Below are 57,671 nucleotides of genomic sequence, written 5' to 3'. Positions count from 1 at the left end.
AGGTTACTATCTAAACAGCTATATCGTTGTTTACAAATGCGTATGTTGACACAAGAAAGTGATAAACCTATGCAGCTTTATCTGATACAACAAGAACAGTATTGGAATCATTTGCTTAAGAAATGTAGTTATCTCTTACAAGGAATTGCCTATGGATTTGTCGCTGTGCTTGTCATCTTAGTCTTTCAAATTTTAATGTTGCCTTTGCAAATGCTGGAAACGATATAAGGAGGATTTACATTATGAAAAACGAAAAAGGCTTTACGATCTTAGAGATGATGATCGTTCTTTCCATCATTGCTCTTGTCTTTTTATTGACATTGCCGAATATTCAACAAAAGGAAAAAATCATTCGCAAAAAAGGATGTGAAGCCTTAATAGAAGTTGTAAATGCACAGATCTTATTGTACGAAGTAGATAATTTGACAACGCCGACAAGTGTGGATTCATTGATTCAAAAGGGATATTTAAAAAGCACACAAAAGCGTTGCCCTAATGGAGATACGATCTATCTTTCCAATGGACAAGCTTATGCAAAATGAGAAAGGCTTTACCTTAGTAGAAATGTTAGTAACAATAAGTATTTTACTGCTTATCATGGCTATTTTTCCATTTTTAAAGCCATCGCGGCAATTGGTATTCACTTGTGAAACGGAAAAGCTTCATTCCTTTTTATTACAAGCACAGATGAAGGCCATGTTTACTAAAAAAAGCATGTACATCCAATTTCAAACAGATGGTGTACAAGCGGGAGAGGAGTTTTTTGTATATGACAATATGTACTGTGAGGGAAAAGCGTTTCATTACACTAAACAAGGAACCATTTCACAAGCCCAAACAATCACTTGCTCGCTACAAAATAAGAAAAAAACCATCGTGTTGCAACTCGGCAGCGGCGCTATTGACGTACGATAAAAAAGGATTTTTGTTGATGGACGCCTTGATCTTACTATTGCTTTGCTCGCTTTGTTGTTTGCTATTGATCAATTGCTGTATGACGGTTACTTCTTGGTATGCCAGTGATCAAGAGCTAAATAATGAAAAGGTAAGGGAAATCTATGCAAAATAATCATGGTTTTACTTTAATTGAAATGCTCTTAGCCCTTTTGATCATTTCCTTTGCTATTGCATTGTTACCACCTTGTCTATCAATCGTTAAACAATTGTTAAGAGATGAGCGCTTCACTGATGATTGTATAGCAATCCATCAATTGCGTCAAATCACTGCTATGTCTAGTGAGTATCTTATGCAAAATCAAAAAGTGATTTTGCAACGAGGGGATGAGGAAATTCAGTTGTTTTATGATCGTATGCGAATTGTGAAGACACCCGGTTACGAAATATATTTAGAACATGTTGACAATGCTGTTTTCTATGAAGATAATAGCTGTCTGCATCTGCTCTTAAAACGAGGCCATTATGAAAAAGATGTCATACTTGGCTGCAAATGATCATGGATTTGCCAGTTTATATGGCTTATGGGTGCTTTCTTCCATCTTATTGTGTATTTCTTTATTTACGATGCGTTTGGTTACGTATACCCAACTTCGAAAATCAGAAGATCTTATGGATGTGTTTATTCTACATACCGTACAAAAACAGTTAAAGAATGAGTATGTCAATAATGAACATGATAAGGAGGTGATAGAAAGGAAGGAAGAGAAACAGGATACATCGCATTCGACAAAGGAAGACGATAAGGAAGTGGAAAACAAGCCTTACTATTTTTACAAAACATATGCAAATTGTACATTACAATTTCGTTGGGAAGATACAGATGTATATGTAAATGGAGATTGTCTCAATGAAACTATGCACATTTATTTAGATGAACAATGTCATAGCATTGTATCTTTTGCATATGAAACCTAGAAAAGGGTAAACTGATGCTAGGTGATAATGATGAATGTGCTATGTAGTATGATTTGTTTTGTTTTATTTCTGTTATTAGGTGATGTTTTAATGTTTATCAATACACGGTTTTTTGTTTTACTTCCTTGGTTTCTTATTTACCTCTTTCTTTTAAAAGGTGTTTACAAAACAGCAAATTGTAAAGCGTTAGAAGCTAAGGATTTTTTATGCACTTTGCTTTTTACGATTGTTTCGGCTGCTCTTCTAAGTTTTCTTAATATCTCGATGAGTTTGCACACGTATGCTTATCTATATCTGATGAGCTTCATATCCTTACTTGTCTATATTGATGATATTCGCTTTAAAAGTCTTATGTAATCGGTGTTTTTGTATAAAAAAAATTGACAAATACGATAAATACATTAAAATAGAATAGGATAAGTAAGGAAAGGTGAAAAGATTATGATCAGTTCTAATGATTTAAAACCTGGTATGACAATACAGCAGGACGGTGAAATTTTTGTTGTGCTGGAACAGAGTCAGAATAAAACTGCACGTAGTGCTATGGTTGTAAAAGCGAAAGTAAGAAACCTGAGAACAGGTGCAAATGTTGAATTGTCTTGGGGTGGAGGAGATAAGATTACGCCTGCACACATCGAAAAGAAAGAAATGCAGTATTTGTATGATGCAGAGGATGCTTTGGTTTTCATGGACAATGAAACTTATGAACAAATTGAGATTCCTAAGGAACATTTGAAATGGGAATTAAATTTTATGAAACCAAATGATAACGTGAATATTTCTATGTTTGAAGGAGAAATTCTCGGTGTTATTTTACCAGATAAAGTAGCTCTGCAGGTTGTTGAATGTGAACCAGCAGTAAAAGGTGATACTGCTACATCGGCAAGCAAAAATGCCGTATTGGAATCAGGATTGGAAATTAAAGTTCCATTATTCATTTCACAAGATGAAATGATCCTTGTTTCAACAGCAGACGGTAAATACTCAGGACGTGCAAAATAAGGAAAAAGCTGCGTGATGCGGCTTTTCTTTTTGTGAATCTTCACAAAAACTTCCCAATAAAAGTATTCAAGACCCTATATTTTTGATATAATAAAAGTTAGATTGGGAGGTAACTCGTATGGAAAAATTATCACGGGTCAAAAAATATGAAGATCTAAGAAAATCTATCGAAATGGATAATAATATAGATGCTACCGTTCAGGATGAATCACTTGCAGCTTCTGAAAACTTATTGAAGTCTTTTGATTCCTCTGTTTTCAAAAAAGTGGAGATCAAAGAAGAAGAGGAAACGCCGAAACGAGCAAAAGCATTTGACGATCAGGCAGAAACAAACAAGGAAAATCTGAATGATACTTTTACTAATGAGTATCTTGATGATTTCATCAAAGAGGTTCGTGATTATAATATTCGCAAAGGCAATCGTGAAAGTGAAGATACCGAAGTTGATATTTTATATCAATTAAATGCCGCCAATCGGGCCAAACGTACACGCTACATACAAGAAATAAAAGATGAAGTGCCAGAAATGGTCCAGGAAAGTCCGAAAACTGTATTAAGCAAAGAAGAAATTGCACAAGAAGTGAAAAATTTATTACGCGAAGATTCAATAGCAGAAGATGTGCAAGAAACAGTTGCTCCGCCTGAAACTACGGAGACGATGGAAACACTAATCTCTGATATTCAGGAGGAAGAAGCCCTTGAAATTGAGGAAACGAATGATGAAGCAATACCTGATGTTTCGCAAACGCAGCAGATAATTACAGAACCAGTTAAAAAAATTATAACTCCTGTTTATGAAGATGTTGAAGAAGAGGATGTACAGGAGATTGACGATGTACAGCCAGATAACACCTATCATAAGAAACTCATCGAAGAAACACAGCAGTTACGTGTTCAGATGGATGAATATGAAGAAGAATTAACAGATTTAAGTGATGGAGTCGAGAAAACGAATAAGTTATTAAACTTTGTTTTATGTTTTCTTATTCTTGTTTTATTAGTTGTTATAGGATTTATTGGATATTCCATTTGGAAAGCTGGAGGTTTTAATTTATGAAAATAAATATTGCAATTGATGGACCTAGTGCTGCCGGCAAAAGTACAATTGCGAAAATCCTAGCCAAAGAATTAGGCTATGCTCATCTAGATACAGGAGCGATGTATCGCTGTGTCGGCTATTATGCATTACAGCAAAAAATTAATATCGATGATGAAGAAGCGTTAGTGCATATGATGGAATATATGCAGATTAGTTTTGATGCGGATGGCAATGTTTATATCAATGATCAAGATGTATCTAAAGAAATACGTCAAAATGAAATTTCAATGGTAGCAAGTAAAGTTTCAGCATTTCCTAAAGTACGAAAACACCTTGTAAGATTGCAACAGGAAATGGCAAAGGATAAGGGATATATCATGGATGGGCGTGATATAGGAACCATCGTATTGCCGGATGCCGAATTAAAAATCTATATGGTAGCAAGTGTGAATGCACGCGCAAAACGTCGTTACAAAGAATATTTAGAAAAGCATATTGAGGCAGATTACGATGTGATATTCAAAGATATTGAACAACGTGATTATCAAGATATGAATCGCAAAACATCACCGCTTTGCAAAGCGAAAGATGCTATTGAACTTGATACTTCCGATATGACGATTGAAGAAGTTGTTTCAGCAATACATAAGCTGATGAAAGAAAAACTGTGAATGGAGGTGGCGTTTGACTGTGATGGTCAAACATGCATATGATTAGTGGTATCGTAGCGATCGTGGGACGACCGAACGTCGGAAAATCCACGATTTTTAATCGAATAATTGGTGAAAGAAAAAGTATAGTAGAGGACACACCAGGTGTTACACGTGATAGAATATATGGTAAAGCAGAATGGTTGACAAAAGAATTTCGGGTAATTGATACTGGCGGTATACAACTAGCCGATCAACCGTTTCGTGAAGAGATTAATATGCAAGTAGAAATTGCCATAGATGAAGCAGATACGATTTTATTTGTTGTCAATGGAAAAGAAGGTATTACCAACGATGATGAATATATTGCACGTCTATTACAGCGTTCACAAAAAAAAGTTATCCTTGCAGTAAATAAAGTAGATGATTTTGCCCAAAGTGACAGCATCTATGAGTTTTACAATTTAGGGCTCAGTGATCCAATCGCAGTTTCTGGTGCACATGGCATTGGAATTGGTGATATCTTAGATGCAATTGTAAACAGCTTCCCAGATAAGATACAGAAGGATTATGATGGAATGACGCGTTTCTGCGTCATTGGACGACCAAATGTTGGAAAGAGTTCGTTGGTAAATGCTCTTTTAAATCAAGAACGTGTTATCGTATCCAATATTGAAGGGACAACAAGAGATGCAATCGATACACCTTTTAAACGTGAAGGTAAGGAATATGTAGTAATCGATACTGCAGGTATTCGTAAACGCGGCAAGGTGTATGAGAATATTGAAAAATATTCCGTATTGCGTGCCATGAGCGCTATAGAACGAAGCGATGTGGTGTTAGTTGTCATTGATGGAGAAAGTGGAATTCGTGATCAAGACAAACATGTTGCTGGCTTTGCACATGAAGCGGGAAAAGGGGTTATCATCGTATATAATAAATGGGATGCTGTAGAAAAAGATGAAAAAACGATGAATCGTATTGAGAAAGAAATACGGACACAGTTTCAATACTTATCCTATGCACCAATTCTGTTTGTCTCTGCATTAAAAAAACAACGCATCCAGACAATTCTGCCGATGATTGACGATGTACATGATGCTTCCGTTTTACGCATACAAACAAATGTGTTAAATGAAGTTTTAATGGATGCACAATTAATGACTCCACCACCGACCCATAAAGGGAAACGCTTGAAAATTTATTATGCGTCGCAGGTGGCTGTAGCACCGCCAACGATTGTTTTATTCGTAAATGATCCAGAATTACTGCATTTTAGCTATAAACGTTTCCTAGAAAATAGCTTACGTGAAGCCTTTGGCTTTCAAGGAACAACATTACGTATCTTAGCAAGAGAAAGAAACAGGTGATCATATGAAGTGTGTAGTTATCGGCAGCGGTAGCTGGGGAACTGCATTAGCACAAGTATTATGTGATAATAAAGTTCATGTGACTTTATGGGGCAAAAATAAAAATGAAGTGGAGGATGTTGAACTGCATCATCAAAACAGTCGTTTTTTTCCTGGTGTCGTTTTGCATCCCAATTTGCATGCAACAACGGATTTGACGATTGTTAAGGACGCAGATGTAATCGTTCTCAGTGTACCTACGATTGCGGTTGAGGAAATGTGTCGTAAGATTGATACTTTATTAGAGAAATCTGTTATCATCGTAAATACAGCAAAAGGATTTCATCCAGAAACAAATGAGCGTATGTCAGAGGTGATTCGTCATGCTATGACACATTTATCAAGCGTTGTATCCTTAATTGGGCCTAGTCATGCCGAAGAAGTTGTCTTGCGAATGTTGACAACTATTTGTGCAGTATCACAAAATAAAGAAGATGCTATTTGCATCCAAAAACTATTTTCAAATGACTATTTGCGTGTTTACCGTGGCCACGATGAAATCGGCAGTGAAATTGGCGTTGCTTTAAAGAACGCCATCGCAGTAGCAAGTGGTGTGTTAAGTGGTGTCGGTTATGGCGATAATACAAAAGCCGCTTTGATTACCAGAGGACTGACAGAGATGATCCGCTATGGTGTGGCCATGGGCGGTAAACAAGAAACTTTCATGGGACTTACGGGAATAGGAGATTTAATAGTTACTTGTACAAGTAAACACTCTCGTAACTTTCAAGCCGGTTATGAAATAGGTATCCATAATTCAGCTGATTATTTTTGGAAAAACAATAAAAAGACAGTAGAAGGTGTGCGTACTGCAAAAGTTGTTCATGAAGTAGCCCAGAAACGCGGCATTGAGATGCCGATTATTAATGAGATATATAAGGTGCTATATGAAGGTAAAAAACCGAAAGATAGCGCACAAGAGCTTATGCTACGTGATTTAAAAGAGGAAATGTAAAGGTGGTTTATGAAAACTGCCTTTTTTTTCATCATCTGTGGATTTTCTTTTCAAAATCATGCTATAATAAGTAACGCATTGTAGTCAGGAGGAAATAATATGGCAGATTATGTCAATGAAATAAAGCGGCGAAGAACCTTCGCAATCATTTCTCATCCGGATGCTGGTAAGACCACACTGACTGAAAAATTATTATTATATGGTGGTGCTATCTTACAAGCCGGAAGTGTAAAAGGAAAAAAAGCAAATAAACATGCAGTCTCTGACTGGATGGAAATAGAAAAACAAAGAGGTATTTCTGTAACAAGTTCTGTTTTACAGTTTGAATATAATGATTTCTGTATTAATATTCTAGATACGCCAGGCCATCAGGATTTCTCTGAAGATACATATCGTACCTTAATGGCAGCTGATTCTGCTGTTATGGTTATTGATGCTTCAAAAGGTGTTGAGGCACAGACAAAAAAATTATTCAAGGTTTGCTTGTTACGTAAAATCCCTATTTTTACCTTTATTAACAAGATGGATAGGGCGGCAATGGATCCATTTAAGCTATTAGAGCATATCGAAGCCGAATTAGGCATTTCTACTTATGCAATGAATTGGCCAATTGGTTCTGGCAAAGAATTCAAAGGTGTATATGAACGTGATCATAAAAGAATTATCGCGTTTCATGGCGGCGATCATGGAATGAAAGCTGCTGAAGTAACAGAAGGGTCTCTTGAAGATGATACCTTCCGCAGCATTCTTGGTGATCATTTTTTTGAACAGTTACGTGAAGATAGTGAATTGCTAGATATCGCCAGTACTGAATTTGATGAAGCAGCGATTGCAAAAGGTGAATTGACTCCCGTATTTTTTGGAAGCGCCTTGACTAACTTTGGTGTTGAACCTTTCTTATCACACTTTTTAAATATGACCACCAGTCCTTTACCAAGAGAAGCCAGTGTAGGCGAAATTGATCCTTTTGATGAACATTTTTCAGCATTTGTATTTAAGATCCAAGCAAATATGAATAAAGCACATCGTGATCGTATTGCATTTATGCGTATTTGTAGTGGTAAATTTGAAAAGGGAATGGAAGTCTTGCATGTCCAACAAGGTAAAAAAATCCGTCTTGCACAACCACAGCAATTCATGGCACAAGACCGCGAAATTGTAGAAGAGGCATATGCTGGTGATGTGATTGGTGTCTTTGATCCAGGTATCTTCGCTATCGGTGATACTCTTTGTGATGCATCTTATAAATTTGAGTTTAAAAAAATCCCAACTTTCGCTCCAGAACACTTTGCTCGTGTTACGCAAAAAGATACAATGAAACGTAAGCAATTCACAAAAGGCATTACGCAAATTGCACAAGAAGGCGCAATTCAAGTGTTCCAACAAATCGATACCGGGATGGAAGAAATCATCGTAGGCGGTGTTGGTGTTCTACAATTTGATGTATTAGAACAACGTTTACAAAGTGAATATAATGTTGAGATTAAATTAGAGATTCTTCCTTATCAGTGTGTTCGCTGGATTGATGATCAAACATTAGATCCACATACGTTAAATCTTACGAGTGATACAAAACGACTAAAAGATCTGAAAGGTAAAAATCTTTTACTATTCATGAATAATTGGGGAATAAAATGGGCAACGGAACAAAATAAATCGCTATCGCTAAGTGAATTTGGCAATATGGAATAAAAATACCTGAAAAGGTATTTTTTCTATTGTTCGCACAATAATAACTACAGGAGGTAATTATCATGAAGGATGAAGATATTATTTGTACCTGTATGAGCGTATCTGTAAAAGATATACGCCAGGCCATTGATGAAGGTGCTAGAACAGTTCAAGAAGTACAAGATAAGACGGGTGCAGGAACCGTTTGCGGTGTATGTAATGAAGATTTAGAACAATGTGTTATGGAGTTATTGGCTCAACTACATTAAGAACCTTTCAATAGGTTCTTTTTCAATGTTCTTTCTTTGATTAGGCATAAACCCAGTGTCTTTATCATAAGTTTAGAATGACTAAGGGAGGACAAACTATGGATACCACAGAGATTTTAAAAAATATAGCTCAGCGATGCGGTGGTGATATATACTTAGGAATCGTCGGTCCTGTACGCGTTGGTAAATCAACGTTTATCAAAGAATTTATGGAAAAAGCCGTCATTCCATACGTACATGATGAATATGAAAAAGCCCGAATGATCGATGAACTGCCACAAGCTGGTGTTGGAAAGACGATCATGACCACAGAGCCAAAATTCGTTCCAAACAATGCCGCTACAATTGAATTTGATGATGGTTTTACGGTTAATGTACGTCTTGTCGACTGTGTTGGCTATGTTATACCAGAAGCAAAAGGATATAAGGATGAAGATGGCATTCGTATGGTAAGAACACCATGGAATGATGAACCAGTACCGTTTAACGAAGCTGCTAAGACAGGAACGCAAAAAGTAATTCAAGATCATTCTACCATTGGCATTGTAATTACAACAGATGGAACGATATCCGATTTATCCAGAGAGGCTTATATAGAAGCAGAGGCTGAAGTCATTGAGGAACTGCAAGCTATTGGAAAGCCATTTATTGTTATTGTAAATAGTGTAGACACAGCTTCTCCAACATGTAAAGCTGTTGTTGAAAAACTACAAGAGAAATATCAAGTTCCAGTATTAGCCGTTGCTGTGAATCATATGAGTGAAGCGGACATTCAGTATATTTTAAGAGAAGCTCTTTATGAATTTCCTGTATCGGAAATTAATATAAATATGCCGCAATGGATTGCTGTATTGAATGATGAACATTGGTTGAAAAAAAGTTTTCAGGATACCATAGAAGAAAGCATGTCCAGTGTCGAAAAGCTACGTGAAGTAGAGAGTATCACGGACATATTAGATACGAATGATAATATTGAATCAAGCAATATTGCGACCATTGATACTGGGCAGGGAATAGTGAATGTTGATATCACTATAAAATCTGGTTTGTACAATGAAATACTAAAAGAGATTATTGGTAAGGATATTAAAGATAAAGCGGAGCTTATATCCCTAATGCAAGACTATAGTAAAGCAAAAAGGGAATATGATGCTGTAAGCAGTGCCCTGAAAATGGTTAAACAAACAGGATATGGTTTTGCTAGTGCATCCTTACAGGATATCGCTTTAAGTAAACCAGAAATTGTTAAGCAGGGGAGCCGCTATGGTGTGAAGCTAAAAGCTGTCGCTCCAAGCATCCATATGATCAAAGTGGATGTTGAAAGCACTTTTGAGCCAATCATTGGTTCAAAGGAACAAAGTGAGGAGCTAATTCGCTATTTACTTCGTGATGAAGGTAAGAATGATGAAACTATCTGGGATAGTGATATTTTTGGTAGAAAGCTTTCCGATCTAATTCGCGATGGATTGAATGCAAAACTTTCAATGATACCGGAAGCAGCAAGAGCTAGACTTCAAGATATCTTGACAAAACTCGTTAATAAAGGAAAAGGAAATGTGATTGCTATCGTGTTATAACGATATAATTAGTCATAACTTTATTTGAATAATTAACGAAATATATTGAAAAAAAAGCCTTCAAATGGTATCATATATCTATGTTGGAGGTAATTAGACATGAGTGAAATCTTAAATAAAAAAGCATTGGTTGAAGTCGTAGCTGAAAAGCTGGAAATGACAAAAAAAGATGCAACAGTTGCTGTTGATACAGTATTTGAAGAAATTACAAAAACACTGGCAGACGGCGGAAAAGTTGATTTATCTGGATTCGGTAAATTCGAAGTAGCTGAGCGTCCAGCTCGTATGGGTATCAATCCTGCTACAAAAGAACCATTACCAATCGCTGCATCAAAAGCTCCTAAATTTAAAGCTGCTAAAGCTCTGAAGGATGCTGTAAAATAACAATGTTTAATAAAAGGGATGTTCTTTATCAATAGAATACCCCTTTTTATTTCACAATAGAGTAGGTTAGTTGATTCATGTTATAGTTACTTATATTACTTTTAACTTATAAAATTGTTTTGTGTACTACCTGTGCTCTTATAATAAGCATAAGCGATTATAAGTATTACGAATTCGTTTTTTGTTTATTCCTTGAATATTATTCTAATTATACTTATCCTAATAGAGATGTGTAGTAGTAATTAAAAAGAATGCAGGTATCTTGAGCTATACATATTACTTCGCATAATGTGTATTATGTTGTTAAATAATATAAAAATATAAGGTTTATAAAGTAAATGGTAATACTTAGCTCTTAATTATTACTATATACACACTTCATATGATATTATTTCTTCCAACATTTCGTTTGTTGATTCTTTACACATTACTTTCTTATATTATATTTTTACTAAGTAAATAGCTATTAACTACGATAGTAATAAGTAGCATTTCTTATTATATATTACATTATCTATTTCATGTATCTTGCTTCAAATGACTTTCTTCTTATATTCTTTATTTTAAGCACGCTCTAATTTGCTACGAAAGCATGCTAAACGTATCTATGCTTTGCTTGATGCATATAATCGGATAGTATACTACCTCTGATTGCTATGTGTGCTTTATGTGTGTTTATTAAGACGATTCATAGCATTATTCCTACATGTGACTAGGTGTTTTAAACTACATCATAGTATATACATGATAAATTCATTATCTGCAATTTATTTGTCAAACAATATATTAATACATAAATTCAATGCCAAGTTTATAATTTATTTATTGCATCCCGCTATAATTCTTTCAAAGAACACATCATATTTCAATAGTCCATTTTATAATACATATAATTTATCTTATTATCATTCTCACCTCTTGTACCCTGTATAATATGTGAAATATTTAACAAATAAATATTGTAATAAAAAAAGGATGATATTCATCACCCTGATCAAATGCTCTTAAATAGCGTGTAGTCGCTTTAGCATTTGGTTTTTCGCTTTATTTTCTAAAGAATCATCCAATGGCAATAGGTCTGAAAACTTCAAATCCGGATATTCTTTTGTTAAGCTTTTATAAATCACAAAATCAGCAATTTTTGGGTTTTTAGGAAATAAAGGGCCATGCATATATGTACCGAGCACCTTTCCATTATAGAAACCTTCTATTTTATCTTCAAAATTGTTTCCATAGCCAGCTATGACTTTGCCAAATGGGCTTGCTACATTTCTCGTTTGCCCACCATGGTTTTCAAAGCCGACTGCCATGAATTCTTCACCATCTAAATTACACTGAATAGCTATATTGCCAATACAACGTTTTCCATTATCGCCACTTTCGGTATAATAATCGAAGAATTTCAAACCTTCAATTTTTTCATTATTGGCATCGATATAATACTGACCAAATAACTGATATCCACCACATACAAGGAAAATGAAAGTATTGTTATCCATAGCTTTTTGAATGTTACTTTTACGGGCAAGTAAATCATCAATCAGCATATGCTGTTCTTTATCTGCTCCCCCACCTAGAAACATCAGATGAAATTTGCTTAAATCTTTCTTTTCACCAATGGCACAGGTGTCAATCTCAATATCGATACCGCGATCTTTACAACGTTTCGTAAGTACCATCATATTACCTTTATCTCCATAAAGATCCATGATATCGTGATACATCCAGCATACCTTTAATTTCATTTTTCATTCCTCCTTAGCAGCTTGCGAACCGGCTGCAAGGCCGTATACGTAGCAATGGCATACATAGTGGTATCTGCATTCTTTAGACTTGCGACTGCCTTTTCCAGGTTTTCTTCCACTTCAATGCGTTCTTTATAACCTGCATATTTTAATCTTAATGCCATATCGTAACAACGTGTACCGCTGCAGATGATATGAACGGTTTTTTCGTTTACTAATTTTTCAAAGAATGTATCATAAATCCAGGATACATCAGTGCCATCCTGCGCATGATCATTTAATACCAGTAAAACTGTTTTATCATCCTGATCTTCTTCTATGACTTTCATGACTTCATTGGCACCTGTAGGATTTTTCACAAGATTCAATACACATTTTTGACCATTAAAGTTAAATTCTTCATTACGGCCATCAGGAACATCCATGGTTTCAAACGTTTTAGCTGCATACTGCATATCAATGTGGAAGAAATCTGCCACGCATAAAACAGCCATACAATTGTACATAGTATATAAACCACCTTGTGGTGCATGAAATTCCATATCTTTCCAGATGAATTGGCGATCACGAATGCTTTTCACGCTACCTTTGACATCTGTAGCAGGTGTTTCGTAGTCCTTATTCTCACAATGGTATTCACCGATATGAGAATACTGGTAAAAGTCATAAATCAGCTTACCACCGCAACGTGGACAGAATTTACCTTCACTTGCTTCTTTGTTAACGGCTTTGCTTTCCTCACATCGCTCCATGGCAAAGTATCGTGCATCTGCTTGCACAGCAGCATCTTTTAAACGAACAACATTGGGATCATTGGCATTCAAGATCAAGGTACCATCAAAATCATGGATCGCTTCTTCTACCTTTTGGATTAATTGCTCCATCTCCCTTGCCCTATCCAATTGATCACGGAAGAAATTAGTTACCACTAATGCGGTGACAGGCAGACTTTTAATAATATAAGGGATATTTAATTCGTCAACCTCTAATACGATATAATCGGCAGGTACTACACCAGTTAGACTTGCCGCTTTCAATAAACAAGTCGTAATACCGGCACGCATATTATCACCTTTACGATTGGTAACCACTTGTTTATGAGCCGTTTCAAACATGGAAGCGATTAGATTGCTTGTAGATGTCTTACCATTGGTTCCTGTTACTAAAATGATGGGACATGAGATTTTCAGCTCTTTTAAGATGTTAGCATCAACCTTCAATGCCAATTGTCCTGGCAGAGAACCTCCGCGATGAACCAAACTTAGCAGAAAGGATGCAAGCTTATTCAGCAGTATTGCGAGATACTTCATATAATTCCTCCTTGATTGCTAGAAGTGTATTGTAAAATTCACTTCCTTATTATACCTTGAAATGCTTAAAAACGCTACGTTCTTCATAGAATTTATGGGATTTCTTCTTTTATTATATAACTGCCCTTAGAAATTATGTGAAAGCCTTTTAAAAATAAGAATATTTTCGATAAAAGAGCAAAAAAAAATTAAAAAATTGAAGAAATTGTAAAATTTAAGTGGTAATTATGCTGAGAAATGCTATAATAATTTCGTCATTAAGGAATATGGAGGACACTATGGAAAAAATCTACGTAGGTAAAACAAAAGATGTTTACAAATTAGACAACGGTAACGTATTGTTGAAGTTTAAAGATGACTGTACTGGAAAAGATGGCGTTTTTGATCCAGGCGAAAATGCAGTTGGCTTAACAATCGAAGGTATTGGTAAAGCAAATCTGGAAACTTCAATCCACTTCTTTGAAATCTTAAAAGATGCTGGCATCAAAACACATTACGTAAGTGCTAATGTAGAAGATGCAACGATGGAAGTTCTGCCTGCTACCGTATTTGGTAAAGGCTTGGAAGTTATCTGCCGTCTGGTAGCAACCGGTAGTTTCATTCGCCGTTATGGTGATTATATTGAAGATGGAACACCTCTTCCTGGCGGATATGTAGAAACAACATTGAAAGATGATGCCAAAGGTGATCCGCTGATTACCAGTGAAGGTCTGGCTGCTTTAGGAATCATGAGCGAAGAAATGTTCGCAAGCATGAAAGAACAGACTTTAAAAATTACGGAAATTGTAGCTGCAGACTTGAAGAAAAAAGGTCTTGATCTGTATGATATCAAGTTTGAATTTGGCTACAACAATGATGAAGTGATTCTGATTGATGAAATTGCATCCGGAAACATGCGTGTTTACAAAGATGGTAAAATCGTTGATCCAGTTGATCTGACATCAATTATTTTAGGTAAATAATGCAATGAAGCATTCTCATGTAATAAGTGTGAGAATGCTTTTTTAAACGGTTACATTACAATATCAGCACAAGAAAGATTGACATGAAAAATCCCCTGCCCTATAATTGTAAGGTAAAAAAAGCAATACATTTTTTTGCTTGGTTTACATAGGTATTCATGTTCGATATATGCTATAGAAAAGATATTTATTTATGAGATATCTGTATATGGAAAGGAAATGAACAACAATGAAAGAGTGCACATTACTTTACGAAGGAAAAGCAAAGAAAGTTTTTACCACAGAAGATGCTGATGCTGTTATCGTGGATTACAAAGATGATGCAACAGCATTTAATGGTTTAAAAAAAGGTACGATTCAAGGAAAAGGCAGCATGAATAATCGCATATCAAATTTTTTGTTTCAGAAGTTGGAACAGCAAGGAATTCCAACCCATCTGATCAAGGAATTAGATGATCGCAAGACTTTGGTGAAAAAAGTGGATATCATCCCTTTGGAAGTTATCGTGCGCAATAAGGTGGCTGGTAGTTTTGCGAAGCGTTTAGGCTTGGAAGAAGGCACAAAAATCAAGAGCCCGATCTTAGAATTCAGTTATAAAAATGATGAACTTGGTGATCCCATGATCAACAGCTATATGGCGATTGCTATTGGTATTGCAACACGTGAAGAAATCGATACCATTACCGATATGGCATTTAAAATCAACAACACATTAAAGGATATCTTTGCGAAAGCCGATATCGAATTGATTGATTTTAAAATAGAATTTGGTAAATTTCATGATACTATTGTGTTAGCGGATGAAATTTCCCCAGATACATGCAGATTATGGGATATGGATAGCCATGAACATTTAGATAAGGACCGTTTCCGCCGTGATTTAGGAAATGTGGAAGATGCCTATCAGGAAGTATGTAAACGTCTGTATATCGCTTAAAAAATTACTTAAATAGATAAATGGAAAGGAGCTTATATGTACGATCGATATGAAAGCCCGCTGGGACAGCGTTACGCCAGCAAAGAGATGCAGCAAATATTCTCACAGGATAAGAAATTTAAAACATGGCGTAAGCTATGGATTGCTTTAGCGGAAAGCGAAAAAGAATTAGGATTGGATATCACTCAGGAACAATTGGATGAATTGATTGAGAATAAAGATACTATCAACTATGAAGTGGCGAAAGAACGTGAAAGAATCGTGCGCCATGATGTGATGAGCCATGTGTATGCATATGGTGTGCAATGTCCAAAAGCCAAAGGTATCATCCATTTAGGTGCGACTAGCTGCTATGTTGGTGACAATACAGATCTCATCCTCATGTATGAAGCATTAGAACTGGTAAAAAACAAAATCGTGAACGTCTTGGCGGAATTGAAAAAATTTGCATTGACCTACAAAGATCTTCCGGTCTTAGCATTCACCCACTTTCAGCCAGCCCAACCAACCACACTTGGTAAACGTGCTGCCATTTGGGCACAGGATCTACAGTTGGATTATGAAGAAATTTGCTATTTACTAGAGCATAAAAAACTTTTAGGCTGTAAAGGTACGACCGGTACACAAGCAAGCTTTATGGAATTGTTTGACAATGACAATGAAAAGGTTAAGGAACTGGACAAACGTATCGCAAAAAAAATGGGTTATACAGATTGCTATCCAGTATCTACCCAGACCTATTCACGTAAAATTGATTCTCGTATACTTCAGGCATTAAGCAATATTGCCCAAAGTGCACATAAGTTTTCAAATGATATTCGCCTTTTACAGCATTTAAAAGAGGTGGAAGAACCATTTGAAAAGGGACAGATCGGTTCCAGTGCTATGGCTTATAAGCGCAATCCTATGCGCAGTGAACGAATGGCTTCTTTAGCTAATTATGTCATCTCGGATGCATTAAATCCGGCATTAACTGCTGCAACGCAATGGTTTGAAAGAACCTTGGATGATTCAGCTAATAAACGCATCAGTATACCGGAAGGCTTTCTAGCTGTAGATGGTATTCTTGATCTTTATTTGAATATTACGGATGGCTTAGTTGTATATCCAAAAGTCATTCATGCACATTTGATGAAAGAACTCCCTTTCATGGCTACCGAAACTATATTGATGGATGCGGTAAAAGCCGGCGGAGATCGTCAGGAACTGCATGAACGCATTCGTATTCATTCTATGGAGGCTGGAAAAGCGGTGAAAGAAGAAGGAAAGGAAAACGATTTGCTTGCACGTATTGCCGAGGATGAAATGTTCCCTATGCATATGGAACAGCTAGAAGCCATCATGGATCCACAAAATTTTGTTGGCCGTGCGCCACAGCAAACGGAAGAATATTTCCATGACTTCATTGACCCTATTCTAGCCAAAGAAAAAAACGCATTGGGAATACATGCCGATATTCAAGTATAAAAAGCAATAAGCATTGCTTTGTATAAGAAAGACTGTACGACACACAGTCTTTTTCTTTTACGTTAAAGCGAATCGGTTTTAGCTTATCTGAAAGAAGAAATAATAGGAGTAGGAAAATAGTGTTTGCCTATAACGTTCATGCAGCCTAACATATACCCTCCCTTTCCTTTCTATAAAAAATACGACACACTCATATGTAGGACTGTGTCGTTTTATAAAGAATTATCATAGACTATCATAAAAAGCATATAAAGCACTTTTTATGGTTTCTCCTATTCATAAAGATACTGCTTTGTTATTCGCAATTCCTCTTATTCAATTGTTTTGCATATTTAATAAAGTCTATAAATAAAGGATGTGCACGATGTGGGCGGCTTTTAAATTCCGGATGATATTGTACGCCTATATAAAAATCATTGGCAGAATACTCAATAGCCTCGACTAATGCATCATCAGGTGATACCCCACTGATACACATGCCATGTTCTTCGAAAGATGCGCGATAGGCATTGTTAAATTCAAAGCGATGACGATGTCGTTCTGCGATATGATTTTTTTGATAAGCTCTTTCCAATTGCGTTCCTTTTTTAATGGTACTAGGATACGCCCCTAAACGCATTGTTCCACCTTTTGAAAGCAGTTCTCTTTGTTCTTGCATATAGTGGATGATTGGATACTGACAGTCATTATCAAACTCTGCAGAATTGGCATCCTTAAGTTGTAATACACTGCGGGCAAAAGCAATAGCAGCAATCTGCATCCCTAAACAAATCCCTAAATAAGGAATGTTATGGATACGGGCATAATTGGCAGCAACGATCTTTCCTTCTATGCCTCTATTACCAAACCCTCCAGGTATTAATATACCATGACAGCCACTTAATTTTTCAGCTACGCTTTCCTCTGTTAATTCTTCTGAATCTATCCAGCGGATTTGAATGTGAACTTTGTTTTTTAAACCGGCATGATGAAGTGCTTCAACAACGGATAAATAAGCATCATGGAGCTTCACGTATTTCCCAATCAGGGCAATCGTAACTTCTTCTTGAATACTGGAAAAGACTTCACTTAATTCTTCCCATTGATGCAAATCAGCTGATGGTAACGAATAGTTAAAATGTTTCAGCACAATCTCATCTAATCCATTTTTTTGTAACATCGAAGGTACCTCATACAATGAGCGCATCGTTCGATTTTCAATGACACATTCCTTAGGTACGTTGCAAAATAATGATAACTTTTCTTTAATCGTATCTTCTAATGGTTCATTGACTCTTGCAATCAAAATATCCGGTGAGATACCATACGATTGTAGTTCTTTTACCGAATGCTGTGTTGGCTTTGATTTATGCTCTTGGCTGCTTTGTATATAAGGGATAAGCGTCACATGAATGTACAAACAGTTTTGACGTCCCTGTTCAAGCGCAACTTGACGAATCGCTTCAAGAAATGGCTGGCTCTCAATATCCCCGGTAGTTCCACCGATTTCGCATAATAAAATATCTGCTTGCGTTTTCTTCTGAGCCATATAAATATAACTTTTAATCTCATTGGTAATATGGGGAATGACTTGAACAGTTTGACCAAGATAATCTCCCCGACGCTCTTTTTGTAAGACATTCCAATAGATCTTCCCAGTTGTTACGTTGGAATAGCAGTTTAAATCTTCATCAATAAAACGCTCATAATGACCTAAATCCAAATCGGTTTCACTGCCATCCTCGGTCACAAAGACCTCACCATGTTGATAAGGGCTCATGGTTCCCGGATCTACATTGACATAGGGGTCCATTTTCATCGCTGAGATTTTCAGTCCTCTTGCTTTTAATAGTCTTCCTAAAGATGCTGCGGTGATGCCTTTTCCCAAGCCGGATACAACACCACCGGTAATAAAGATAAATTTACACATAGATATATATCCTTTCTCATTCGGTTTTATTTTCATATTTTCGTATCACCGCTTTTGCTAGCTGTAAGCGTGTGAGTCGCGCATTCATTGCTTTTTTCTCTAAATATTTGTGTGCTTGTTGCTCATTCATATGTTCATGTTCTAATAACAGACACTTTGCTTGCTGGATAACCTTGGTTTCCTGCAGACGTTGTTTCCATAGCTGTTCATCTTTTTGATGTTGTTTTTGTTTGCGTTGAGTAAGTATGGCAAATTTTAAAAGCTGAAACAGCGTATGTTGATGTATTGGTTTTCCAACGGTCATGATACCGGCTTTCTGCATGCGATCCTCAATACTTTTTAATTTCTCATGATGTACCAGCAATAAGATGCTGGCATTGTTTTTCACATTCATATCCAATACCAGACGATAATCTGCTTCATCTGGAAGCGGATAGTTTATGATAATGAAATCATAGGCAGCTGTCATAAAAAGACGGCGAGCGTGCGCTGCATGGGTGCTGATCGTGATACTGAGGTCATCTTCACATGCTAAAAATTCGCGTATGCATTCAGTTGTCTTTTTACTGCCAGATATAATCAATACACGAATCATAGATCATCACCTCTTTTAATCGTATCAAGTTATTGTTTGTGTGTTTTCATTTGGATAGTTTTTACATTTAGTTTTAATGCACAAATCCTTGTTTGCAGTAGACCGATAGCCTTATTCGTATATATATCGATTCATAGTTAGTATGGTGTAGAACAAGAGCTAGAATACTATCTAAGCGTGTATTATGCAATCACAGGTTGCATGATCCCATGCTTAAAATTCGCAGTTGTCTAATCATGAAATGTTATTAAAAGTTTTAACACTTCCCTTACAAGTCGCTATTTCTTTCTGGTTATGAAATTAAAAAGGGCGTTAAAGGAAGTGAAACATCTAGTTTCATCCTTTGAACGCCTTTGTTCAATACTTATTTTATAATATATATAAAGCTTACTTTAACATTTCATGAACGATGATATTACTATTACGCTCTGGTCCAACAGATATCATAGAGATTTTCGTATGGCACAATTCTTCAATGCGACGCAAATAAATTTTGGCATTCTCAGGAAGTTCATCATAATGGGATATGTTTGCGATATCCTCATTCCATCCATCGAATATTTCATAAATAGGTTTTGCTTTTTGCAAGTCTTCAATATTGCTTGGGATGTAATCATAGCGCTGTCCATCAATCTCATAGGCAACACACATTTTGATTTTATCAAACCCGCTTAAAATATCTAACTTGGTGATGACAAGATCGGTTAATCCATTGATCATTGCGGCATGTCGTACAACATTGACATCCAGCCAACCACAGCGGCGTGGACGTCCGGTCGTAGCACCATATTCCCCACCTTTTTCACGCAGTGTATCGCCTTCCTCATCAAATAATTCACATGGGAAAGGTCCTTCTCCAACACGCGTAGAATATGCTTTGGCGATTCCAATGATCACATCCAACTTCTGTGGTGCAACACCGGCACCTGTACATACACCGGCACTTGTTGGTGAACTGCTTGTCACATATGGATAGTTACCATAATTGATATCCAGCATTGCCGCTTGGGCACCTTCAAACAGCACCTGTTTGTTTGTGTCTAATGCTTCATTAACTAGCAACTGTGCATTGACGATACGAGGTAATAGTTTTTCTCTGATCTCGGCAAATTGCTGCACCATGTCTTCATATACGAATCCTTCATCCTGATAAACTTGATGGAAGAGGATGTTTTTCATTTCTAAAGCCCGTTTTAATTTCTTTTTAAACTGTTCAAAATCTTTTAGATCTCCCATTCGCAAGCCGATGCGAGAATACTTATCAGCATAGCATGGACCAATGCCACGTTTCGTCGTACCGATTTTTGCTTCCTGCAATTGAGCTTCCTGCAAACTATCTAAACGCATATGATATGGCATAATGATATGGGAACAATCAGAAATCTTGACATGTTCCGTAGGCAGACCTTTTTCTTCTAATGCCTTAATTTCTTCCAAAAAGACAAAAGGGTCAACAACAACACCTGGTCCAATGATACACAACGCTTTTTGTAAAACGCCACTTGGCAACAAATGGAGAACCACCTTATCATCATTGACAACAACTGTGTGTCCGGCATTGTTACCACCTTGAAAACGAACAACATAATCCATATGGGAACCTAAATAATCGACGACTTTTCCTTTTCCTTCATCGCCCCACTGTGTTCCTACAACAACATAACCTGGCATAAAAATTCCTCCTTGCGGGTTTTTAAAGCCCAGTTGTTAAGACTTATAAAAAATCCTTTACTAATATAGCACAATCTATGGTAAATGGAAATATTTTTTTCATGAAAATAAATGGGAATTGTTACATTTAGATAGATTTAGCAGTATCACATAAGTGAGTAATCTTGCAAAAGGCACTAAAAAAAGGCATTTTATGCCCTTTTTCGTTATTTCATGCACGCTTCCAATTTATCAACAGCAGGTGCAATTAATTTCTGGACTTTTTTTACTGTTTCAGGGGTGAAGTCATCATCTTTATAAATCTGTGAAATGGCATCCATCATTGGTAATTCAGCCCATAATTCAACGTCGTTGCTCTGTAAGAATTCATCTGTATTCTTATGTGCAAATATTTCAATATGGCGACCACAATCTGGACAAACGACATAGCTCATGTTTTCGATGATACCCAAAACCGGCACCTTTACTTCCTTACACATATTAATGGCTTTCGATACGATCATTGATACCATAGGTTGTGGTGTAGATACCATCACAATGCCATTCACCGGCATATTTTGTAAAACAGTCAATGCGACATCACCAGTTCCCGGTGGCATATCGATCAGCAGATAATCCAATTCTTCCCAAACGACATCTGTCCAAAACTGACGAACAGCATTTCCAACGATGGGACCTCGCCATACAACCGGTTGATTTTCATCATCCATCAAAAAGTTCAAAGACATTACTTTAATACCATCTTTATCAATGACAGGTTCAATAGCATCGTTTGTGCCATATGCCTTTTCATGTTCCAAGCCTAAAAGTCTTGGAATACTTGGCCCGGTGATATCGGCATCCATGATACCGACCTGATAGCCTCTTTGACGCAGCTCTTTTGCTAATAAAACGCTCATTGAGCTTTTACCTACGCCACCTTTTCCACTCATCACGCCAATGACGTGTTTGATTTTGTTGCGGGCATTGTTCTGGATACCACAGGTATCTTCACTCTTCCCACAGGTCCCTTTACTAGGACAGCTACTGCAATTACTCATGTTCTCTACTCCTTTACTTATTTATTTCCATAAAGCCAGCATACTTGTTCCAATCGTATTCTCTGGCATCTCAATTGCAAAATTTTCCGCAATGCTGGCACCGATATCCGCAAAGCTATCGCGCAATGCTAATAAGCCATGTCCTTGCATAGATGGACTATAGGCAAGCATTGGCACCATTTCTTTGGTATGATCACTGCCTTTATAGGTAGGATCATTTCCATGATCAGCAGTGATAATTAATAAATCATCTTCCTTTAGCTGTTTTAATACGATGCCGAGTTTTTCATCAAAGCGCTCTAGCTCTTCCCCATAGCCAACAGGGTTACGGCGATGCCCCCACAAAGCATCAAAATCAACAAGATTTACAAAACATAAGCCTTGGAAGTCCTTTTTCATGATATCGATTGTCTGCTCCATACCATGCACACTGCTTTTTGATTTATACGCTTCACTGATGCCTTCGCCTACAAAGATGTCATTGATCTTACCAACACTGATAACATCATACCCATGCTCTTGTAAGGCATTTAATACCGTTTTCCCATATGGTTTTAAGGCATAATCATGGCGATTTGCCGTACGCTTGAATTCACCTTTTTTCTTGCCGATATATGGACGGGCTATAACACGTCCTACCTTCCATTCCGGTTTCATGGTCAACTCTCTGGCGATTTCACAACAGCGATATAATTCGTCTAAACCAAATGTTTCCTCGTTACCGCAAATCTGCAAGACACTATCTGCGGAAGTATAGACAATCATATCTCCGGTGGCAATTTCGTGTTCGCCCAGCTCATCTAAAATTTCGGTACCACTTGCTGCTTTATTTCCGACAATCTTATGGCCGGTGCGTTTGCTCAGCTCATCAAGCAGCTCCTTAGGAAAGCCACTTTCTGTAAATGTTTGAAATGGTGTGTCGATATATAACCCCATCATTTCCCAATGACCGGTCATCGTATCCTTACCGACACTGCGCTCGATCATTTTGGTATAATATCCCATAGGTTCTTGTACGCTTGCTACATGCTGCATAGGATGCAGATTGGCAAGTCCTAGTTTTGCTAAATTTGGGATATGGAAATTTTCCATATGCATAGCAATATGGCCTAAGGTATCACATCCTTCATCGCCATATGCCTTGGCATTAGGGGCAGCCCCAACACCAAGGGAATCTACAACGATGGCGAATACACGTTTATATGTTTTCATGGTCGTCTTCCTCCTTTGATCTTGGATGAAAAGATGCATAAGCATCTTGTAATCGTTTGTTTTGAATATGGGTGTAAATTTGTGTCGTAGCGATATCCGCATGTCCCAGCAACTCCTGTACAACGCGAAGATCAGCACCACCATCTAAAAGATGTGTGGCAAAGCTATGACGAAAGCTATGTGCGGATAAACGTTCATCTAAGCCAAGTGCTGTAAGTTTGCTCTTAATCAGGTTATGTACATATTGTCTTGAAACATTCTGTCCTCGTGAGTTAAGAAACACAAAAGGACTTCGCTGTTTCACCCATTGTGGGCGAACAAATTCTAAATACTGTTGCAACGCATGTACGCTGCGCTGATGCATAGGCACCATCCGCTCTTTTTCTCCTTTACCAAGCACTTTGAGAAAGCCCTGCTCTAAATGTGTCATATTTAAACGCAAATGCGTCAGCTCACTTACTCGCAAGCCACAGCCATAAAGTACTTCTAATAAAGCCTTATGGAATATGTCCATATCACTGTCTTGGAAGCTATCTAATAAGCGTTCAATATCCGCCACATTAAAATAGGTCGGTAATTTCTTTGCGGTTTTGGAAGAGCGTATGTGTAAGGTTGCATCGGGAATTTTAGGGTATGTCATCGTCAAATAGCGATGAAACATGCGCAATGAAGTAATCATATGATTGACACTGCTCGTTTTTTTCTTTACTTTTTGTTCTTTGAGAAAATCTTGCAGATCCATGTAGGTTACATCTTCAATAGCCGTAAATCCATGTGCGTCTAAAAAAGCGAGGTATTCCTTTAGATCATTACGATAGGATGCCACGGTTGCTAAGGACTTATTCTCTACGACTTGTATATAATGAAGATAATCTTCAAACGCATCAGTTATCTGCATAATCTCACCATGTGATATTATAGCACAGTTTTTATCTTTTTGGTATGGATAGGCTTATATCCTTACTACATGCAGAAACACTTCAATATCCTATCTTTTAACCGTAAAAAAGAAATATATACGTGACAATCTAAAATAGTATTGAGATTGAACAATCTTACGATTGATACTTTACATCATCGCTTTAGCATGATTGGTGGTAATACATGTGTATGATGCCCCCCATCTTTAATTGCCTCAATTAAAACAGTGATGGCTTCCTCTTTATTTTGATCATAAACAAATTGTAAGGTACGCACACCGAATCGATGTTGTAACAATTCTTTCATCAATTCGCCAATCCGATCCGCACGATGTACCAAATAAAAACGGCCTTTTTCTTGTAGCGTGGAAGCTGCCTGTTTACACAATAAAGGAAAAGGCAGGTAACACTCGTGACGGGCAATACGCAAATAATCACTCTCATTGAGATTTGCATGCGTATTGACCTTAAAATAAGGTGGATTGCATATCACAACATCTACCTTAGGAAGCGTCATGTTACCTGCATCGCCTGCTAAAATTGTAAATGGCACACCACAATCTTTTAAATTATGTTCAGCCAACTTGCATGCTGCTTCTTGAATTTCTACACCATATAGGTAAGCGGGCTGCTTTGTTGCAGCCACTGCCAGTAAAGCTCCATTGTTCGTTCCAATATCTAAGATGCGCTCTCCTTGTTTTATCTGCATAAATGCGGCTAAAAGACTGGTATCAGTATTTATGCGAAACATGTCTTTTCGTTGATATACATAAGTAGTTGTACCATGTATATAATCATACGTATAATGATCGTTCATCTTCTCACTTCCTGTATGTAGTATTATACAGGAAAATCACATTAAATTAAACAGCTTAATGAATTCAATAACAATCGTTGATTTCAAATATGCCCCCACTAGCATAATCAGAAAACAAATAAAGATATCATTAAGTACGGTATTAAATAATTTACGAAAGTCTAGGCGTTCACGGTTTGTGCAACTATAAACGATGTACATTGACAATTGAATTGCACTGGCAGAAATCAAAAACGTAGCAAGTAGGTCAAACACAACCTGGGGTAAGAGTGTCAACAAAATGCCGACAATTCCTTTCATCTGATAGGTTGCCACAAAGAGCGCACAAGAGAAGCCGATTTGTAATCCCTTGGTAAACACAACGAAACTAATAATGGGGATGCCGGCAATGCTTGTCCCCAACAAAAAGACAAATAAAATAAAAAGAATTCCCAAAAAGAATTGTGATATAAAATAGTCATACTTATTGACATTGGAATCAATGGTCGTTAAATAAGCAGAAAGATTTTGAATATCATTCACATCTATGTAATTCGATAAGATAATACCCATGCATAGTCCACAACCAACCAAGATAGCAATATACAAATAGACATTTTGATATTTCTTTAAAAAGCCGTGATAATGATGTTTCTTTTTCATATGCTCACCTCACTTCAGCATATGAAAAAAAAGAAGAGTTCACCCCTTCTTTTCTTCGTCATATTTCTACATTTTTTTCTTAAGCTGCGCGGCACTGATCAGATTTGCACCAGGAAGTTGCTTATTCAACTGTTTCAACACTATAGCAACATCGTTTGTATCTTCTACGGGTTCTTGAAACATGTCAATTTGTGTAACACTGGTTTCTTCACTGTAAAGCGATCCTAATCCGATTCCAAGATGACGGATTTCTTTACCGTTGTGATTTTGATCAAACAATAGCAATGCTGTTTCCAATAAAATGGTTTCCTCATTCGTATAGCCTTGTAAAGACTGTGAGCGAACAGCATTGGTAAAATCATAATATCGAATAGAAATGGATAGTAAAGAACCTTTGATTTTTTCTTGTTTTGCTCGTTGACTCAAAGAATGAGCTAAACGGCGAAAAACAGTTTTTACTTCATCGTATTCTATGATATCACGATCCAGTGTCGTTGATTGTGAAATGGATTGCACACTGGTGTTATAGGATAAACGATTACTGCCATTTCCACGCGCATGTTGAATGGCCATATACCCCTGCTTGCCAAGCAGTGTCATTAGCATCGTTTCATTTGATGGATCAGCCAAATCGCCAATGGTATGAATTCCACGTTCTTCTAATAATGGCACACTTTTCTTACCAATGCCCCACATATCTGTGATTGGTAGTGGCCATAACTTAGATGGCACTTCTTGTTTTCGCAATACCGTGATTCCCATAGGTTTTCGCATATCACTCGCCATCTTTGCTAAAAACTTATTTGGTCCTACTCCTATACTGCATGGTAACCGCAAATCTTCATAGACACGTTTCTGAATGATCCATGCCAAATCTAGCGGTCGTTTATAATTACCTATGATATCAGTAACATCCATGTAACATTCATCGATACTAGCCGGTTCAATACAAGGGGTGAATTTACGCAGATAGGTGAAAAAACGATTACTTAATTCTTCATACCAGGAAAAATCACCTTGTACAACTACCAGCTGCGGACATTTTTCTAAAGCCATCAATAATGGCATAGCACTATGAACTCCACATTTACGAGCTTCATAATTTGCCGTACTGACAACACTTCTGCGATGCAATCCGGCTACAGCAACCGGTTGTCCCTCCAACGCAGAATTCTTCAAAACCTCCGCACTTGCATAAAACGCATTTAAATCAATATGAAATATAACTCTTCCTGCCATATCCAACATCCTTTATTTTGGTTAATAAAACATCAAATGTACATGATGATTCATCCGCTTACCTTGACCATTATAAAGGATTTCAGGAAGAAAAGCTAGCGATAAGTTTGCATCATCGCTGTTTTGTTTTTTAAACGATGCTCAAGACGTAATTTATCGGCAATCATCGCAATGAATTCCGAATTGGTTGGTTTTGCCTTACTAGCAGAAATCGTATAACCAAAAATATCATCAATGGCATCAATATTCCCTCTATTCCAAGCTACCTCTATCGCATGACGAATGGCTCTTTCCACACGTGAGGCGGTCGTTGCATATTTACGAGCAATCTCCGGATATAAGACTTTGGTGATCTGACCTAAGAAATCAACATTTAGATAAGTTTCTAAAATAGCTGTTCGTAAGTACATATAGCCTTTGATATGTGCGGGTATACCGATCTCATGGAGTAATTCCGTAATCTCACTTTCCAGTTCTAATTTGGCAAGGCGTTTCTTTTCATCTTCATCAAGATTCACCCGCAAGCCATTGCCTTTCTTTTGTTTACTGGTAAAGCCAACGATGAAGTTTAGCTTATCGACAAGCTCCTCCATCTCAAAAGGTTTCATGAGTATGTAGTCGATCCGAAAATTCTGCACTTGTGATACGATCAAATCATTCACAAATGGTGTTGTGGTAATGATGTGAGCTACCTCAATGTTGTTTTTCTTTAAATCTTGCAGAACACTGATCCCATCCTTCTTTGGCATCAGCAGATCCAGTACGAGGATGTCAATGTGTTTCCCATGAAGCTCTACAAGACATTGTTCACCATTGGTGGCACTGCCTACGATCTGATATGCATCACTCTTTGCGAATGCTGCTTTCATAGAGTGAATCATTTCCAGACTGTCATCGACAAGATAGACGCTAAGTTTGTTGTTCATATATTTCTTTCTCTCCTTCCCTATTAATTATAAGAATTCTAAATGAGAAATAACAATGAATTTGTCGAACACCGTAAAGAAATTTACAAATTTTTTCAAATTATGAAAAAATGACGACGTTTTATGCCGTCATTTCTGTGATAACACCAAAGTGTAAGTCGAATAATGTCGTAATTACGCAAGTTTCTTAGAATTAGATAACATCCATTCGATAAAGACACCATATCCATGAATAGGATCATTCGTAATAACGTGTGTAACTGCTCCTATGATTTTGTTATCTTGGACGATAGGTGAACCACTCATGCCTTGAATAATACCATTTGTCTGTGCTAATAATACAGGATCGTCAACAATAAATTCTATACCTTTTACATCACCGATGTGCTGATGATGAATCTTGGTGATATTGATGGAAAAAGCTTGTACTTCGTCACCATGTAAAACCGTATACAACTGGGCTTTCCCTTTGTGTACACTTTGCGCATCTGCCCATTCCATGAGAGGCGCATTCCTTCCCAATTGTACATAGGTTCCATAAATACCAATACGCGTATTTTCCCGAATCGTTCCCAAGACTCTAGTAAAATCAATGGTGGCGCGTTTTTCTCCGGCATGATTTTGCTGTGCTTTTTGAATAGATGATACATTCGCCGGATAAATACTTCCTGCTTGAATATCCGCTATCTCCTGCAAATCCGTATCCATAATTTCATGCCCAAGTGCTCCATAAGTATGATTGCTAGGATCATAATAGGTCAAGGTACCAACACCGACAATTTTATCTTTTACATATAAACCACACTTATATACCTTGTCTGTTTCATCATACACATTAAACAATGATGTTTCTATGAGCTGATTCTTTCTAAGAACAGTGATAGGAATACTATCTTTTGATTGTGTTCTTTGATAGGTCAACAGTTCCCTTTGCATATCAGCAATGCTTGTTACCGTGACGCCATTGATTTTTTTTATGATATCTTTTTTCTGAATATAGGTTTCCGGTGTATACGTTTTATTTTGTATCGTAAAGTGATACGTCCCACTGATGAGTACACCATCATAAGAAACTTCAATACCAACGCTATCTCCGCCTAAATAAATACCTTCATTGGCACAGATCATTGAAGGATGAATGAATAGGCAAATGAAACAGCTTAGTAAAATTAAAAATTTCTTTGACAAAGTATCACCTCCCAGGGCTAGTTTGTCCTGTGTCAAGTGAAACAAGTCAAAGAAAATCATTAATCTCTTCGCGCTTTTTCTAATAATTCTTTTGCCATGGCATGCGCAGAAACACTTTGTGATGCACTAGATATACTAGCAAGTTGAATGATACGCTCTTGTTCATCTAATACATGGATCTGTGTTTTGACATGATCATTTTCCTGTAACTTTTCTACTACATAATGATGGTCCGCACAAGCTGCTACTGGAGCCAGATGTGTTACGCAGAAAACCTGAACATCTTTTGCCAGCTCCTGCATCTTTTTACCAATAGCAAAGGCAACATTGCCACTGACACCAGTATCTATCTCATCAAAAATAACAGTCTCAATACCTTGCAAACGTGTGAATACCGTCTTCATGCCAAGCATAAAACGCGATAATTCACCACCGGAAGCCGTTGCTGAAAGACTTTTTAAGCGTTCTCCAGCATTCATCGATATTAAAAATTCCACCTTATCCATCCCGGTGGCATTGCCTGCAAATGTTTCAATTGAAACATGAAAACGTGCATTGGGCAATTCTAGATCACGCAACTGTGTAACAACAAGTTCTTCCAATTCTTTTGCTTTCGCCATGCGCAACGTATGCAGTTGTTTTGCTTGCGTCTCATATGCCGCATAAGCTTTCTGTCGGGCTTTTTCCAATTTTGTGATAGCATCTTGACGATGTAAGATACCATCAATGGTACGATCTAGCTCATCGCGTTTTTCACAAACAGCATCATAGCTTCCTCCATATTTACGAAAAATTTTATGTATGTAAGAAATACGATCCTGCAATTCATGGAAATGTTCTTCATCAAATTCTAGGCTTTGTACATATTCTTTGATTTCTTCAGTAAGATCTTGCATCACATAATAAGCATCATTTAACTTCTGTGCATATGTATCCAGTGTCTCATCATAATGCAATCCACTTAATTGATGAGCCGCTTCATAGATAATAGGCAATCCACCCTCTTCTTCATCCAATAATTGAATTGCGGCATGTAAACCGGCACTGACCTTTTCATAACCCATCATATGACGCAATTCTTCTTCTAATTCATCTAATTCATTTTCTTTCAGCATTGCTTCATCAATTTCATTTAACTGAAATGTGAGAAATTCTAAATCATCTTCACTGTAATCTGCATGCAGCAGTTGTGAAAGCTCATCATCACATTTCTTAAAAACACGATAGGTATCACGAACATCCTCGCGTAATGCATCTTGTTGCAGAAAACGATCCAGTAAAGATAGATGATATTTGGGATTCAATAAATATTGTGTATCATGTTGGGAATGTAAATCAACTAGAGCTGCCATAACTTCTTTTAAAAAGGCAATCGTTGTTGTTCTTTGGTTAATACGTGCGACACTTTTGCCTTCTTTACTAAATTCACGCGTTACGATGAGCAAATCATCTTCCAAAGTATATCCCGCTTCATCTAATAAGCTTCTTACAGCGTGGTGAGAAGGCACTTGAAAGACTCCTTCGATAATTGCTTTATCTTTACCATCTTTTACCATACTGGCACTGATGCGATCTCCTTTTAAGATTCCTATGGCATCCATCAACAGCGATTTACCTGCTCCTGTTTCACCAGTAAAAGCAGACATATGGTCTTCCAATGTTAAATTCACATGATCCAGCAAAATAAAATCTTTGACATAAATTTGTGTCAGCATAGAATCACCTCGTTTTCTTATGGTTCATGACGATTGTATGATAATCAAATAGCTGCTGCTTGTAGGTATCACAAATGTGCATGACAAATTCATGGTTGCCATCTCTTCCTAAGATGCTGCTTTCTTGTAAATGATGAACATAAAGTCCTTGTTCTTTTACAAAGTCAACCATCTCTTGCAACACGCGCATGTGCACCTTGGCATCTTTAACAATGCCATGTTTTCCAACGTAAGCTTTCCCTGCCTCAAATTGCGGTTTAATCAAAACAACAAGTTCTTTCTTACTCATCACCGAGAATACTGCTGGTAAAATGAGTTTTGCGGAAATAAAAGAGACATCCATACAAGCAAAGGTAATTGCATCATCAAACATATCCTTGCGCAAATAGCGACAATTGCAATTTTCCATATTTACGACGCGTTTATCCTTACGCAATCGCTCAATCAATTGATCTTTTCCTACATCAACAGCATATACCTTTTGAGCACCTTGTTGAAGACAGACATCACTAAATCCTCCCGTGCTGGCACCCACATCCAAACACACACGATCTTTTAGTTGTAACTGAAAATCATCTATGACATCATATAGTTTAAAACCAGCTCTACTGGCAAATACCATATCTGCTTCGAAAATGACAATTTCATCCTCTTCTGTTATAGCATAACTACTTTTGGTGATGGTTTGTCCATTAACCTGCACAAGGCCTTCTTTGATCATATCTTGTGCACGAGAGCGTGATAGATCTCTACGCATGACAACGATTTTTTGATCTAATCGCATAGGCATCCTCTACAAATAGCTTGCGATAATATCGCAAAGCGTGTTGATATCTAAACGTTCCAATTTCTTTAATTGCGGTATACTGCCGTGTTCTACAAAATGATCATCAATACCGATACGTACAAAATGTTTTTGGTAGCCATGATCATTCGCATATTCTAAAATCGCACTGCCTAAACCACCAGCTAACATATCTGTTTCATAGATGATGACAGGTTCTTCCATTTGACAAATGCTATTCAGCATTTCTTCATCCAGAGGTTTAAAGAATCGTGCATTTACAACGGTAATCGCTAGTCCATTGATGCGCGCCTTAGAAATAACTTTATCCACATTATCTCCATAGGTGATTACACAAAGTTTACTCGTCTCCATAATCTTATGCATGCTCCAACTGCCAATACGCACAGGATGATATGTATCTACCTTATGAAAGGGAGTGTTTCCACGCGGATAGCGTAATGCAAAAGGGTGTTCTTGCGTAAAAGCTGTGTATAAAAGTTGTTGTGCCTCATCGCCATCTTTTGGTTGTGCTAAGATCATATGCGGGATATGACGCAACATGGCAATATCAAAAACACCATGATGGGTTTCACCATCCTCGCCAACTAAGCCACAACGATCAATGCCAATGACAACAGGCAGATCCATTCGAGCTACATCATGACTGATTTGATCATAGGCACGCTGCAAAAAGGAAGAATATACTGAGATAAAAGGACGTTTCCCACTTGCAGCTAATCCTGCCGCAAAAGTCATCGCATGTTCCTCGGCTATACCACAATCAAAACTACGCGTAGGAAATTGCTCAAAGAAAGCAGATAACTTACTGCCACCTTTCATAGCAGGGGTGATTGCTATGATATCTTTATTATCTTTTGCCAAATCACAAAGTGTACTGGATATGACTTCACTCCAGCTTTTTTGCCCATTTGGCATACGTGATAAGGAACAACCGGTCTTAGGATCAAACTGCGATACACCATGCCATTTTCCTTCTTTATCTTCTTCCGCAAAAGGATACCCTTTTCCTTTTTTTGTTAATACGTGTACGACAATCGGGCCATCATGACGCTTTGCTATTTCTAACACTTTGATCAAACGACGAATATCATGACCATCTACCGGACCGATATAATCCAAATTAAAATCACCGAAAATCGAAGTATCCACAACATTTTCTTTTACCGCATTTTTGATATTTTTCATGGATTCTAAAACACTTTTCCCCATTTTAGAGGTTGATAAAGCACCTTTTAAATCTTCTTTTAAAGTATTATATGGCTTACTTGTACGAAGCCGAGTAAAGGTTTCATCCATTGCACCGACATTTTTGGAGATTGACATGTTATTATCATTGAAAATAATGACCATATTACGCTGTTCACTGCCAATTTGATTTAATGCTTCCATGGCCATACCACCCGTTAAAGCTCCATCACCAATTACAGGAACAACCTGATAGGAAGCATGATTCAGATCCCGTGCCACACACATCCCTAAAGCGGCAGATAAAGAAGTAGAAGAATGCCCTGCTTCCCATGCATCATGCTCACTCTCTTTGCGTTTCTGAAAGCCGGCAATGCCTTTGTATTGGCGCAGTTGCGTAAACAGCGGCGCACGTCCAGTTAATATTTTGTGTACATACGATTGATGCCCAACATCAAAAATGAACTTATCCTGTGGTGTATCAAAGACATAATGCATCGCTAGTGTCAATTCTACGACACCTAAATTGCTTGACAAATGTCCTCCTGTTTTCGCAATACTCTCAATTAAAAAAATGCGAATTTGTTGGGCAAGATCTTCCAACTGTGCATAGGATAAGGACTTGATATCCGATGGACTTTTAATATCAAATATATTCACATGATCACCTCATCAGTTTTTACGCTTTGTTAAAGCCACAAAGATGGCATCCAAGGCATGCGCATCATCAAACAGTTCATGCAGTCTTTGCTGCGCCCGCTCATAATAGAAGGATGCCTCTTTTTGCGCTTCTTCAATACCAAGTAAAGAAACATAGGTGCGTTTATTATTCTGCGCATCACTGTTGATATTTTTACCCAATTCCTCAACGGTACTCGTAACATCCAAAATATCATCTTGGATTTGAAAAGATAAGCCCAAATCACTACCGATTTGCTCCCAAGCAGGAATATCTTCTTCATGGTGTGTTAGATAAGCCGCACATACCAAAGGAAGCGTTAATAAACGTCCGGTCTTATAATAATGAATATCTTTTAGTTCCGCCAAGGTAAGATCTTCCTTTACTTCACCTTCTAAATCTTTTATCTGTCCAAGTACCATACCATCTGCTCCAGCATACCTGCTTAATGCTTTTACGATAGCACAATTCACCATCGCATCCTCACTTGCCATAGCTCCCAGTAAAAAAGCCTGCGTTAGTAAAGCATCTCCTGCTAAAATGGCAGTTGCTTCATCAAATTGCACATGACAAGTCGGTTTACCACGGCGCAGCGTATCATCATCCATTGCCGGAAGATCATCATGAATTAAAGAATAGGTATGTATCATTTCAATAGCTGCAGCAACAGGATATCCAACACGCTCTTCTATGCCATAACATTGCAAAGCTGCCAGTAAAATTTGCGGACGTATTCTTTTACCTCCTGCCATTAAAGAATACTGCATGGCATCTTTTACTTTGGAATCTTGCAAAGCATCACATATATGCTGCAAATATGTTTCAAAGTTATTCATCACCTGCATCCTCCTGATAAGCAGCTAAAAGCTGAGCCACTTTATTTTCAAAGGTTTTTAACTGCGTATCACAAGAATTTACGAGCTTCAGCCCTTCTTCAAATAAGCTGATGGCTTCTTCTAATTCTATTTCATTTCGTTCTAATAATGATACAATTTCTTCTAATCGCGCCATGGAATTTTTAAATGATTGTTTTTCTTCCATTATAATCTCTCCTTTTTCTTTACACAAGCATGCAGAAAGCCATCCACAAGACGTATGCGCATAAGACTTTCTTCTTGAACATCATCAATAGATTTAATCAATGTATCTTTAGTTTCAGCAATCGCATAACCACGCTTTAAAACATTCAGCGGACTATAGGCATCTAGTAAGGATATTTGTTTATATAATGTTGTCTGTTGTTTCCTTTGATATTCTTGTAGCGCATGTGCAAGCTGTATCCAAACCTTTGCTTTTTCCGCTTGTTTTTTCTGTGCAATCTGTTGCGATTGATGTGCCAATCGATTTGCATATTCCTGTACTGTATGACGATGTTTTAACAGACGCTGTTCGATCATTCCCATTTCCCGTGCTTGCATCGCTAATTTCATCTGACTTTCACGGATATAAGATAAGGGATCGCTCATATAACGATGTTGCTTTAAAGATTCAAGGACAGCCTTTTCTTCTTGCAAACGATGATTCATGATTTGTTTCATCCTGCTTTTTAAATGCATAAGCTGCATAAGGATTTCTTCACGTTGAGGTGTTATCAATTCCGCAGCAGCCGTGGGCGTTGGCGCTCTGGCATCACTCACATAGTCAACTAATGTCGTATCTGTTTCATGCCCTACACCAGTCACGACAACACTTTTCATCGAACTGATACAACGTGCAACACGCTCTTCATTAAAACACCAAAGATCTTCAATTGCTCCGCCTCCACGAACCAACAAAATCACATCATGTTCCATCTCATCAGCCTTTTTTAGATTACGAATAAGATCATCTGCCGCATTGATTCCTTGCACAAGACTTGGATAAACATGAACATTTGCTAACGGCCAACGTCGTGCAATTGTTGTCAAAACATCTTGCACGGCTGCTCCGCTTTTTGCGCTGATTACGGCTATATCCATGGGATATAAGGGCAAAGCTTTCTTACGCTCCAAAGCAAATAAACCTTCCTTCGCCATCTGCTTCTTCACCGCTTCTAACTTTAAGTACAAATCACCTAAGCCATCCACTTGTACATGTGTTACATATAACTGTAAGCTGCCTTGTGGCTCATACATTGAAACTTCCGCTCTGACGATGACCTTCATACCTTCTTTTAATAAAATAGAACAGCGACTAGCATACGAAGAAAACATCACACAACTGATTTTAGCCTTTTTATCTTTCAGCGTAAAATACCAATGACCGCTACGATGATTGGTAAAATTGGAAATTTCGCCTTGAATCAGTAACGTTTGCAGATTAGGATCATGATCAAGTGTCTGTTTCAGATAATGGACAAGATCATAAACACTAAGAAGGGGTAGTTTCATAAACGATCTAAAACCCCATTGATGAGTTTATATGTTTCCTCATCACAATATTTTTTTGCTAATGTCACTGCCTCATTAATTACGATTGGTTTAGGAGCGATCTCCATATCCAATTCACAGGCTGCCATGATCAATATTGCTTTTTCTACATAACCCAAACGCTCAAATGTCCAATCTTCACGCAAGGCTTCATTGATCATCTGAATATAATCCTCTTCATATTTTATGGCATCAATGGTTACTGTATATAGAAATGGATCTATTTCATTACTGTCATTGTTTTCAAAAACTGTTTCTTTAATATCTTTATTGAGAAGAAAATGCTGATACAGGCAAGTCATTGCCTTCTCTCTTAATTCATGTCTGCTTACTGCCATATTCTGATCCTCCTGTATATTCTTTTTTATTTTATCATAAAATGATGTAAAACCACTATGTATTTGATTGAAACATGCAAGTTTTCTTATTCCTTCCATGGAACCTGTGCACTAGGTACCACTTGAGATGCCACATCGGCATGCACTTTCTGATCATCGAAAAAGATATGGGGCGCAAATGCCTTTAAAACATCTTTTTTGGTTATTCCACCTAGGAAAAATGCCTCATCAATACGTACATCCCAAGCCCGTAAGGTCCGTATGACACGTTCATGAGCTGGAGCGTTGCGAGCAGTTACCAAAGCCGTGCGAATGGGAGATTGTGTACTATCCATATGATTCTGTAAATCGCTGATGGTTTTTAAAAAACGCGCAAATGGTCCAGCCGGCAATTGTTGAAGAGCTTTTTTTTGCTCATTTTCCACAAAGGCTGCCAAGCCTTTTTCCTGAAAGATGCGCTCTGCCTCATCGCTAAACAAAACAGCATCCCCATCAAATGCAATTCGTATTTGCTCAATCTCTTGCATCGGATCAAAGTCCTGAATAGCGTTGGTATAAATACGTCCAGCCGCAAAACCAGCTTGGATGGCTGCTTTGACATCTTCTTCATTGGCACTTAGAAATAAATCAACCCCAAAACTAGAAAGATAAGGAGATAAAGCAGCACCTCCACTCAATACAGCGCGGCTGATATCCAACTGATAATGCGCTATACTGTTGAAAATGCGCAAAGAAGTATCTGCTGAATTTCGCGACATGATCAACACTTCTACCTTACGTTTATCAAATCTACTATTCAATTTTAATAAAGCTTTTACTAATGCAAAACCACTTCCCGGCTTTAAGATCGTATCTTCATGAGCAATCTGATAGTCCGCATATGCTTTTAAACCTTCTTCTTCATAAATGCGATTTTCTTCATCTAGATCAAAAAGAGCTCTTGAACTGATTCCGATCACCAAACAATCCTCTAAGCTAACCGCCATATCTTCACCTCCAACTCAAAAAAAAGAAATCCATGCGGATTTCTCTAAAACATAAAGCCACTGACGCGAATATCAATCTGGTCAGGCTGAAAGCCCGTCATGTGTTCTATATTTTCAAAGATCTTACCCTGCAGTTTACTGCATACATCGTTTACATTCACGCTGTATTTCACTTTTACATCCATCGTTAAAATCAGCTGATCGTTCGCAATTTTACAAACAAGCGGATATTTAAATGGTGTACTTGTTTCTGCGAGCTTAAGATTTTCGTCTTCTTCAATAACAATCTTGGCAATCGTCTGAAAAGCTGATTTGCTCAATGCGATAATACCATCGTTATTGTTTTCCTTCAAAGCAATGTATTCTTGTGCCATAGTTATCACCCTCTGGAACTATTATAACAAAAACCATTCCTATTTGAAAGTGACTTCAATGAAATATTTCTGATTTGTTACTTCACTGACGGTTTTCATGATTTCATTTGCTAATTTTTTTTCATCTTTTTTATCAAATACATTCACGATACATGTATTATCCTTAATTTCAACTGCTACATTCAATTTTTCTTTACTTAATGCCTGTGCAACTTTCTGTTGCATTTCTTTGTCATCTTTTAATTCTTCCATCGTTGTCAATGCCTGCTTTTTCGCTGTTTCATCTGCATCACCTTTTGATAGAACCGAACTGTTTTTGTTAATTTCACTATCTTTTTTCTTGTCAATTTCTTCCTGCAGTTTCGCTGCCTCATTCACTTTGGATGTATCCTTGCTTTCTTCCTGTTTCCCTGTTTTCGTCTCTTTATTTTCTATCTTGTCTTTACTGTTAGAATCGCCAGTTTCTTCTTGTGGCGTATTCTCCTTCATCACTGCTGTTGTATCACTTGGCAGCGTGACATAGTATACACTTAACATCAAAATTAATGAAAACATGGTCAGAAATGCAAGTGCCTGTTTATTCATAGAAAATGCCCTCCTTGCTACTACACTACTATGCAAAAGGGCATCTTAATATGTCTATTAGGTTTCAAAAAGATAGGCTCAACTGAAAATCTTGCGCATACGTGTCATCCATTCATCATAATACGCTTCCTTATACTGCATAAAATCAGAATAACTGATGACGCGTTTTTCCAATTCTTCAATAAACTTCACAAAAGCCTTATTTATGGCGATCATCTTATCATCGTGAATAATCTTGATCGTTCCTATTTCACAAAGTGAATTCGCCAACATTCGCGAACACTCATCATGTAATAAATCACTCTGATCCATCGGCAGACGTACAAAGCTTGTGTTTAGCCAGTAATTGTCTACCAAATAATTGCGAATTACCGTTAAGAACAAACTGAAGTCTTCCATATTATTCCCTGGTTCAATGGCAAATAACATATTAAAGAAGACAAACCAATCATAGTCTTCATTAATGATGGAGAGTAAATAGGTCCCTAAGATATGAACAAAAACATCTTGTGAATAAAAACCTTCCTCCATCACAATTTCATTTTCAAAGTCCATATGTATGGAGTTCAATTTCTTAAACGTCCGAAACAAAGTCGCAATACGGTCATTATTTCCGCCATCATAGCGAATATCCTTAATGAAGATATAATGACCTAAAATCGTTGAAGTGTTCTTTAGATTCATAGTAAAACCAATAGATTCATTCATTTTCGTCGCGAATAAATCATTAATTGCCTTACTGATTTGTTTTTCAAAACTTGATTCGGTAATATTGGCATCTCCTAAGGATGTTGACTGCATCTGATCATAAATAATGTTAAGCTGGCGATCGGTTATTGTCAGGTTGGCTTTGATACTGGCCAATAAATCTTTCATAAAATCATCGTACACATAATAATTGGTGTTCTTATAAACCAATTTATGCTCAATTTCTCCCCAAAAGGAATGTACCAGTGCTTTTATCTGCAATTCCATATTCACCTTCACACCATTTTTGAGATAGTAACCGTCAATGCGATAGATGGCAAATCCATTTTTTTGAATTTGTGGTTGGCGGGAAGCACAATCCAAATAAAATAGTGGATGCGCCTCATTGCAATAATACCCATCATCTTCATTACGAACATTCATACGTTCGCGAATGATATTTAATACTTTATATTCATCCTCAATGAAACGACATTCAATAATAAAACCAATCAAATCGCTTAGATTGTCCAAAATATCTTGCGCATTTTGATAGTCCACATAAAACCGATTGCGGATAATCTTTTCTCGTAGACTTTCTTTGCTTTTGACGCGCGAATTCACATCAACGATCATCTCGGTTTTATTAGCAAATAAGTCTTTTAGCGCTTTACGAATATCTTTTTCCACTTCATGATAAAATGCATTATTTTCTTCTAGCAACGCTAATGCCTCATCAATTGTATCAAATAGCTTTAAACGCATGCTATCCTTCCTTTCTTTGCCTAAAATAGTTTCTGGCACGATCACAGTCTTTGAGCAACTGCTCTTTTAACTCCTGCATGCCGGCAAATTTCTGCTCTTCGCGTAAAAAACGATGAAATCTGAATGTAACCGTTTTATCATAAATCATTTTATCAAAATCAAGTAAATATGCTTCAATCGATGTGTTTTGCTGATAATTAAAGCTTGGATTATGTCCGACATTAATAATCGCCATCCACCAGGTATCTAATACAAACACACTTCCAATATAAACACCCTGCTTTGGCATGATATATTCACCCTGTGTTTTAAGATTCGCTGTAGGAAAACCATACTTGCGTCCAACTCGATTACCACTTTTCACAATACCTCGCATTTCATAAAAGCGCCCCATAATATCTGCCGTTTCTTCCATTTCACCACGTTTTATGGATTGTTCTATACGAGTTGAACTAATTTTCTCATTGGCACTGGCGATTTCTTCAACGACCTCTACTTTAAAAAAATGCTGAGCCTGTAACGTTTTTACACTGCCTTCTCCACGATTGGCGTAATGAAAATCATAACCACATACTAATGTTTCAATATGCAATGGTTTTAAGACAAGCTCATGAAATTGTTCATAGCTAAGTTGCGCCATATCCTTTTGAAAATCAAGTATGATCCATTTCTGGATCCCCAGTTTTGCGCCAATATCTTGTCGATGATTCATCGGTGTAATATGGGGAATATTGTGCAATTTTTTCAATACGACCCAGGGATCTGGATCAAAGGTAATCAGCGCTGGAATGGTATGGGTTTTTTCAGCTATTTCCAGCACCCGTTTTACCAACTGTTGGTGACCTAGATGTAAACCGTCAAAATACCCGATACAAGCCGTTATACGTTCCCGGCATTCTATGGGTGTATGTATATTAAATCGTAATATTTCCATAATTTCACCTACCACAATCCGCGAATACAACGAAAGACATCGCCATGATCACGTTCATATAAAGCTATGACATCACCTTTATCTAAAATTGCCAAGCGATTATCCTCACATTGTAAACGTATATGTTTTCCATTATAAATATCTGAAATTGGTGTATAAGGAACACTTGTGTAATGATCCAACACGTCCTTTATAGGGTGTAAGATAAACTCGCCTTTTTTCACATCATCTAACGTCACACAATCCTGTATGCTAAATCGCCCAACACGCGTGCGGATCAAAGAAGACATACATCCATAGTTTCCTGTGTTTTCGGCAATATCATGGCACAATGAACGTACATACGTGCCACTGCTACAACTTACCCTAAATTGTAGTTTTGCCTCATCAAGTGCTTGAATATCATAAATTTCCACGCTTCTTACCGGGCGTATCACATGCTCATGATTACGAGCATATTCATAAAGCTTTTTTCCATTAACTTTAATACTTGAAATCATTGGAGGGACCTGTTCAATCACACCGCGAAATTTATCAAGTTCTTTTTGCAAATCTTTAATTGGTATAACCGGTTTTTCATCCAAAACCTCTTCCCAAATATCATCACTAATGGTTTTCTTGCCCAATTCCATGCTTGCGATATATTCTTTATCCGTATCTGCTAAAAACGGTAATACTTTACAAGCTCTGCCAACCAACACGAGCAAGACACCGGTCGCATTAGGGTCTAATGTACCACTGTGACCGATTTTCTTTATATGAAGGATCTTTCTCAACTGTGCAACCACATCGTGAGAAGTCATCCCTGCTTCTTTATTTATCAATAAAATACCATCCATGTCATCACCGTGTATCATTATAACATAAAAATCAAGAATTTCTTGTGGTTAGCCTGTGAAAGAGCGAAAAAATCATGTATAATGATACAGATTTGAGAAAGAGCGTGATAAGGATGAAATTACATAAGATACTTGGGGATATTCGTAAAGCGGATCAGGACTATGGCTTAATACAAGATGGTGATCGTATTGGCGTTGGAGTGAGTGGCGGAAAAGACAGCATGGTATTATTAACTGCATTACATATGTATGCAAAATTTTGCGATCGTCGATTTGAAGTTGTCGGTATCCATATTAAACTCGGCTTTCCTAACATGGAATTTCAAGAAGTGACACAATTTTGTGAGCGCCTTGGTATTGAATTCCATCAGATTGATTCCAAGGTTTATGAAATATTAAAACGTAATTTAGATAAAAATGGTCGTATCCGCTGCAGTTTATGCTCCAAGTTCAAAAAAGCTACCGTTAACCAAGCCGCAAAAGATCTACATTGTAATAAAGTTGCCTTTGGTCATCACAGTGATGATGCTATAGAAACCTTATTAATGAATGCAATTCATGGCGGTAAACTAGCCACCTTCTTGCCTAAAATGCATTTATCAAATGATGATATCACCTTTATCCGTCCGCTGATCTATGCGCATGAAAATGATATTTTGAATGCCCAAATGTTAAACGATATTCCCTTTGTAAAAAGTACCTGCCCCAATGATGGTTACACGGAACGTCAGGCGATGAAAGATATGTTAAATCATTTTTATGAACAATACCCGATGGCTAAGAAAAATTTTATCCGTATGCTGTATAATGAAGAGCAGTTATGTTTATGGAAACGCGAAGATGATCACAAACGCATAAAAGAAGAAGCCCGCAAACCAATCGTATTACTGCAAGAGCAGGATAACACCCTATTACAACGAGGCCATAAAACTTTTCTCTGTTATCATCCCCAAGAAAACCCAGCGATGCTGCGCAAGCTAAAAATTAGCGATGATGAAAAAGAAGCATTGCTGCATCATACAACAACCTTCCAAGAAATTATTGCCAAATATGCAAAATAAAAGACGATCACGCATTGTCCTGGAGAATTTCACAGAACCTTTTCTAATCGTCTTTTTATATATACTATAATGTTACTTGCCCTACGCAAAACAATCTTACATATTTTGATAACTTATACCGTTTCACTTTCTAAGAAATAAGTAGCCTCCATATCCGCAGTGCTTAAAGCAAACGACAAAGGGAAATGTTCAAAGGAGTAACCTACACCACGTGCATCATCATTTCCACTAAATCCCATATGATAACGAATGGCAAAGGCTTCTTCCCTGCTTAATCGCATAAAACCTGTAATGATATATACACTTTTTTCACCGTGTCCATACGGCAGCTGATCATCAAATTCATAATATGGAACTTGTGTCCATGCTCCATTTACTTTAACATTCCGTGTACTTTCTTTATAACAATTCACTTTGCAGATATCATGCAATAATGCAACAATTGCAATTGTCTCTTCATTATACTCCATGTGATAGACTTCTTTACTGCGTGATCTAGCTAAGTAATCTTTTAAGCAATCATATACATTCAAGCAATGTTCAACTAATCCTTGCGCATGAGAGCCATGAAATCTAGTGCTGGCAGGAGCTGTAAAAAAATCACTATGATGTAATAAATACTCTAATAGCTTATCACTTCCGTCACGATGAATATGTTCTTGATATAAGCTTATAAAACGTTCTTTTGCATCCATAATTATCTTCTCCTTTATTCTTACAATTAGTATAGCATGAAATAAAGCGAAAAGAAAAACAGATGATTGCTCATCTGTCAATTTCTCATATACGTCCGAAGGGAGAGATCTTTCCCTGTATATACAGGTGGGTGATCTGCGTTAGACATTAGGATCCCTACACGTAGCAGGTATTCAACACCATCTAACAACATCCGATCTCCCTTATCTCTAAGCGTAGGAAAAATTTATACCCTCCGGACACATATAGTATAGCAGATAACTTTTGAAATAATACTCTTGACTTTATTTTTTTAGGCGTTCCATTAAATTGGATACTTTAGAATCCTCTTTAACGCTTCTAATCATATCATATACAATAGTTTACCAAAGTATATTTCATAATGATAAGAATGATACTATCCGAAACAGCCATAATAGCCTTGAGGTGATACCATGGCTGTTGCACATAAAGGAGCTATATCTTTTGGACTTGTTCATATCCCTATACAACTGTATCGAACAACACAGGATACAGCTATATCCTTTAATCAACTTTGTAAAGATACCCATGAACGCGTAAAATATAAAAAATATTGTCCTAATTGTGACAAAGAATTAAAAAGTGAAGATATTGTAAAAGGCTATCAATATGAAAAGGATAAATATGTCATCATGACGAACGATGAGATTGAAAAGTTAAAAGTTGAAAAAGATCGTACGATCCAGATTCAACATTTCACTTCTTTAGCCAATATCAATGATTTATATTATGAAAAGAATTATTATGCCGTTCCTGAGAAACATGCCGAAAAAGCATATGAATTGCTACGTAAAGCCATGCAGGAAGAAAATGTTGTTGCAGTTGCTAAAACGGTTATTGGCACTAAAGAAACGCTGCTGGCTCTTTGCCCAAGCGATGAAGAAATTATCGTCAAGACCCTTTTCTATGAAGAAGAATTAGTCGAGAATCCCAAAACCATTCTGCACCCGGATATTGATAAAGCTGAGTTGAACATGGCAAAACAATTGATAACATCCATGAGCAAACCATTTGAACCAGAAACGTATCATGATGAATTTCAAGAGCGCTTACGCAATGCAATTGAAGAAAAGATCGATGGTCATCAAATATTGCACAGCAGCGATCGTAAGGAAGATCATAAAACTCCAATTGATCTTATGGAAGCCTTAAAACAATCCATTGAAGCCACGAAGCCGAAAACCAAGCGGAAACGGGTGCGTCACTAATGCAATTTCCCTTATACGATCCCATGTTAATCGGAACAGAACAGCCTCCATTTGACGATGATGCATATATTTACGAGATTAAAATGGATGGTGTTCGTTGTTTAGCTTATCTTTATAAAGATCATGTAGAACTTATCAATAAACGTCATCTAAAATTAAATTCTAAGTTTCCTGAACTAAAAAGTTTATATAAACAAGCAAAGAAGCCTTGTGTGATCGATGGAGAATTGCATGTTTTTCAAGATGGAAAAAGTGATTTTTTCGCCATTCAAAGAAGAACTCTTACAAGTGATCCTTTTCGTATACGTCAACATAGTAAAAAGTTTCCTGCTGTCTTCACTGCTTTTGATATTTTAAATCTTGATGGTGAAGATCTTTGTCAAAAGCCTTTGATGGAACGAAAAAAATTGCTTGAAAAGAACATTAAAGAATCCCCTATCTGTAATATCTCTCGTTACATTGAACAAGAAGGAAAAGCTTTGTTTGCTTTAACGAAGCAACAACAACTGGAAGGAATCGTCGCAAAGCGTAAAGAAAGTCTGTATCAACCAAGCAAGCGCACAAAAGAATGGATCAAATGCAAACATCTATTGGAAGCCGATTTTGCTGTTGTTGGTTATATTCCCAAAGAACATGCCATGCTCTCCTTAGTGCTAGCTGCTTATGATAACCAAAAACTGCAATATTGTGGGCATGTTACCATGGGTGTATCCAAAGATTATTTATTTGCCCATATCAAAGACACGATTCCTTGCCCTTTTTCTGTCCTGCCAGATGGCAATGAGGACGCCACTTGGATATCGCCGTTTTTATGTGGCACTGTGAAATTTATGGAATACACACAAAGCGGAGGTATGCGTCAGCCAGTATTTAAAGGCTTTCGTGAGGATAAGCAACCTATCGAATGTCTAATGCATCAATTACAAGAACACTAACTTATAATGCCGTTCCCTTCTTTGGTCGGTAAAAGGCATCCATCGCTACGTTTTCTAATGTAAGAAGCTGTATTTTCTTATCTAATCCCCCACCATATCCTGTAAGATTTCCTTTTGCGCCTACGACGCGATGACAAGGGATAATGATAGAAATTGGATTATGACCAACCGCATAACCAACCGCTTGGGCTGACATTTTCGCTTTCCCTTGTTCTGCTGCTATTTGCTTTGCTATATCTCCATACGTTATGGTTTGTCCATAGGGAATGGTTTTTAAAATCTCCCACACCCGTAAGCAAAAAGCACTTCCACTCAATCGCATAGGTATATCGATTTTAGGATTTTGACCTTTAAAATAAGCATCTAACCACCTACGTGTCTTATGAAAAACGGGCAGTTCTTCATGGAATTGCTCTTTTTCTATTTCACATAACTCGCTAAATCTTGAAGTAGTAAACCATAAACCTGTTAAGTTTTCTCCATCACTCGTTAGAACAATTCTTCCCATGGCAGATTCATAAAAACACTTATATTCCATAAACAATCCTCCATCTGCTTTTTCTATTTCACTATAACACAGGATAACACAGGTGCATATAACAAAAAACTTAATTGTTTAGTAAACATTTTCTAAGTGTTAAGATTTTCCATTATCTTGATTCTTCTAGATCAATAACTTCATCAGCGCATTGTATGATATCTTTATCATGAGATACAATAATGATCATACGATCACTCTTCTTCATCATAAGAAAATCGATTACTTTCTTTTTCGCGTCAGCATCTAAAAAAGACTCAGGTTCATCTAATAAATAAAGTGAAACATCTTTAACAAAAGCTCTATTTAAAACAATTTTACGCTTTTCTCCTTGGGAGATGTTATCTTCATGAATATCGCGGTTGTTAAGACTATCTAAACGAAAGAGCATCGTAGTATTTCGAGACTGTCCAAAATTGATGTTATTCAATACGGTGTCCTGTATAACATATGGCTGTTGAAGTGCATAGGAGATACAATTTTTTCGATAATGATATACTTGCAGTTCTGAAAAAGGAATATCATTGATTAGAAAAGCCTCTGCTTCATATGCTTGAAAGCCACTCAATACATCTAAAAGAGAACTTTTACCGGCACCATTTGCTCCTTTGATTACATAGCTATTTCCTTGCTTAAATTTACAAGTCAGATGTTTTACAATCTTCTTATCCCCATAGAATATGGTTAAATTTTTTATGGTAATATCATGAACGCTATCTAATCTGATACCCTCCTCAGACTCCTCTTCTAAATCCATAAGAGTATCTAAGCGCGTTATCGCAATATGCATTTCCTGTTTTTTCGATCCAAAATTTAAAATAGAGGATATATACGTAACCAACATATTGAAAAAATTAAATGCCACAACAAATTCACCAACGGTAATTTCGCCAACTTGTATTCGCTTTAATGAAAGATAGATGATTAAAATTAAGGATAAGCTGGATATCATGGAACATATGAAATTATAAGCGGATGAAACATTCAAACTATGTTTCATTGCTTTTTCACATGTCGTATAAATTGCATGTATATCTTTTTTTACGTTAGCATAAAGATGTTCTAATCGCACAAGTTTCCCCCGCCCCATCCACATCACTTCACGTGAGAAAGACGCCGTTTGTGCATCCTTCTCAGCTTTGTGGATGCGAAACATCTTCTGATAGCTAATCATGTATATACCAATATTAAAAATTGCAAGCAGTAGTACCAAAAGACAAATTTGCCAATCTACAAAAAACAGAATACCCGTAATCAAAAATGCTAAAACAGCGTCAATATATACTTGTAGCTTATCTTCCATAACGTAGTTAGCACAAGTTAAAGTATCCGTATCTATCTTCTCGCAGATGGCACTAACAGATTCTGTTAGAGAACTCAGTTTTACCCGAAACAAATGTTCATAGATAAGCTCTTTTAGCTTGTGTTGATAAGAAAACTGTAAGTGGCTTGAGATATATGCTTGTAGGGTAGAAAGTGCAGTGATCGCAATGATTAGGATACACACAAAGACTAATACTTGTAATACCCATGAGAACTTCATAGATGTCAAACCATCAACAATAATTCCCATTACATAAGATATTAACACATTCTGCGATTGCACAATGATAGTGATAAATAAGAGGAAAATGAGTTTTCCGCGTATGCCTTTTGTTAAAGAGGCAATTAACATTTTTATTACCGATTCTGTATGCATGATAACTCTCCGCCTTTTTTCTTATTTAAAACTATAACAGAAAAGTCATTAAATGCAACTGAATGTGTGTATTCTTGTTTGAGTAATTACCCTAATCTAGTTTAAGTAAAGCTAACAAACATTCAAAAAACTTTAACGATTTAACCAGTAATAATAGAAGCTATTGCATACTATAATAACGGAAAGTACTGCATAAAGAAAAGGATTGCGTCTATTTGCATATAGACAACAATCCTTATGAAATACAGTTTCATGTAATGTGTCCTACTTTTTAAGGTCACTACACACGATTTTATCCATGTTGTTTGTTCCTTATATAAGTTAAAACTACCTAATCCGCTTCTATTACTCTTTTTCAGTAATGGTAATATGCAACTCCTGCAACTGTTCTTCATCGACTGGTGTAGGTGCATCACTCATTGGACATTTTGCGTTTGCATTTTTAGGGAATGCTATAACATCACGGATAGAGTCGCTCTCAGATAAGATCATTGCGATACGATCAAGTCCAAATGCCAATCCACCATGTGGAGGTGTTCCATATTTTAATGCATCAACGAACCATCCAAAGTTCTCTTGAATCTTTTCTTCTGTAAAGCCAAGTACCTCAAACATTTTATCCTGCATAGCTCCATCATAGATTCGTAAAGAACCTCCACCTAATTCATAGCCATTTAACACAACATCATAGGCAATCGCATGGACTTTACCTGGATCGGTATCAATGTATTGCATATCCTCATCACGTGGACGTGTGAATGGATGATGCATTGCATACCAACGTCCATCTTCTTCGCTGTACTCAAACATTGGGAAATCGGTAACCCATAAGTAAGAGAATTCATCTTTTTTCTTTAACCCTAATAGGGATCCAAAATGATTACGTAAAGCACCTAAGACTTCACATGTAATTCTCCATTTATCTGAAACAATCAACACTAAATCATTTTCTTTCAAGGTTAATCGCTCAATCAAAGCATGAATTTCATCTTCAGATAAGAACTTAACGATAGGGCCACTCACTTCACCATTGAGATATTTCAAAGTTACTAAGCCTTTTGCGCCATTCTTTTTCGCAAGTTCGGTAATCTTATCAATCTCTTTACGCGTCATGCTTGCTTTATCAGGGACAACTACCGCTTTGATGCTGCCGGCATTTGCAATACAATCCTGGAATACTTTAAAGCCACAATTAATGAACAGCTCTGTGATATCCTGCAATTCCATGGCAAAGCGGTTATCTGGCTTATCACTACCATAACGATTCATGGCTTCTTCCCATGTTAATCTTGGGAATGGAATGCTGATATCCATGCCTTTTACATCTTTCATCAGCTTTTGCAGCATTTCTTCCATCATCGTCTGAATTTCCACATCGCTTAAAAAACTGGTTTCTAAGTCAACTTGTGTAAAATCTGTTTGACGGTCTGCTCGTAAATCTTCATCACGGAAGCATCTGGCAAACTGATAATAACGTTCAAAGCCTGATACCATCAATAATTGCTTATAGAGCTGCGGAGATTGTGGGAGTGCATAAAAACTTCCCGGATGCACACGACTTGGTACCAAATAATCACGAGCACCTTCTGGTGTACTTCTTCCCAACATTGGTGTTTCAATCTCAATGAAATCTTTGCTATCTAAATATTCACGCATGCTGTGGGTAATCTTATGACGCATCATTAATTTGTTTTGCATGATTGGACGACGTAAATCTAAATAGCGATACTTTAAACGAGTGTCTTCCAAAGCATCTGTATCATCGGCTACGATGATAGGAGTTGTTTCGGCACTATTGATGATGCTGACCTCATTTACTTTAACTTCAATATCTCCAGTCGCAAGTTTTGGATTCTTGTCTTTTCGTTCTAAGACCGTACCACTTACTTGTAAGATATATTCATTTCGCACATCCTTAATTTGCTCAGCCAGTGTTTCATCAAAAACCAGCTGTGTGATTCCTGTACGATCACGTAAATCAATAAAAACCAAGGCTCCGAAGTTACGACGTTTGGCTACCCAGCCCAGCAAAGTAACTTCTTTTCCAGTATCACTTAAACGTAGTTCTCCATTTGTATGTGTTCTCTCCATATGCGATTTCCTTCCTATTCTTCTTCATTAATTTCACCACAGCCAACGTTGCCAAAGATACGATCCATCGTTGGGATCAATTCTTCCATTGGGACTGTATACTGCTGTTGCGTTTTTACATCTTTGATATTCACGGTACCATTTGCTACTTCACTATCCCCGATTAAAATCGCGCATCGTGCATGTTTGCGATCGACGGTTTTAAATTGTGCTTTAAAGCTTCTACCTAAGTAATCTGTATCTGTGCGATAGCCATTTGCTCGCAATTCGGTCGTAATCGCCAAAACTTCCTTATGTACGCTATCTGCTAAACAAAGGACATACGCATCTAATCCATCTTCCTCATCAAGAGTAATGCCTTCTGCCTCACAAGCAATGATCAAACGTTCCAATCCCATTGCCCAGCCAATGCCACTCATTCCTTCCGGACCACCGAAATACTCTACCAAGCCATCATAACGGCCACCGGCAAATACCGTAGATTGGGCGCCCATTTCCTTATTAACGGATACAACTTCAAATACTGTATGTGTATAATAATCCAAGCCACGAACCAAACGATCATCTACTTCATAAGGAATACCCAAAGCATCTAAGCCTTCTAAGACTTCCTTGAAATATTGTTTGCTGGCATCATTTAGATAATCTTCCATCTTAGGTGCTGTCTTCATAATATCTTTATCATGATCCACCTTGCAATCTAAGATACGTAAAGGATTTTGTTCATAACGACGCTTACAATCCGCACACATGGTATCAATATCGTTTTTAAAGTGTTCCTTTAAAGCGGCGCGATATGCAGCACGGGATTCATCATCACCTAAAGTGTTGATCAACACTTTCATATCCTTTAATCCTAATGCGGATACAAAGCTCCAACCTAAAGCAATCGTTTCAACATCCAACATTGGACTTTTTGCGCCAATCACTTCTACACCAAATTGATGAAAGATACGCATTCTTCCCTTTTGTGGACGTTCATGACGACACTGTGGACCTACATAGTACATCTTTACTGGTAGATCCGCATTGCCAAACATCTTATGTTCCACAAAGGCTCTGGCTACACCTGCTGTTCCTTCAGGGCGTAGGGTCAATGAGGTTGCACTGTTTTCCAGCTGGAAGGTATACATTTCCTTATTCACCATATCACTGGAATCATTGCCTCGTTTAAAGACATTTGTATGTTCAAAAATTGGGGTACGAATTTCATCGTAGTTATACACATAGCAGAATTGACGAATCATATCTTCCAGCTTGTGCCATTTGCTAATATCCTTAGGCAGGATATCCTGTGTTCCTCTTGGTACCTGATAACGCATAGTCATTCCTCCATTCATTTATCATCTTCATAAGCATAAAAAAACGCCCTCACAAAGGACGTATTCCACGCGGTGCCACCTTTTTTCATCTCGAATTGAAATGCTGCTTAACACCTTAACGCGGTCATACGATTATCCATTTCCTGATAATTCCTCCAAAGTGTCCCTTAACATAAATGCATCGCAAAGACTCTCAGCTAATGTCTTTTTCTCTGTAACTTACTTTATGATAAGCCTCTTTTTCATCGGATTACTTATAGTTTACCCATCTTAGCGAAGTTTGTCAATTAGAAGTAAAACAAAAAAACGATTTCTTTAAGAGAATAAATGATTTTTCTTATCTATCTGAACAAACAAAACAACAATGGCTACATATGATAAAAGCGATACTCAGGTTGGTCATACCATAAAGTATCGCTTATCGCTATTTCTTATTCAACAGGATCATTAATGTTACGAACATTGTGATATACCTGCTGTACATCATCAACATCATCCAGTAACGTTACCAATCGCTGGAACAGTTTCAAATCTTCACCTTCCAGTTCAACATACTCATTAGGCAACATCGTATCTTCCATGATATCAAAGTTTACATCAGGAATCAGTTCGGCAATTGCATCCTGAGCTTTATTTAAGTCTGTAGGCTCTACCGTAATTGTCATTTGCCCATCTTCTACTTCAATATCTTTTAAATCAACTTCCGCCATGATCAAAGCATCCATTATTGCCTCTTCATCTTCATAAGCAATGGAAATCAATCCAACATGCTCATAATTGAAAGATACACAGCCACTCACACCTAATTTCGCATGTGATTTATTAAAGCATGCACGTAAATCGGCAATCGTACGATTTGCATTATCTGTTAAGCAGTCAATAATGATGGTTGCAGCTCCACCAGAGCCGAATCCTTCATATGTAGCAGGTGCATAGTTTTCATTGGTACCACCTTTTGCTTTGTCAATGGCACGCTTAATAACATCAGCAGGAACCTGATTTGCTTTTGCACGTTCAATTACTTTTTTTAATGCAGCATTCATTTCCGGATCAGGCACACCTGATTTTGCTGCTACTAAAATTTCTTTACCATAACGAGAATATTTCTTTGCTTTTGCTGCAGCCGTCTTAGCCATGGAAGCGGCGCGCACTTCAAAATGTCTACCCATTTTTATCACCTTCCAAATTTCCTCATATAGTATAGCATACATATGCTTTTTAACGCAAGAAAATCCTGATCGACGCATGAAACAAGCCTTTGTTGCGTATCACGCTTTGCTTGCTTGTAAGCATTTTCCATCAAAACCATTTCGTGTAATACGATTCATAGCGATTAGCTAAACCCGAGAATTAGTGTTATTACAGTTCAACAAGTGCCAAATAAAAGTCTTCCTAGAACCATGTTGATGTTACGTAAATCAATTAGCGTACGATGATTCATCATTCAAAAGGCTTTTGATAAAAATTACCAAAAAATTGTTCTGTACGCATAACATTAACTATAATTCGTTCATCAGTTTGTTTAAGTAATTCAATGATATCAGCAACTTCGTACGTAGAGACAACAGTATGTAGGATATAAATCTTTTTGTGTGAAAAGCCCCCATATCCTTGTACACAGGTAATGCCATGGCGAAAATGATCTACATACGTATCTACAACACTTTCTGCATCACTTGTGAGAATTTCCAAGGTAACACGTTCATAACGGTGGTGGAAAGCATCAATTGTCTTTGTTGAGATAAATTGAAATATAATTGAATATCCGGCATAAATCCAACCAAACATAGAACCAAAGATACATAAGATAGCCGCATTAAAGAGGAACACATAGGACCATATGGATTTGCCTAAACGATTCGACACAAACAAGGCTATAAAATCAGTTCCACCGGTGGAAGCATTGCCTTTTAATGCCAGAGTAGTACCGATTCCATAAAGGAACCCACCAAAAATAACATTTAATACGATATCATGAAACATTGGCTGAAAATTCATCACTTGTAGAAAGAGACTTGTACAGGCAAATTGAATACAAGAGAAGAATGTGAATCTTGCCGAAATACTTTTATAACATAAAAGGGCAACTGGTACATTTAACATGATAATAGCGATTGAGGTAGATATAGAACCACCATATAATGCTGCAATTTTGTCAATTAAGATTGCAACGCCGGTAAATCCACTAGATAACATATTAGCAGGACGAATCATAGATTGAATAACAAAGGTCTGCAGCAAAGCAGACGTGATGACTGCCAACAATGTAATCAGATTACGTATCGCTTTTTTGCGTTTTAGTATAGCAATTTTTTTATTCATCCTATCACCTGCTCTTTAAAGCTTATTTATTATCTTTATTGTAACAGATTTAACGCTTACAAAAAAGCTTAAGATGCTTGTTTCTATGTGACAAGTCGACTTGTCATTTTCTAAGACATCCCCATGGAAAGACTAAAAGCAAGCGATATGTGAACCTCTTCTTCGATAAGGATAGCATAAGCTATTTATATAATGAATCGTTTACATGCAAAAAAAGAAACCATCGGATGACCCATATGGTTTCTCATGAAATTAATTTGCAACGATATTCACAACTTTACCTTTTACAACAATGATCTTACGAATGGTTTTACCTTCTAATTGTGCTTTCACACTCGTTAACTGTAATGCCTCTTCTTTAATAGCATCCTCATTCGCATCCGCTGCAATCTTAAATTTACCACGCAATTTACCATTCACCTGAACGATGATTTCAACTTCACTTTCAATCAATTTACTTTCGTCATATGTCGGCCAAGGTTCATATGCAATAGTTTGTTCTCCATGGAAGACATCCTGCCAGATTTCTTCCCCCATATGTGGAGCAAAACATGCAAACATTTTTAAGAAACCTTTTGCATATTCTTCATAAATAGTATCTGCTTTATAGCATTCATTGATAAAAATCATCATTTGTGAAATCGCTGTATTTAAGTTCAAGGTTTCGACGTCATGTGTTACCTTTTTTACAGTTGCATGATAGACCTTATCTAATTTTCCATCATTCTCTTTTGCTAATTTATTTTGTTCGGTATATAAGCGCCAAACACGTTCCAACCATTTACGAGAACCATCCAATCCGGTCGTACTCCAAGGCAAAGCAGCTTCAAGTGGCCCCATAAACATTTCATATACACGCAGCGCATCAGCACCATGGCTTTCAACGATATCATCTGGATTTACAACATTTCCACGCGATTTTGACATTTTTTCGTTATTTTCTCCTAAGATCATTCCCTGATGGAATAATTTTTGGAAAGGTTCTTTGGTTTTTACAACACCGCAGTCATACAATACTTTATGCCAGAAGCGTGCATATAATAAGTGTAATACCGCATGTTCAGCACCACCGACATATAAATCTACTGGCAACCAATGTTCTAATAGTTTTTCATCTGCAATTGCTTCATGATTTTTAGGATCAATATAACGCAGATAATACCAACAGCTGCCAGCCCATTGTGGCATCGTATTGGTTTCGCGTTTTCCTTTAACACCATCGATTTCGACATTCAACCAATCTTCGCAATGTGCTAATGGTGATTCGCCATTTGCATTTGGTTTGAAAATCTTAGTTTCTGGTAATTCAAGTGGCAGTTCATCAATATCAACCGTGCGTGTCGTACCATCTTCCATATGGATAATAGGAATTGGCTCTCCCCAGTAACGCTGACGAGAAAACAGCCAATCACGTAATTTATATGTTGTCTTTGCACAACCACAATGATGTTCTTCTAACCATTTGATCATAGTATCAATGGCTTCCTGTTTTCCCATACCATTTAAGAACGCGGAATTCACGTGAACACCATCTTCCGTGAAGGCTTCTTTGCTGATATCTCCGCCTTCTAAAACAGGAATGATTTCGATATTAAATTTCTTAGCAAATTCATAATCACGGGTATCGTGTGCAGGAACAGCCATGATTGCTCCAGTTCCATAACTTGCTAATACATAATCACTAATCCAAATAGGAACTTCTTTTCCATTTACTGGGTTGATCGCATAAGCGCCAGTAAAAACACCTGTTTTCTCTTTGTTTAATTCCGTACGTTCTAAATCAGACTTTGATGCACAAGTCTTCTTATAAGCAGCTATTTGCTCTTTTTGAGCAGCTGTCGTGATTTCATCTACATATGGATGTTCAGGTGCCATAACACAATAAGTAGCGCCAAATAAAGTATCGCAGCGTGTCGTAAATACCGTAAATTCTTTATCTGTATTCTTTATCTTAAAGATAACATTAGCGCCTTGTGATTTACCAATCCAATTGATCTGCATTTCTTTGGTGGATTGTGGCCAATCGCATAACTCCAGATCTTCTAACAGACGCTCTGCATATTCTGTGATTTTTAAGACCCACTGACGCATCGGCTTACGAATGACTGGGTAGCCACCTCGCTCACTCTTTCCGTCAATGACTTCTTCATTAGCTAAAACCGTCCCCAATTCAGGACACCAGTTTACAGGAATCTCATCAACATATGCTAACCCTTTCTTATAAAGCTGCAAGAAAATCCATTGGGTCCATTTATAATAATCAGGATCTGTCGTTGAAATCTCGCGATCCCAATCATAGGAGAAACCTAAAGACTGAATCTGTTCACGGAAATGATCAACGTTTTTCTTTGTGAATTCAGCAGGATGATTTCCTGTCTGAATAGCAAATTGCTCTGCCGGCAAGCCAAAAGCATCCCATCCCATTGGATGTAATACGTTGTAACCTTGCATGCGTTTCATTCGTGCCAAAATATCGGTAGCGGTATAGCCTTCTGGATGGCCAACATGCAAACCATTTCCACTTGGATATGGAAACATATCCAATACATAAAATTTAGGCTTACTGAAATCATGTGTGTCACAGGCAAAAGTTTTATTCTCTTTCCAGTACGTTTGCCATTTTTTCTCTACTTTCTGGTGTTGATAGTTCATAATCATTCTCCTTTTGTAATAAAAAAACATCCTTAAACATTCTAAGGACGTTGTTCAACGCGGTACCACCTTAGTTCTTTTTTCTTAAGGAAAAAAGCCCTTCATTTCTTCTTAACGCGAAGTAAAACGGATAAGTGTGCTTATCGGCTCCTTAACGAGTTCCCCTGTTCCATACTTCAGCTTTTCACCAACCAGCTGACTCTCTGCATTATTTTCCAAGGTACTACTTTAATTCATCGCCTTTACGAGTATTAGTATACTCAATTCTTCATGTTTTTGTCAATGTTTCACTGACTTTTTTCATCTCACATCATACAAAAAAGAGTAAATAGCCTAAAATGAGAAAAACCGCAAGGGAAAACATAGCTGCTTTTTGAATATCCTCTCCCTCTTTCTTTTGCTTTTGTAAGGATATTATACTAACCAATGCATATAGCAAAAGTGCGATTGTCTTAGCTAACGGCTCAAATGACGGTATGAAAATCGTCACAACAAACAAGACCAATATACATGCGGCCGCTATTAAATTCCATTGTTCTTTATGTCTCATAGGATCACCACCATCAGCATACCATAAACTTAGCGCAACAAGCAATTTTTATATCGGTATATATTATGGATTGCCTTATCTTTCATACGGGCGTTCTTCTCATTTTTAAAAAAGTACGAGCGATTGCCTAAATGGGCAAGCAATGCTATTCATACCTTATTGATGAAGATACGTTAAGAAAAAACGTATCTCATAAAGGAGGAATTGTTTATGTGTAATGGTAACTTCAACAGAGGCTTTAACGATGGTAACTTCTTCAACAAAGGTTGTAACTGTTGCTCTTGTAACAACAACTATGATGATGCATTGTTCCGTGAAGTAGAACGTATTGCTCATCATGCAGCATGCCGCAGAGCAAGAGAAAACCGTTGTGCTCGTCAGTTTGTTAACTGCATGCGTAGTATCGAAGGCGATTTTGGATGTGGCTGCAACAACAATTGGAATAACTGCAATCGCTGGTAGTATTACAGGGAACGTTCTTGTTCCCTTACATAGCTTTTAAAAAGGACGCGCATCACCACGTCCTTCTTAAATAGGTTATCGAAAGGAAATCGATATGAATATGGAAGGTATCTCTTACAATGAAAGGAAGGAATGCAAGAAAACCATTTCCATTTCTATCATAATAGAGCCAATATTATGATATTAGAAATAAGGTACTTATTTCCTGAGATTATAATAACATTTTTCAAAGCTTTTGTAAACCCTTCCAAAAACTTTTGGGCTATACACTTTCTTATGCAATGTCCGTTTTATAATTGTAAAAATCATCTTATCTTATAAAAAAGCAGTGTTGTCACTGCTTTTTTATCATGTGTGGCGGGCATGCCACATATCTAGGGTGAAAATCCCTCGGGGCGTAGTT

Annotated in this window: 56 protein-coding genes, 1 other RNA gene and 2 other annotated features (1 of these 59 running past the window's edge); of the genes, 21 read left to right on the top strand and 36 right to left on the bottom strand. The window is 37.2% G+C overall.

Translation table 11 applies throughout. The features are described 5' to 3' along the window. The 14 genes from LI241_RS07790 to LI241_RS07725 all read left to right on the top strand — a co-directional run. On the top strand, positions 1–228 hold the end of the coding sequence (locus LI241_RS07790; RefSeq protein ID WP_008688451.1) for a hypothetical protein. It extends 699 nt beyond the left edge of the window; the window shows 228 of its 927 coding nt (coding positions 700–927); the start codon falls outside the window, past its left edge; its stop codon occupies positions 226–228. 14 nt (positions 229–242) lie between these two features. Continuing rightward, complete coding sequence (gene comGC / locus LI241_RS07785) at positions 243–542, top strand: competence type IV pilus major pilin ComGC (protein WP_008688453.1); 300 nt, start codon at positions 243–245, stop codon at positions 540–542. Further along, positions 532–915: a prepilin-type N-terminal cleavage/methylation domain-containing protein gene (locus LI241_RS07780; RefSeq protein ID WP_008688455.1), complete on the top strand. Its 384-nt coding sequence runs from the start codon at positions 532–534 to the stop codon at positions 913–915. The genes comGC and LI241_RS07780 overlap by 11 nt, the downstream gene beginning before the upstream one ends. Positions 916–1,058: 143 nt before the next feature. After that, positions 1,059–1,451 carry a prepilin-type N-terminal cleavage/methylation domain-containing protein gene (locus LI241_RS07775; RefSeq protein ID WP_008688457.1) on the top strand — a complete coding sequence of 131 codons (393 nt, stop codon included), beginning with the start codon at positions 1,059–1,061 and terminating at the stop codon, positions 1,449–1,451. Then, the gene (locus LI241_RS07770) at positions 1,420–1,872 is read left to right on the top strand and encodes a hypothetical protein (RefSeq protein ID WP_008688459.1); all 453 of its coding nucleotides are present in this window, start codon (positions 1,420–1,422) and stop codon (positions 1,870–1,872) included. The genes LI241_RS07775 and LI241_RS07770 overlap by 32 nt, the downstream gene beginning before the upstream one ends. 441 nt (positions 1,873–2,313) lie before the next feature. Beyond that, a complete protein-coding gene (gene efp / locus LI241_RS07765) occupies positions 2,314–2,874 on the top strand; it encodes an elongation factor P (RefSeq protein WP_008688463.1) in 561 nt (186 codons plus the stop codon). A gap of 118 nt (positions 2,875–2,992) precedes the next feature. After that, the gene (locus LI241_RS07760) at positions 2,993–3,931 is read left to right on the top strand and encodes a hypothetical protein (protein ID WP_008688465.1); all 939 of its coding nucleotides are present in this window, start codon (positions 2,993–2,995) and stop codon (positions 3,929–3,931) included. Next, positions 3,928–4,584, top strand: a complete 657-nt coding sequence (gene cmk / locus LI241_RS07755) for a (d)CMP kinase (protein WP_008688466.1) — start codon at positions 3,928–3,930, stop codon at positions 4,582–4,584. Before LI241_RS07760 ends, cmk begins: the two co-directional genes overlap by 4 nt. A 38-nt stretch (positions 4,585–4,622) precedes the next feature. After that, positions 4,623–5,933, top strand: coding sequence for a ribosome biogenesis GTPase Der (gene der / locus LI241_RS07750; protein ID WP_026006721.1), 1,311 nt, complete (start codon positions 4,623–4,625; stop codon positions 5,931–5,933). Positions 5,934–5,937: 4 nt separating this feature from the next. After that, on the top strand, positions 5,938–6,927 hold the full coding sequence (locus tag LI241_RS07745; protein WP_008688468.1) for an NAD(P)H-dependent glycerol-3-phosphate dehydrogenase: 990 nt from the start codon (positions 5,938–5,940) through the stop codon (positions 6,925–6,927). A gap of 99 nt (positions 6,928–7,026) precedes the next feature. Beyond that, complete coding sequence (locus LI241_RS07740) at positions 7,027–8,619, top strand: peptide chain release factor 3 (RefSeq protein WP_008688469.1); 1,593 nt, start codon at positions 7,027–7,029, stop codon at positions 8,617–8,619. A 62-nt stretch (positions 8,620–8,681) separates the two neighbouring features. Then, positions 8,682–8,867 (top strand): bacterioferritin-associated ferredoxin, encoded by a 186-nt coding sequence (locus LI241_RS07735; RefSeq protein ID WP_008688470.1) that lies wholly within the window; start codon positions 8,682–8,684, stop codon positions 8,865–8,867. Between the two features lie 98 nt (positions 8,868–8,965). Then, positions 8,966–10,444, top strand: a complete 1,479-nt coding sequence (spoIVA, locus tag LI241_RS07730) for a stage IV sporulation protein A (RefSeq protein ID WP_008688471.1) — start codon at positions 8,966–8,968, stop codon at positions 10,442–10,444. Positions 10,445–10,543: 99 nt separating this feature from the next. After that, on the top strand, positions 10,544–10,828 hold the full coding sequence (locus LI241_RS07725) for an HU family DNA-binding protein (RefSeq protein ID WP_008688472.1): 285 nt from the start codon (positions 10,544–10,546) through the stop codon (positions 10,826–10,828). Positions 10,829–11,832: 1,004 nt separating this feature from the next. Here LI241_RS07725 and LI241_RS07720 read toward each other — a convergent pair. Next, positions 11,833–12,573 carry a type 1 glutamine amidotransferase gene (locus LI241_RS07720; RefSeq protein ID WP_008688473.1) on the bottom strand — a complete coding sequence of 247 codons (741 nt, stop codon included), beginning with the start codon at positions 12,571–12,573 and terminating at the stop codon, positions 11,833–11,835. Further along, positions 12,570–13,883 (bottom strand): Mur ligase family protein, encoded by a 1,314-nt coding sequence (locus LI241_RS07715; RefSeq protein ID WP_008688474.1) that lies wholly within the window; start codon positions 13,881–13,883, stop codon positions 12,570–12,572. Before LI241_RS07715 ends, LI241_RS07720 begins: the two co-directional genes overlap by 4 nt. Positions 13,884–14,161: 278 nt before the next feature. Between LI241_RS07715 and LI241_RS07710 the strand changes: the two genes are divergently transcribed. The 3 genes from LI241_RS07710 to purB all read left to right on the top strand — a co-directional run bounded on the left by LI241_RS07710 (position 14,162) and on the right by purB (position 17,249). Continuing rightward, positions 14,162–14,845, top strand: a complete 684-nt coding sequence (locus LI241_RS07710; RefSeq protein ID WP_008688476.1) for a phosphoribosylaminoimidazolesuccinocarboxamide synthase — start codon at positions 14,162–14,164, stop codon at positions 14,843–14,845. Positions 14,846–15,074: 229 nt separating this feature from the next. Beyond that, complete coding sequence (purC, locus tag LI241_RS07705; protein WP_008688478.1) at positions 15,075–15,782, top strand: phosphoribosylaminoimidazolesuccinocarboxamide synthase; 708 nt, start codon at positions 15,075–15,077, stop codon at positions 15,780–15,782. Between the two features lie 36 nt (positions 15,783–15,818). Beyond that, positions 15,819–17,249: an adenylosuccinate lyase gene (gene purB / locus LI241_RS07700; RefSeq protein ID WP_008688480.1), complete on the top strand. Its 1,431-nt coding sequence runs from the start codon at positions 15,819–15,821 to the stop codon at positions 17,247–17,249. Between the two features lie 295 nt (positions 17,250–17,544). Here purB and LI241_RS07695 read toward each other — a convergent pair whose 3' ends face one another. The 24 genes from LI241_RS07695 to truB form a co-directional block, all read right to left on the bottom strand. Beyond that, positions 17,545–19,158 carry a CTP synthase gene (locus LI241_RS07695; RefSeq protein ID WP_008688482.1) on the bottom strand — a complete coding sequence of 538 codons (1,614 nt, stop codon included), beginning with the start codon at positions 19,156–19,158 and terminating at the stop codon, positions 17,545–17,547. 16 nt (positions 19,159–19,174) lie between these two features. Beyond that, on the bottom strand, positions 19,175–19,753 hold the full coding sequence (locus tag LI241_RS07690; RefSeq protein ID WP_008688483.1) for an ANTAR domain-containing response regulator: 579 nt from the start codon (positions 19,751–19,753) through the stop codon (positions 19,175–19,177). 387 nt (positions 19,754–20,140) lie between these two features. Further along, positions 20,141–21,424 (bottom strand): adenylosuccinate synthase, encoded by a 1,284-nt coding sequence (locus LI241_RS07685; protein WP_227151120.1) that lies wholly within the window; start codon positions 21,422–21,424, stop codon positions 20,141–20,143. 206 nt (positions 21,425–21,630) lie between these two features. Then, positions 21,631–22,464, bottom strand: a complete 834-nt coding sequence (locus LI241_RS07680) for an Mrp/NBP35 family ATP-binding protein (protein ID WP_008688490.1) — start codon at positions 22,462–22,464, stop codon at positions 21,631–21,633. A gap of 21 nt (positions 22,465–22,485) precedes the next feature. Beyond that, positions 22,486–23,676 carry a phosphopentomutase gene (locus tag LI241_RS07675; protein WP_008688492.1) on the bottom strand — a complete coding sequence of 397 codons (1,191 nt, stop codon included), beginning with the start codon at positions 23,674–23,676 and terminating at the stop codon, positions 22,486–22,488. After that, entirely contained in the window at positions 23,663–24,574 is a 912-nt protein-coding gene (locus LI241_RS07670; protein WP_008688493.1) for a tyrosine recombinase, read from the bottom strand. Before LI241_RS07670 ends, LI241_RS07675 begins: the two co-directional genes overlap by 14 nt. A gap of 176 nt (positions 24,575–24,750) precedes the next feature. Further along, positions 24,751–25,413: a tRNA1(Val) (adenine(37)-N6)-methyltransferase gene (locus tag LI241_RS07665; protein ID WP_117547586.1), complete on the bottom strand. Its 663-nt coding sequence runs from the start codon at positions 25,411–25,413 to the stop codon at positions 24,751–24,753. Between the two features lie 36 nt (positions 25,414–25,449). Further along, a complete protein-coding gene (locus tag LI241_RS07660) occupies positions 25,450–26,055 on the bottom strand; it encodes a stage II sporulation protein M (protein WP_008688498.1) in 606 nt (201 codons plus the stop codon). A gap of 66 nt (positions 26,056–26,121) precedes the next feature. Then, complete coding sequence (gene dinB, locus LI241_RS07655; protein WP_008688500.1) at positions 26,122–27,294, bottom strand: DNA polymerase IV; 1,173 nt, start codon at positions 27,292–27,294, stop codon at positions 26,122–26,124. A gap of 95 nt (positions 27,295–27,389) precedes the next feature. Beyond that, on the bottom strand, positions 27,390–28,220 hold the full coding sequence (gene spo0A, locus LI241_RS07650; RefSeq protein WP_008688501.1) for a sporulation transcription factor Spo0A: 831 nt from the start codon (positions 28,218–28,220) through the stop codon (positions 27,390–27,392). 174 nt (positions 28,221–28,394) lie between these two features. Further along, complete coding sequence (locus tag LI241_RS07645) at positions 28,395–29,408, bottom strand: SpoIVB peptidase S55 domain-containing protein (RefSeq protein ID WP_026006720.1); 1,014 nt, start codon at positions 29,406–29,408, stop codon at positions 28,395–28,397. A gap of 59 nt (positions 29,409–29,467) precedes the next feature. Next, positions 29,468–31,123 carry a DNA repair protein RecN gene (recN, locus tag LI241_RS07640; protein ID WP_008688506.1) on the bottom strand — a complete coding sequence of 552 codons (1,656 nt, stop codon included), beginning with the start codon at positions 31,121–31,123 and terminating at the stop codon, positions 29,468–29,470. Positions 31,124–31,127: 4 nt separating this feature from the next. Then, positions 31,128–31,907, bottom strand: coding sequence for a TlyA family RNA methyltransferase (locus LI241_RS07635; protein WP_227151118.1), 780 nt, complete (start codon positions 31,905–31,907; stop codon positions 31,128–31,130). Between the two features lie 9 nt (positions 31,908–31,916). Then, positions 31,917–33,776 carry a 1-deoxy-D-xylulose-5-phosphate synthase gene (gene dxs, locus LI241_RS07630; RefSeq protein WP_008688510.1) on the bottom strand — a complete coding sequence of 620 codons (1,860 nt, stop codon included), beginning with the start codon at positions 33,774–33,776 and terminating at the stop codon, positions 31,917–31,919. A gap of 12 nt (positions 33,777–33,788) precedes the next feature. Further along, positions 33,789–34,631 (bottom strand): polyprenyl synthetase family protein, encoded by an 843-nt coding sequence (locus tag LI241_RS07625; RefSeq protein ID WP_008978360.1) that lies wholly within the window; start codon positions 34,629–34,631, stop codon positions 33,789–33,791. After that, positions 34,624–34,836: an exodeoxyribonuclease VII small subunit gene (gene xseB, locus LI241_RS07620; protein WP_008688514.1), complete on the bottom strand. Its 213-nt coding sequence runs from the start codon at positions 34,834–34,836 to the stop codon at positions 34,624–34,626. The genes LI241_RS07625 and xseB overlap by 8 nt, the downstream gene beginning before the upstream one ends. Then, the gene (gene xseA / locus LI241_RS07615) at positions 34,836–36,164 is read right to left on the bottom strand and encodes an exodeoxyribonuclease VII large subunit (RefSeq protein ID WP_008688516.1); all 1,329 of its coding nucleotides are present in this window, start codon (positions 36,162–36,164) and stop codon (positions 34,836–34,838) included. The genes xseB and xseA overlap by 1 nt, the downstream gene beginning before the upstream one ends. Next, positions 36,161–36,541: a transcription antitermination factor NusB gene (gene nusB, locus LI241_RS07610; protein ID WP_008688518.1), complete on the bottom strand. Its 381-nt coding sequence runs from the start codon at positions 36,539–36,541 to the stop codon at positions 36,161–36,163. The genes xseA and nusB overlap by 4 nt, the downstream gene beginning before the upstream one ends. Positions 36,542–36,627: 86 nt before the next feature. Then, complete coding sequence (locus LI241_RS07605) at positions 36,628–37,527, bottom strand: 5'-nucleotidase (RefSeq protein ID WP_008688520.1); 900 nt, start codon at positions 37,525–37,527, stop codon at positions 36,628–36,630. A gap of 44 nt (positions 37,528–37,571) precedes the next feature. Further along, positions 37,572–37,901, bottom strand: a complete 330-nt coding sequence (locus LI241_RS07600; protein WP_008688522.1) for an Asp23/Gls24 family envelope stress response protein — start codon at positions 37,899–37,901, stop codon at positions 37,572–37,574. A 39-nt stretch (positions 37,902–37,940) separates the two neighbouring features. After that, complete coding sequence (locus tag LI241_RS07595; RefSeq protein WP_008688524.1) at positions 37,941–38,486, bottom strand: SpoIIIAH-like family protein; 546 nt, start codon at positions 38,484–38,486, stop codon at positions 37,941–37,943. A 78-nt stretch (positions 38,487–38,564) separates the two neighbouring features. Next, positions 38,565–39,938: a GTP pyrophosphokinase family protein gene (locus tag LI241_RS07590; protein ID WP_008688526.1), complete on the bottom strand. Its 1,374-nt coding sequence runs from the start codon at positions 39,936–39,938 to the stop codon at positions 38,565–38,567. A 1-nt stretch (position 39,939) separates the two neighbouring features. Beyond that, positions 39,940–40,872 carry a riboflavin biosynthesis protein RibF gene (ribF, locus tag LI241_RS07585; RefSeq protein ID WP_008688527.1) on the bottom strand — a complete coding sequence of 311 codons (933 nt, stop codon included), beginning with the start codon at positions 40,870–40,872 and terminating at the stop codon, positions 39,940–39,942. An 8-nt stretch (positions 40,873–40,880) separates the two neighbouring features. Next, entirely contained in the window at positions 40,881–41,711 is an 831-nt protein-coding gene (truB, locus tag LI241_RS07580) for a tRNA pseudouridine(55) synthase TruB (RefSeq protein WP_008688528.1), read from the bottom strand. A gap of 113 nt (positions 41,712–41,824) precedes the next feature. Here truB and LI241_RS07575 point away from each other — a divergent pair, with 113 nt between their 5' ends. Beyond that, on the top strand, positions 41,825–42,772 hold the full coding sequence (locus LI241_RS07575; protein ID WP_008688529.1) for an ATP-binding protein: 948 nt from the start codon (positions 41,825–41,827) through the stop codon (positions 42,770–42,772). A 113-nt stretch (positions 42,773–42,885) separates the two neighbouring features. Here the strand turns inward: LI241_RS07575 and LI241_RS07570 are convergent, their stop codons facing one another. Next, positions 42,886–43,467 (bottom strand): HD domain-containing protein, encoded by a 582-nt coding sequence (locus LI241_RS07570; RefSeq protein WP_008688530.1) that lies wholly within the window; start codon positions 43,465–43,467, stop codon positions 42,886–42,888. 76 nt (positions 43,468–43,543) lie between these two features. Beyond that, a non-coding RNA gene (gene ssrS / locus LI241_RS07565) (6S RNA) lies at positions 43,544–43,726 on the bottom strand. 176 nt (positions 43,727–43,902) lie between these two features. Between ssrS and LI241_RS07560 the strand changes: the two genes are divergently transcribed. Together LI241_RS07560 and ligD are read left to right on the top strand one after the other, a co-directional pair. Beyond that, positions 43,903–44,697 carry a Ku protein gene (locus tag LI241_RS07560; protein ID WP_008688532.1) on the top strand — a complete coding sequence of 265 codons (795 nt, stop codon included), beginning with the start codon at positions 43,903–43,905 and terminating at the stop codon, positions 44,695–44,697. Beyond that, the gene (gene ligD / locus LI241_RS07555) at positions 44,697–45,632 is read left to right on the top strand and encodes a non-homologous end-joining DNA ligase (protein ID WP_008688533.1); all 936 of its coding nucleotides are present in this window, start codon (positions 44,697–44,699) and stop codon (positions 45,630–45,632) included. Before LI241_RS07560 ends, ligD begins: the two co-directional genes overlap by 1 nt. A gap of 1 nt (position 45,633) precedes the next feature. Here ligD and LI241_RS07550 read toward each other — a convergent pair whose 3' ends face one another. The 8 genes from LI241_RS07550 to LI241_RS07515 form a co-directional block, all read right to left on the bottom strand. Beyond that, positions 45,634–46,170 carry a methylated-DNA--[protein]-cysteine S-methyltransferase gene (locus LI241_RS07550; RefSeq protein ID WP_008688534.1) on the bottom strand — a complete coding sequence of 179 codons (537 nt, stop codon included), beginning with the start codon at positions 46,168–46,170 and terminating at the stop codon, positions 45,634–45,636. Between the two features lie 112 nt (positions 46,171–46,282). After that, positions 46,283–47,869, bottom strand: coding sequence for an ABC transporter ATP-binding protein (locus tag LI241_RS07545; RefSeq protein WP_008688536.1), 1,587 nt, complete (start codon positions 47,867–47,869; stop codon positions 46,283–46,285). Positions 47,870–48,214: 345 nt separating this feature from the next. Further along, positions 48,215–49,960, bottom strand: coding sequence for an aspartate--tRNA ligase (gene aspS / locus LI241_RS07540; RefSeq protein ID WP_008688537.1), 1,746 nt, complete (start codon positions 49,958–49,960; stop codon positions 48,215–48,217). 14 nt (positions 49,961–49,974) lie between these two features. After that, positions 49,975–51,282, bottom strand: a complete 1,308-nt coding sequence (hisS, locus tag LI241_RS07535; RefSeq protein ID WP_008688538.1) for a histidine--tRNA ligase — start codon at positions 51,280–51,282, stop codon at positions 49,975–49,977. 51 nt (positions 51,283–51,333) lie between these two features. Further along, positions 51,334–51,537 (bottom strand) — a binding site (T-box leader). 176 nt (positions 51,538–51,713) lie between these two features. Then, complete coding sequence (locus LI241_RS07530; protein WP_017144651.1) at positions 51,714–52,451, bottom strand: YebC/PmpR family DNA-binding transcriptional regulator; 738 nt, start codon at positions 52,449–52,451, stop codon at positions 51,714–51,716. Between the two features lie 271 nt (positions 52,452–52,722). Next, positions 52,723–53,604, bottom strand: coding sequence for a YitT family protein (locus LI241_RS07525; protein WP_008688540.1), 882 nt, complete (start codon positions 53,602–53,604; stop codon positions 52,723–52,725). 252 nt (positions 53,605–53,856) lie between these two features. Next, positions 53,857–56,256, bottom strand: coding sequence for a leucine--tRNA ligase (leuS, locus tag LI241_RS07520; protein ID WP_008688541.1), 2,400 nt, complete (start codon positions 56,254–56,256; stop codon positions 53,857–53,859). A 40-nt stretch (positions 56,257–56,296) separates the two neighbouring features. Then, positions 56,297–56,502, bottom strand: a binding site (T-box leader). Positions 56,503–56,566: 64 nt separating this feature from the next. Continuing rightward, the gene (locus LI241_RS07515; RefSeq protein ID WP_008688542.1) at positions 56,567–56,806 is read right to left on the bottom strand and encodes a hypothetical protein; all 240 of its coding nucleotides are present in this window, start codon (positions 56,804–56,806) and stop codon (positions 56,567–56,569) included. 210 nt (positions 56,807–57,016) lie between these two features. Here LI241_RS07515 and LI241_RS07510 point away from each other — a divergent pair, with 210 nt between their 5' ends. Further along, positions 57,017–57,268 (top strand): hypothetical protein, encoded by a 252-nt coding sequence (locus LI241_RS07510; RefSeq protein ID WP_008688543.1) that lies wholly within the window; start codon positions 57,017–57,019, stop codon positions 57,266–57,268. Positions 57,269–57,671: the final 403 nt, after the last annotated feature.

This window comes from Longicatena sp. 210702-DFI.1.196 (assembly GCF_020563125.1).
GTDB lineage: Bacteria > Bacillota_I > Bacilli_A > Erysipelotrichales > Erysipelotrichaceae > Longicatena > Longicatena caecimuris.
The sequence above is the reverse complement of the archived record's forward strand: the minus strand, read 5'-3'. Positions and strand labels throughout refer to the sequence as shown.

Bases quoted from the DNA above. Each gene is read 5' to 3' on its own strand.
- LI241_RS07695 (WP_008688482.1), bottom strand. From the start codon at position 19,158: ATGTGTAAATTTATCTTTATTACCGGTGGTGTTGTATCCGGCTTGGGA.
- LI241_RS07600 (WP_008688522.1), bottom strand. From the start codon at position 37,901: ATGGCACAAGAATACATTGCTTTGAAGGAAAACAATAACGATGGTATT.
- LI241_RS07570 (WP_008688530.1), bottom strand. From the start codon at position 43,467: ATGGATGCAAAAGAACGTTTTATAAGCTTATATCAAGAACATATTCAT.
- ligD (WP_008688533.1), top strand. From the start codon at position 44,697: ATGCAATTTCCCTTATACGATCCCATGTTAATCGGAACAGAACAGCCT.
- LI241_RS07575 (WP_008688529.1), top strand. From the start codon at position 41,825: ATGAAATTACATAAGATACTTGGGGATATTCGTAAAGCGGATCAGGAC.
- LI241_RS07680 (WP_008688490.1), bottom strand. From the start codon at position 22,464: ATGAGTAATTGCAGTAGCTGTCCTAGTAAAGGGACCTGTGGGAAGAGT.
- LI241_RS07625 (WP_008978360.1), bottom strand. From the start codon at position 34,631: ATGAATAACTTTGAAACATATTTGCAGCATATATGTGATGCTTTGCAA.
- LI241_RS07690 (WP_008688483.1), bottom strand. From the start codon at position 19,753: ATGATTCGTGTATTGATTATATCTGGCAGTAAAAAGACAACTGAATGC.
- LI241_RS07665 (WP_117547586.1), bottom strand. From the start codon at position 25,413: ATGAACGATCATTATACGTATGATTATATACATGGTACAACTACTTAT.
- LI241_RS07770 (WP_008688459.1), top strand. From the start codon at position 1,420: ATGAAAAAGATGTCATACTTGGCTGCAAATGATCATGGATTTGCCAGT.
- hisS (WP_008688538.1), bottom strand. From the start codon at position 51,282: ATGCGTTATCAGGTACCAAGAGGAACACAGGATATCCTGCCTAAGGAT.
- purB (WP_008688480.1), top strand. From the start codon at position 15,819: ATGTACGATCGATATGAAAGCCCGCTGGGACAGCGTTACGCCAGCAAA.
- LI241_RS07720 (WP_008688473.1), bottom strand. From the start codon at position 12,573: ATGAAATTAAAGGTATGCTGGATGTATCACGATATCATGGATCTTTAT.
- LI241_RS07775 (WP_008688457.1), top strand. From the start codon at position 1,059: ATGCAAAATAATCATGGTTTTACTTTAATTGAAATGCTCTTAGCCCTT.
- cmk (WP_008688466.1), top strand. From the start codon at position 3,928: ATGAAAATAAATATTGCAATTGATGGACCTAGTGCTGCCGGCAAAAGT.
- LI241_RS07515 (WP_008688542.1), bottom strand. From the start codon at position 56,806: ATGAGACATAAAGAACAATGGAATTTAATAGCGGCCGCATGTATATTG.
- LI241_RS07550 (WP_008688534.1), bottom strand. From the start codon at position 46,170: ATGGAATATAAGTGTTTTTATGAATCTGCCATGGGAAGAATTGTTCTA.
- spoIVA (WP_008688471.1), top strand. From the start codon at position 8,966: ATGGATACCACAGAGATTTTAAAAAATATAGCTCAGCGATGCGGTGGT.
- LI241_RS07780 (WP_008688455.1), top strand. From the start codon at position 532: ATGCAAAATGAGAAAGGCTTTACCTTAGTAGAAATGTTAGTAACAATA.
- LI241_RS07510 (WP_008688543.1), top strand. From the start codon at position 57,017: ATGTGTAATGGTAACTTCAACAGAGGCTTTAACGATGGTAACTTCTTC.
- spo0A (WP_008688501.1), bottom strand. From the start codon at position 28,220: ATGAACAACAAACTTAGCGTCTATCTTGTCGATGACAGTCTGGAAATG.
- efp (WP_008688463.1), top strand. From the start codon at position 2,314: ATGATCAGTTCTAATGATTTAAAACCTGGTATGACAATACAGCAGGAC.
- LI241_RS07685 (WP_227151120.1), bottom strand. From the start codon at position 21,424: ATGCCAGGTTATGTTGTTGTAGGAACACAGTGGGGCGATGAAGGAAAA.
- LI241_RS07605 (WP_008688520.1), bottom strand. From the start codon at position 37,527: ATGGCGGTTAGCTTAGAGGATTGTTTGGTGATCGGAATCAGTTCAAGA.
- xseA (WP_008688516.1), bottom strand. From the start codon at position 36,164: ATGAAACTACCCCTTCTTAGTGTTTATGATCTTGTCCATTATCTGAAA.
- LI241_RS07760 (WP_008688465.1), top strand. From the start codon at position 2,993: ATGGAAAAATTATCACGGGTCAAAAAATATGAAGATCTAAGAAAATCT.
- LI241_RS07725 (WP_008688472.1), top strand. From the start codon at position 10,544: ATGAGTGAAATCTTAAATAAAAAAGCATTGGTTGAAGTCGTAGCTGAA.
- LI241_RS07560 (WP_008688532.1), top strand. From the start codon at position 43,903: ATGGCTGTTGCACATAAAGGAGCTATATCTTTTGGACTTGTTCATATC.
- LI241_RS07715 (WP_008688474.1), bottom strand. From the start codon at position 13,883: ATGAAGTATCTCGCAATACTGCTGAATAAGCTTGCATCCTTTCTGCTA.
- aspS (WP_008688537.1), bottom strand. From the start codon at position 49,960: ATGGAGAGAACACATACAAATGGAGAACTACGTTTAAGTGATACTGGA.
- LI241_RS07745 (WP_008688468.1), top strand. From the start codon at position 5,938: ATGAAGTGTGTAGTTATCGGCAGCGGTAGCTGGGGAACTGCATTAGCA.
- LI241_RS07590 (WP_008688526.1), bottom strand. From the start codon at position 39,938: ATGCGTTTAAAGCTATTTGATACAATTGATGAGGCATTAGCGTTGCTA.
- ribF (WP_008688527.1), bottom strand. From the start codon at position 40,872: ATGGAAATATTACGATTTAATATACATACACCCATAGAATGCCGGGAA.
- xseB (WP_008688514.1), bottom strand. From the start codon at position 34,836: ATGGAAGAAAAACAATCATTTAAAAATTCCATGGCGCGATTAGAAGAA.
- LI241_RS07530 (WP_017144651.1), bottom strand. From the start codon at position 52,451: ATGGGTAGACATTTTGAAGTGCGCGCCGCTTCCATGGCTAAGACGGCT.
- recN (WP_008688506.1), bottom strand. From the start codon at position 31,123: ATGCTGACACAAATTTATGTCAAAGATTTTATTTTGCTGGATCATGTG.
- LI241_RS07525 (WP_008688540.1), bottom strand. From the start codon at position 53,604: ATGAATAAAAAAATTGCTATACTAAAACGCAAAAAAGCGATACGTAAT.
- LI241_RS07675 (WP_008688492.1), bottom strand. From the start codon at position 23,676: ATGAAAACATATAAACGTGTATTCGCCATCGTTGTAGATTCCCTTGGT.
- LI241_RS07595 (WP_008688524.1), bottom strand. From the start codon at position 38,486: ATGAATAAACAGGCACTTGCATTTCTGACCATGTTTTCATTAATTTTG.
- LI241_RS07735 (WP_008688470.1), top strand. From the start codon at position 8,682: ATGAAGGATGAAGATATTATTTGTACCTGTATGAGCGTATCTGTAAAA.
- der (WP_026006721.1), top strand. From the start codon at position 4,623: ATGATTAGTGGTATCGTAGCGATCGTGGGACGACCGAACGTCGGAAAA.
- leuS (WP_008688541.1), bottom strand. From the start codon at position 56,256: ATGAACTATCAACACCAGAAAGTAGAGAAAAAATGGCAAACGTACTGG.
- LI241_RS07660 (WP_008688498.1), bottom strand. From the start codon at position 26,055: ATGAAAAAGAAACATCATTATCACGGCTTTTTAAAGAAATATCAAAAT.
- purC (WP_008688478.1), top strand. From the start codon at position 15,075: ATGAAAGAGTGCACATTACTTTACGAAGGAAAAGCAAAGAAAGTTTTT.
- LI241_RS07710 (WP_008688476.1), top strand. From the start codon at position 14,162: ATGGAAAAAATCTACGTAGGTAAAACAAAAGATGTTTACAAATTAGAC.
- LI241_RS07545 (WP_008688536.1), bottom strand. From the start codon at position 47,869: ATGCATACAGAATCGGTAATAAAAATGTTAATTGCCTCTTTAACAAAA.
- LI241_RS07670 (WP_008688493.1), bottom strand. From the start codon at position 24,574: ATGCAGATAACTGATGCGTTTGAAGATTATCTTCATTATATACAAGTC.
- dinB (WP_008688500.1), bottom strand. From the start codon at position 27,294: ATGGCAGGAAGAGTTATATTTCATATTGATTTAAATGCGTTTTATGCA.
- LI241_RS07635 (WP_227151118.1), bottom strand. From the start codon at position 31,907: ATGCGATTAGATCAAAAAATCGTTGTCATGCGTAGAGATCTATCACGC.
- truB (WP_008688528.1), bottom strand. From the start codon at position 41,711: ATGGATGGTATTTTATTGATAAATAAAGAAGCAGGGATGACTTCTCAC.
- nusB (WP_008688518.1), bottom strand. From the start codon at position 36,541: ATGGCAGTAAGCAGACATGAATTAAGAGAGAAGGCAATGACTTGCCTG.
- comGC (WP_008688453.1), top strand. From the start codon at position 243: ATGAAAAACGAAAAAGGCTTTACGATCTTAGAGATGATGATCGTTCTT.
- LI241_RS07740 (WP_008688469.1), top strand. From the start codon at position 7,027: ATGGCAGATTATGTCAATGAAATAAAGCGGCGAAGAACCTTCGCAATC.